The sequence below is a fragment of the Streptomyces sp. NPDC098101 genome (assembly GCF_044760185.1).
In the GTDB taxonomy this organism is placed as follows: domain Bacteria; phylum Actinomycetota; class Actinomycetes; order Streptomycetales; family Streptomycetaceae; genus Streptomyces.
In genome coordinates this window covers 275175-330420 of the sequence record NZ_JBIWAS010000001.1, presented here as the reverse complement: position 1 = coordinate 330420, position 55246 = coordinate 275175, and the positions used below count along the sequence as shown (strand labels likewise).

Here is a 55246-nt window from a genome sequence, read left to right as displayed (position 1 = left end):
CGACGACCGAGGTCGTGAAGGTGGCGGCGAGGGCCGCCGGGGCCACCCGGGCGACGGGGACGCCCCGGCCCGCCAGGATCGGGCCGAGCAGGGAGCCGCCGCCGATGCCGTAGATCCCGCCCACGACCCCGACCGCCAGGGCGAGTCCGGTGACGGTGCGGGGCGAGGGCTCGGCGGCGGGACGCTTCCGGGCGGGGCGCAGGGTGCGGACGCACAGCCACACGCCGAGGGGCAGCAGCAGCGCGGCGATGAGGACGCGGAAGACGGTGGGGCCGGGGAGGGCGAAGACGCGGACGACGGCGCCGATCACCACCCCGGGGAGGGTGCCCGCCACCAGGCGCCGGGTGAGCGGCCCGCGCAGGGCGCCGGTCCTGCTGTGGCGCCACAGGGCGCCGGGGCCCGCGACCACGTTGTACAGCAGGTTCGTCGGCGTGACGGAGGGGTTCGGCACGGCGAAGACGCTCAGCTGGACCGGGAGCAGGAACACCGCCCCCGACACCCCGGCCGGCGCGGTCACGACGGAGATCAGCAGCCCCGCGGCCACCCCGCCCAGCAGCATCGCCCAGTCCACCGTGCCCCCCACCGTCCGTGATCGTTCCGGGATCGTCCGGACAGTATCCGGCCCCGGCGCGGCGGGGTCCTCCCCTACCCCTCCACCGCGTACGGCACGAACGTGCTGGCGTGTTCGTCGACGGCGAGGACGCGGCCGAGCGGGGGCACCGCCCGCTGGGGGCAGTCGAGGCGTTCGCAGACGCGGCAGCCCATGCCGATCGGGGTGGCGGCGGCCCTGTTGTCGAGGTCGAGGCCGTCGGAGTAGACGAGCCGGGAGGCGTGGCGCAGTTCGCAGCCGAGGCCGATGGCGAAGGTCTTGCCCGGCTCGCCCCAGCCGCCCCGGTGGCGGGTCACCGTGCGGGCGGTCCACAGGTAGCGCTGTCCGTCGGGCATGGCCGCGACCTGGACGTGGATGCGGCCGGGGGCGGCGAAGGCCTCGTAGACGTTCCAGAGGGGGCAGGTGCCGCCGGCGCGGGAGAAGTGGAAGCCGGTGGCGGACTGCCGCTTGGACATGTTCCCGGCCCGGTCGACCCGGACGAAGGAGAACGGCACCCCGCGCAGCCGCGGGCGCTGGAGGGTGCTGAGGCGGTGGCAGACCGTCTCGTAGCCGAGGCCGAAGCGGTCGGTGAGGCGCTCGACGTCGTAGCGGGTCTCCTCCGCCGCCGTGTGGAAGGCGCGGTACGGCAGGACGAGGGCGGCGGCGAAGTAGTTGGCGACCCCGATGCGGGCCAGGGACCAGGTGCGGGAGCCCTCCTCGTAGTCCTCGGAGGCGTACGCGGAGAGCAGCGCGTCCTGTTCGAGCAGGGCGAGCTGGGTGGCCATGCGGAAGGCCTGCTGGCCGGGGCGCAGCCGGGGCGAGAGGTGCAGGATGCGGGCGGCGGGGTCGTAGCGGTGGAGTTGCCGGTCGGCGTCGGCGGCGATCCGGACGCCGTGGCGCTCGTCGAGCCGGGCGGCGAGGGTCCTGCGGACCTCGCCGGGGCGGAGGCCGATCTCCTCCGCGAGCCCCTCGGCCGCGAGGTCGGCGTCGTGGAGGTAGTTGCGGCGCCGGTAGAAGAACTCGCGGATCTCCTCGTGCGGGGTCCGGGCGCGTGCCGCGTCCGGGGCGAGGGCCTCGTCGCGGTCGCCGCTCAGGGCGGCGAGGCGCTCGGTGAGGGCCTGGCGGCCGCGGCCGAGGTCGAGGAGGACGGCGGCGACGTGCGGCAGCCGGGAGGCGAGGTCCGCGAGGTCGGCGGCGGAGAGCGCGGAGCGGTCGAGCTCGTCGGCGAGGGTCTCGCGCAGGTCGGCCAGGAGCCGGCCGGTGTCCCGCTCGGAGAAGAAGTCGGGGTCGACGCCGAAGGACTCGGTGACCCGGAGCAGGACGGGGACCGTGAGGGGCCGGGTGTCGTGCTCCATCTGGTTCAGATAGCTGGGCGAGATCCTGAGCACCCTGGCCAGGTCGGCCTGGCTGAGCCGGCGCTCCTCGCGCAGCCGCCGCAGCCGCGCCCCCGCGTAGATCTTGCTCACGGCTCTTCCCCTTCGGACGTGCCCGGACCCTTCGGACGTGCTCCGGTCCTTCGGAGGTGCTCCGGTCCTTCGGAGGCGTCCGGGGGCCAGCCTAGGTCACTCCACCCCCGTTCGGGTCTTCGCAAGCTTGGCAAACCGGGGCCGGAAGATTCGCAGAAGTTGGCATCCGGCCATGGTTGATGGCACGGAGTGCCACTGCGAAAGTCGAACCACGGCCCGCCGGTGACCCGGCAGGAGATGGAGTTCGGGGCACGGCTCATGCCCTGACGTCGTAGGACCCGGTCGTCTGCGTCCGGGGCCCGGCGGGCCGTTCGTCACCTCGTACGGAGCTTCGCGGGCCTTCGCAGAGCTTCGCAAAGTTCGACACTCCCCGGGAGAGACCATCATGGCGCAGGCAGGAAACCAGGCGGCCGAAGAGCTGGCGCGGCAGTGGGCCACGGACCCCCGCTGGAAGGGCATCGAGCGCACCTACACCGCCGAGGACGTGGTCCGGCTCTCCGGCAGCGTCCGTGAGGAGCACACCCTCGCCCGGCGCGGCGCGGAGCGCCTGTGGCGCCAGCTGCACGAGCTCGACTACGTCCACGCGCTCGGCGCCCTCACCGGCGGCCAGGCCGTGCAGCAGGTCCGGGCCGGGCTCCAGGCCATCTACCTGTCCGGCTGGCAGGTCGCCGCCGACGCCAACCAGGCCGGCCACACCTACCCCGACCAGAGCCTCTACCCGGTCAACTCGGTGCCGCAGGTGGTCCGCCGGATCAACAACGCGCTGCTGCGCGCCGACCAGATCGCCACCGCCGAGGGAGGCACGGACACGACGGACTGGCTCGCGCCGATCGTCGCCGACGCCGAGGCCGGTTTCGGCGGCCCGCTGAACGCCTTCGAGCTGACCAAGGCGATGATCGCGGCCGGTGCGGCGGGCATCCACTACGAGGACCAGCTCGCCTCCGAGAAGAAGTGCGGCCACCTCGGCGGCAAGGTGCTCGTGCCCACCTCGCAGCACGTCCGCACCCTCAACTCGGCCCGGCTCGCCGCCGACATCGCCGACACCCCGACGCTGATCATCGCCCGCACCGACGCCCTCGCCGCGAACCTGCTGACCAGCGACGTCGACGAGCGGGACGCCGAGTTCGTCACCGGCGAGCGCACCGCCGAGGGCTTCTACCGGGTGCGGAACGGCATGGCGCCGGTCATCGCCCGCGGCCTGGCCTACGCCCCGTACGCCGACCTCATCTGGGTCGAGACCGGCACCCCGGACCTGGCGCAGGCCCGCGAGTTCGCCGAGGCGATCCACGCCCGGTACCCGGACCAGATGCTGGCGTACAACTGCTCGCCGTCCTTCAACTGGAAGGCGGCCCTGGACGACGACCAGATCGCCAAGTTCCAGCGCGAACTGGGCGCCATGGGCTACAAGTTCCAGTTCATCACCCTGGCCGGCTTCCACTCGCTCAACCACGGCATGTTCGACCTGGCCCGCGGCTACGCCGAGCACGGCATGACCGCCTATGTGGACCTCCAGGAGCGCGAGTTCGCCGCGCAGGAGCACGGCTTCACCGCCGTCAAGCACCAGCGCGAGGTCGGCACCGGCTACTTCGACCTGGTCTCCACCGCCGTCAACCCCGCCTCCTCCACGACCGCGCTCGCCGGGTCCACGGAGGAGGAGCAGTTCCACTAGGCCTCCGGGCCCCTCGAACCGCGGGGGCGGGTGTCCACGTCACCCGTCCCCGCACCCTTCTCCGCATCCTCCTCCGCACCCACGCTCCCCCTCTCCTCCCCTCGCGCCACCCGCTCCCCCTCAGGAGACACCGATGACCACCAGCGCCGTCCCGACCCGCCAGGTCCGCGTGCTCGCGGCCCCCGGCGACCGCCACGACGAGATCCTCACCGCCGACGCCCTGGACTTCGTCGGCCGGCTCGCCGCCGCCTTCTCCGAGCGCCGGCGGTGGCTCCTGAAGGAGCGGCGCCGACAGGCCATCCGGCTCGCCACCGGCTCGCCGCTCGACTTCCCGCTCACCACCTCCGCCGTGCGCGCCGACCCCACCTGGCGGGTCGCCCCGCCCGCTCCCGGGCTCGCCGACCGCCGGGTGGAGATCACCGGCCCGCCGGAGCGGCGGGCCGCGGTCGAGGCGCTCAACTCCGGTGCCAGTGTGTGGATGGCCGACTTCGAGGATGCCACCGCGCCCACCTGGGAGAACGTGATCGGGGGCCAGCTCGTGCTGCTCGACGCGATCGAGCGGCGGCTCGACTTCACCACCCCCGAGGGCCGGGAGTACCGGCTGCGCGAGGGCCGGCTGCCCACGATCGTGGTCCGGCCGCGCGGCTGGCACCTCGACGAGGAGCACCTGGAGTTCGACGGCGGCCCGGTGCCGGCCGCGCTGGTCGACTTCGGCCTGTACTTCTTCCACTGCGCGCGGCGGCAGATCGACGCCGGGTACGGCCCGTACTTCTACCTCCCCAAGCTGGAGAACCGGTACGAGGCGCGCCTCTGGAACGACGTGTTCCTGCTCGCCCAGGAGCTCCTGGACATCCCCCGGGGCACCGTCCGCGCCACCGTCCTCATCGAGACGATCACGGCCGCGTTCGAGATGGAGGAGATCCTCCACGAGCTGCGGGAGCACGGCTCCGGGCTCAACGCGGGCCGCTGGGACTACCTGTTCAGCCTGATCAAGACCTTCGGCCACCGCTCCGACTTCCTGCTGCCCGACCGGGCGAAGGTGACGATGACGGCGCCGTTCATGCGGGCGTACACCGAACTGCTCGTGCGCACCTGCCACCGGCGCGGCGCCCACGCCATCGGCGGGATGGCCGCCCAGGTCCCGGCCGGGGACCCGGCCGCGCACGAGGCCGTGCTCGCCACGGTCCGCCTGGACAAGGAGCGCGAGGCCGAGGACGGCTTCGACGGGTCGTGGGTGGCCCACCCGGGTCTGGTGGAGGTCTGCCGCGAGGTCTTCGACGCCGTCCTCGGGGAGCGCCCGCACCAGCTCGACCGGAGCCGCGAGGACGTGCGGGTGACCGCAGGGGAGCTGCTCGCGGTGCGGCGGATCGTCGGCCCGCCGACCGAGGAGGGGGTCCGCACCAACATCGCCGTGGTGCTGCGCTACTTCGACGCCTGGATCCGCGGACAGGGATCGGTCACGGTCGACGGCCTGGTGGAGGACGCCGCCACCGCCGAGATCGCCCGCGTGCAGATCTGGCAGTGGCTCCGGCGCCGGGTCCTGGAGCGCGACACCGTCCTGGAGCTGCTCGACCGGGAACTGGACGCGCTCGGCGCCGAGTTCCCGTGGGCGGCGCTCGACGAGGTGCGGGAGCTCTTCGAGAGCACCGCGCTCGCCGCCGAACTCCCGCTCTTCTTCACCCCGGAGGCGTACTCCCGCCACCTCGTCCGGACCGTCACGGTCGCCGGGGTGCCGGCGTGAGCGGCGGCATCCGGCGCGTCGGCGTCGTGGGCGGCGGCCAGATGGGCGCGGGCATCGCCGAGGTGTGCGCGCGGGCCGGGCTCTCCACCGTGATCTGCGAGGCGGACGGCAGGGCGGCGCGGGCCGCCCGCGAGCGCGTCGCCGTCTCCCTCGAACGGGCCGTCCAGCGCGGCAAGCTGGACCGCCCCTCCGCCGAGGCGGCGCTCGCCCGGATCACGGCCACCGCCGAACTGTCCGACCTCGCGGACCGGCAGCTCGTCGTCGAGGCGGTCGTCGAGGACCCCGCCGTCAAGACCGAGGTGTTCGCCGCGCTCGACAAGATCGTGACCGATCCGGCGGCGGTCCTCGCCACCAACACCTCCTCCCTGCCGGTCATGCGGCTCGCCATGGCCACCGAGCACGCCGACCGGGTCGTGGGGCTGCACTTCTTCAACCCGGTGCCCGTGCTGCCGCTCGTGGAGATCGTCACGACCCTCCACACCTCGGCGGAGACGGCGGCCGCGGTGACGTCCTTCGCGACCGGGACCCTGGGCAAGACCGCCATCGGCTCCCGCGACCGGGCCGGGTTCGTCGTCAACGCCCTGCTCGTCCCCTACCTGTTGTCCGCCATCCGGATGACGGAGTCGGGCTTCGCCTCCGCCACGGACGTCGACCGGGGCATGGAGCTGGGCTGCGCCCACCCGATGGGGCCGCTGCGGCTCGCGGACCTGATCGGACTCGACACGGTGGCCTCCATCGCGAACTCGCTGTACGAGGAGTTCAAGGAGCCCCTGTACGCGCCGCCGCCGCTGCTCCTGCGGATGGTGGAGGCGGGGCTGCTCGGCCGGAAGACCGGCCGGGGGTTCCACACGTACGACCGGGCGGAGACGCCCGGACGGCCGGCCTGAGGGGGCCGGCACCCGCCGCCGGGGAGGGATCCGGTGGAGGGTCCCGAGAGAGGACCCGGCGGCGGTACGGCGAGGGGCCGGGGACGGGTGGTGCCGTCCCCGGCCCCGCTGCCGTGCGCCCGGCGCACCCGGACCCGCACGCCCTGGCCCGTACGCACGCCGGGCCCGTACGCCCGAGGCCCGTACGCACGGGACACGTACGCCCGCCGGACCCGTACGCACGGATGCCCGCACCGCCCGGCCCGTTCACCCCTCCGTCTCACTTTCTCGTCCGAATGGCGAGATACCCGTCCCCGGTCGCGGAACGGACCCCGTAGGCTGGCCCGGCAGCTGGTTCGCCCCGTCCGCCAGGCGGGATGCGTCGTAAGAGGGAACCCGGTGGGAATCCGGGACTGCCCCGCAGCGGTGAGCGGGAACGACCGCCGTCATACGCACTGGACCCGGGACGGGTCCGGGAAGCGACGGCCAGTAGGAACACCTCCTCGTGAGGACGTGCCCGCGAGTCCGAAGACCTGCCCGTTGCCCGCACGCGGAACGATTCCGCGCGCGGACATCCCGGTGACCTCGAGGGCGGGTCGGCGCACATACCAGACGGACGACCGCGCCCGCCGCGCGTGCTCGTACCGTCCGGTCCGTCGCCCCTTCGCGCCCCCGTCCCGTCTCCGGGACCTCAGGGATTCATCTCGCGAAGGAGATCTCCGTGACCACGAAGTCCGCAGCCGCGGCAGCACGGGCCACCGTCTACGGCTACCCCCGTCAGGGCCGTGACCGGGAGCTGAAGAAGGCGATCGAGGGCTACTGGAAGGGCCGCGTCACCGCCGACGCCCTCCGGTCCACCGCCGCCGAACTGCGCCGAACGAACTGGAAGCAGCTGGCCGAGGCCGGCGTCCACGAGGTGCCGACCGGCGACTTCTCGTACTACGACCACGTCCTGGACACCACCGTCATGGTGGGCGCGATCCCCGCGCGGCACCGCGAGGCCGTCGCGGCCGACGCCCTGGACGGCTACTTCGCCATGGCGCGCGGCACGCAGGACGTCGCCCCGCTGGAGATGACGAAGTGGTTCGACACCAACTACCACTACCTGGTGCCGGAGCTGGGCCCCGACACCGTCTTCACCGCCGACTCCGCCAAGCAGGTCGCGGAGCTGGAGGAGGCCCTCGCCCTGGGGCTGACGGCCCGCCCCGTCCTCGTCGGACCCGTCACCTACCTGCTGCTGGCCAAGCCCGCGCCGGGCGTGCCCGCCGACTTCGACCCGCTGACCCTGCTGGACCGGCTCCTGCCGGTGTACGCGGAGGTCCTCGCCGACCTGCGCGCGGCCGGCGCCGAGTGGGTGCAGCTCGACGAGCCCGCGCTCGTCCAGGACCGGACCCCGGCCGACCTGAACGCCGCCGCGCGCGCCTACCGCGACCTCGGGGCGCTCACCGACCGGCCCAAGCTGCTCGTCGCCTCGTACTTCGACCGGCTCGGCGACGCCCTGCCCGTCCTGGCCAAGGCCCCGGTCGAGGGCCTCGCGCTCGACTTCACCGGCCCCGCGGCCGCCAACCTGGACGGGCTCGCCGCCGTCGGCGGCCTGCCCGGCAAGCGGCTCGTCGCCGGTGTGGTCGACGGCCGCAACATCTGGGTCAACGACCTGGAGAAGTCCCTGGCCGTCCTCGGCACCCTGCTCGGCCTCGCCGACCGGGTCGACGTCTCCGCCTCCTCCTCGCTGCTCCACGTGCCGCTCGACGCGGCGGCCGAGAAGGACGTCGACCCGCAGATCCTGCGCTGGCTCTCCTTCGCGCGGCAGAAGACCGCCGAGATCACGACGCTGGCCAAGGGCCTGTCCCGGGGCACCGACGCGATCGCGGGCGAGCTGGCCGCCAACCGCGCCGCCCTCGCCTCCCGCGCGAACTCCCCCATCACCCGGAACCCGGCCGTGCGGGCCCGCACCGAGGCCGTCACCGGGGCCGACTCCCGGCGCTCGCGGCCGTACGCCGAGCGGGCCGCCGCCCAGCGCGCCCACCTGGGCCTGCCGCTGCTCCCGACCACCACCATCGGCTCCTTCCCGCAGACCGACGAGCTCCGCACGGCGCGCGCCGACCTGCGGGCGGGCCGGATCGACACGGCCGGGTACGAGGAGCGCATCCGGACCGAGATCCGGGAGGTGGTCTCGTACCAGGAGAAGACCGGGGTCGACGTCCTGGTGCACGGCGAGCCCGAGCGCAACGACATGGTGCAGTACTTCGCCGAGCGGCTCGACGGCTACCTCGCCACCCGGCACGGCTGGGTCCAGTCGTACGGCACCCGCTACGTCCGTCCGCCGGTCCTCGCCGGGGACATCTCGCGGCCCGAGCCGATGACGGTGCGCTGGACCTCGTACGCCCAGTCCCTCACCGCCAAGCCCGTCAAGGGCATGTTGACCGGCCCGGTCACCATGCTCGCCTGGTCGTTCGTCCGCGACGACCAGCCGCTGGGCGAGACCGCCCGGCAGGTCGCCCTCGCCCTGCGCGACGAGGTGGGCGACCTGGAGGCGGCCGGCACCTCCGTCATCCAGGTGGACGAGCCGGCGCTGCGCGAGACCCTGCCGCTGCGGGCCGCCGACCGCCCGGCGTACCTGGCGTGGGCGACCGAGGCGTTCCGGCTCGCCACCAGCGGCGTGCGGCCGGACACCCAGGTCCACACCCACATGTGCTACGCCGAGTTCGGCGACATCGTCCAGGCCATCGACGACCTCGACGCCGACGTCATCAGCCTGGAGGCGGCCCGCTCCCACATGCAGGTGGCCCGCGAGCTGGCCGCCCACGGCTACCCGCGCGAGGCCGGGCCCGGGGTGTGGGACATCCACTCGCCCCGGGTGCCGAGCGCCGAGGAGGCCTCCGACCTGCTGCGCACCGGCCTGGAGGCGATCCCGGCCGAGCGGCTGTGGGTCAACCCGGACTGCGGTCTGAAGACCCGCGCCTGGCCGGAGACCCGGGCTTCCCTGGAGAACCTGGTCGCCGCCGCCCGGACGGTCCGCGAGGAGCTGTCCGGCGCGTGACGGTGCGCGCCCCCGGGGCCGGGGCCGGGAACCCCGGCCGACGCCCCGGGGGTGTGCGCGCGTAGCGTGGGGTACACGTCGGCATCGCCCCTCACCTCCGGAGATCCGCCTGTGTCCAGCAGCGTCGCACCCACCCGCACGTCCGTCGTGGAGTCCCTCATGGAGCGCTTCCCCGGGATTCCCCGGGAGGCCGTGCTCAAGGAGGACCTGCTGCGCGGCGGGGTCGCCTTCGACCCCTCCGCCCTGTCCGGCAACGAGGGGGGTGAGGTGAAGCCGAAGTCGTACTTCATCTTCTCCTTCGACCACCGGACGCTGCCGGAGCTCGGGGAGGCGGCGCTGAACCGCCCGCCGGAGGAGATCGTGCTCACCGGCGGCCCGTACGGGCTGCGCCGCACGGTGGTGTCGGTGCGGGTCAACCCGTCCTCGCCGTACCGGGTCGCGCCGGACGGGGACGGGGCGCTCGCCCTGTTCCTGGACGGGGCGCGGATCGCGGACGTCGGCCTGCCGCCGATGCCGGAGTACTACCGGCACCCGCTGTCGAACGGCAAGTCCGTGATGGAGGTGGCGCCGACGATCCAGTGGGGCTACCTGATCTACCTGACGGTCTTCCGGGTGTGCCAGTACTTCGGCGCCAAGGAGGAGTGCCAGTACTGCGACATCAACCACAACTGGCGCCAGCACAAGGCGGCGGGCCGCCCGTACACCGGGGTGAAGCCGGTGGACGAGGTCCTGGAGGCGCTGGAGATCATCGACCGGCACGACACGGCCCGCGCCTCGACCGCCTACACCCTGACCGGCGGGGCCGTCACCTCGAAGGTCGGCGGGAAGGACGAGGCCGACTTCTACGGGCAGTACGCGCAGGCGATCGAGGAGCGCTTCCCGGGCCGCTGGATCGGCAAGGTCGTCGCGCAGGCCCTGCCCAAGGCGGACGTGCAGCGCTTCCACGACTACGGCATCCGGATCTACCACCCGAACTACGAGGTGTGGGACCGGCGCCTGTTCGAGCTGTACTGTCCCGGCAAGGAGCGCTACATCGGCCGGGACGAGTGGCACCGCCGGATCCTGGACTCGGCGGAGGTCTTCGGGCCGCGCAACGTCATCCCGAACTTCGTCGCCGGGGTCGAGATGGCGCGCCCCACGGGCTTCCTGACCGTGGACGAGGCCATCGCCTCGACCCGGGAGGGGCTGCGGTTCTTCATGTCGCGCGGGATCACGCCCCGGTTCACCACCTGGTGCCCGGAGCCGACGACGCCGCTGGGCCGCGAGAACCCGGACGGCGCCCCGCTGGAGTACCACCTGCGGCTCCTGGAGGCGTACACGGAGACGCTCCGGGAGAACGGCCTCACCGCCCCGCCCGGCTACGGGCCGGCCGGTCCCGGGCGCGCGGTGTTCTCGGTCAGCTCCTTCATGGACGCGCTGGCGCCGGAGCCCGGCGAAGGCGAGTAGGACGGTCCGGCCGTCCCCAGGAAGCGGACGTGGGGGCGGCCGCCGGGGTCCGGGTGCGTCACGGCGGCCCGGACCCGGTAGACGTCCGCGATCAGCTCCTCGGTGAGCACCTCGTCCGGCGTGCCCGAGGCGACCACGCGGCCGCCGGAGAGGACCACGAGCCGCTCGCAGTACGCGGCCGCGAGGTTCAGGTCGTGCAGGGCGACGACGGCGGTCAGGCGAAGCCCGGAGACCAGCTCCATGAGGTCCAGCTGGTGCTGGACGTCGAGGTGGTTGGTGGGCTCGTCGAGGAGGAGCTCGCGCGGCTCCTGGGCGAGGGCGCGGGCGATCTGGACGCGCTGGCGCTCGCCGCCGGAGAGGGTCCGCCAGGGCTGGCGGGCGCGGTCGGCGAGCCCGGTGCGGGCGAGGGCGGAGCGGACGGCGGCCTCGTCGGCCGCCGAGGGCGGGGTCCAGGCCCTGCGGTGCGGGACGCGGCCGAGGCGCACGACGTCGAGGACGGTCAGGTCGGTCTGGGTGTCGGACTGCTGCTCGACCGTGGCGAGGCGCCGGGCGACGGTCCTGCGGCCGAGTCCGGCGAGCGGATCGCCGTCGAGGGTGACGACCCCGGAGTCGGGGGCGAGGACTCCGGCGAGCAGCCGCAGGAGCGTGGACTTGCCGGAGCCGTTGGGGCCGAGGAGGCCGGTGACGGTGCCGGGGACCGGGGCGACGCTGACGCCGTCGAGGACGAGGACGCCGCCGGCGGTGCGCGAGACCCGGTCGGCGCGCAGGCCCGCGTCCTTTCGGGTGGGGGTCATCGCGTGCTCCTCGTGCTGCGCGTGCGGTAGAGGACGAGGACGAAGGCCGGGACGCCGATCAGCGAGGTGACCACGCCCACCGGGACCTCCTGGGGGTCGAGGACGGTGCGGGCGAGGGTGTCGGCCCAGACCAGGAAGACCGCTCCGGCCAGGGCGGTGACCGGCAGGAGCCGGGCGTGGCCGGGGCCGACGAGCGCGCGGGCGGCGTGCGGCAGGACGAGCCCGACGAAGCCGATGGCCCCGGCGGCGGAGACCAGGGCGGCCGTCAGGAGGGCCGTGACGCACAGCAGGACGAGCCGGGTCCGGGCGACGGCGACGCCGAGGGACGCGGCGGCCTCCTCGCCGAAGGCGAACGCGTCCAGCGTCCGCGCGTACCCGAGGCAGGTCGTCAGGGCCACCGCGAGGACCCCGAGGCACACCCACACGTCGGTCCAGCCGGCCCCGGCGAGCGAGCCGAGCAGCCAGAAGAGGACGCCCCGGGTGGTCTCCGCGTCGGCGGCCGTCATCACTACGAAGGAGGTGAGGGCGGAGAAGAGCTGCATGGCGGCGACGCCGGAGAGGACCACGCGGTCCGTGGAGCCGCCGAGGGTGTGGCTGAGCAGCAGCACCAGCGCGAAGGAGCAGACCGCGCCGAGGAACGCCCCGCCGGTGACGGAGAGGAGGCCCCCGCCGATCCCGAGGACGACGACCGCGACCGCGCCGGTCGAGGCGCCGGAGGAGACGCCCAGGACGAAGGGGTCGGCGAGCGGGTTGCGCAGCAGCGACTGCATCACCGCGCCGCACAGGGCGAGCCCGGCGCCGCAGACGGCGGCCAGGAGGGTGCGGGGCAGCCGCAGGTCCCACACGATGCCGTCCCGGATCGGGGAGAGCGCCGGGGTGCCGCCGCCGAGGTGGGCGGCGACCGTCGACCAGACGTCGGCGACGCCGATGCGGGCCGGGCCGATGGTGATCGCCACGGCGATCGACGCGGCCAGGAGCGCGAGCCCGCCCGCCGTCCCGAGCAGGACCGCCGCTCCCGCGCGCGCCGGGGACGGCTTCGCGGCCGTGGGCGTCACTTGGCGAGACCGTACGAGCGGAGCGCGGCCGCCACCTTCTCGACGGCCTCGACGGTGCGGACGGTGGGGTTGAGCGCCTGGCCGCTGAGGAGCACGTACCGCTTGTTCTTGACCGCCGTCATGCTGCGGGTGACCGGGTCGGACTCCAGGAACTCGATCTTCTTGGCGGCGCTCTCGGCCGACTGCGAGCGGCGGGTGAGGTCGCCGATGACGAGGACGTCGGGGTCGCGGTCGGCGACGGTCTCCCAGTTGATCTGGGGCCACTCCTCCTTGGTGTCGTCGAAGACGTTCTTCGCGCCGAGCTCGCGGGAGACGATGCCGGGGGCGCCGCAGCAGCCCGCCATGTAGGGCGCCTCGGCGTTGGCGAACCAGTAGAGGACCGTGGCGTCCTTGAAGTCCCCGCCCGAAGCGGCCTTCGTCACGCGGGCCTTCAGCTCCGCGACGAGCTTCTCGCCGCGCTCCGGGACGGCGAAGATCCGGGCCAGGTCGCGGATCTCGCCGTAGACCGTCTCCATGGTGAGCGGCCGGACGCGGACGCCGTCCCCGTCGCCGCTGTTGTCCTTGCCGACGCAGTCGGTGGGCGAGAGGTACGTGGGGACGCCGAGCTCCTCGAACCGCTCGCGGGTCGCCACGCCGCCCTTGCCGAGGGTGTACGTGAAGGAGGCGGCGGCGAAGTCGGGCTCGGTGTCGAGGACCTTCTCGAAGGAGGGGTAGCGGTCGGCGAGGCGCGGGACCTTCGCGTTCTCCTTCTCCAGGCCCTTGAGGACGGGGTCCGTCCAGGTGCCGGTGCCCACCATGCGGTCGGCGAGGCCCAGGGAGAGCATGATCTCCGCCGCGCCCTGGTCGAGGGCGACGGCCCGCTCCGGCGCGCGCTCGACGCGGACGGGCCGTCCGCAGTTGTCGTCGAGGACGACGGGGTGTCCGGCCTTCGCCTTCCCGGCACCGCCCGCGGGCCGGTCGGGTGCGGGGGTCGTCCCGCCACCGCAGCCGGTCGCGGTCAGGAGCAGGGCTCCGGTGAGGAACAGCACGGCGGAGCGGACGGGGTGTGCGAGCGGCACGGGACTTCCTTCTGCGGCCACGGCTCATGCGCGGAGCCTGTCGTACGGTGCTCCCCGGGCGCGCGTGTGCCGCCGGGGCCGCCAGCAGGTCTTCGGACTCGGGGTCGGCCGGACGGGGCGCCTTCCCGGGTCGCCGCCCAGTGGCCGATGCTCCGCCCGTCACCCTCACCGCTGCGCGTCAGTTCCGGTCTCGCACCGGATTCCCTGACCCGTGCACCCACCCGTTCGGGTGCGTACAAAGGTGCGACTGGCCTCGGCACAGTACCACCGGCCCGGGGGCGTGCCCCGGGGCGCGGGGGGCGTCAGACGCGCAGCTCCTTGGCCTCGAAGCGGCCGTCCCCGAGGACCAGGACGAAGGAGACCTGCTGCCCCTCCGAGACGGTGCGGCTCTCGTCCTCGATGTCCTCCGCGCTGAACCAGACCTGGTCCTCGGAGCCGACGGGGACGACGAACCCGTATCCCCCGAGACGGTTGAAGGAATGCACGAATCCCTTGCTCCTGCCTTCCACGGCGGCCTCCTCCTCGGCGTCGGGGACGCGGGCGAGGGGTGTCCCCGGCCGGGTCCGGCCGTGTCCGCGTCTCAGGGGAGGTGTACCCCGTCGGCCCGCGCTTCGCCCGTCGGAACCGGCCGCCGGGGCGGGTGCGAGCACCCCCGGCGGTCTCGTAGAATATTCAACAGAGGTCCGGTGCCGAAGATCCCCCGTGTTCGGCACCGGGCCTCGTCGTGCGTCCGGCGCGGGGCGGGGCGTCTCAGGGGCCGCCGGGGTAGGCGATCCTCGTGGTGATCCTGGCGATGCGCGCCGCCGTCTCCGAGGGCGGGGCCACCGGCTGGACGATGTGGCTGACGGTGAGCCGCACGACCGTCTCGACGGCGAGGCCGCGCGACTCCTCGTCCACGTCGGGCCAGGCCTCGGTCGCGTACGCGTCGAGCATCGCCATCGCCGTGCCGAAGACCGGCTCCGCGCGGGTGGTGAGATAGGCGAGGAGGTCGTCCTCGCCGCCCCGCGCCGCGACCAGGACGCTCTTGATGAGCGGGTTGTCCACGGTCTGCTGGAGCGTGTAGCCGACGCCGGCCGCCGCGGCCGCCTCCAACTCCCCTCGATGTGCGTCGAGTTCGCGCTCGATGCCGATCAGGAAGCCCTCCAGCTCGCGCTGGACCAGCGCGTTGCCGATGGCCTCCTTCGCGCCGAACTCGTTGTAGAGGGTCTGGCGGCTGATGCCGGCGGCCCGTGCGATGGAGGTCATGCGCAGCCCGCTCCACCCCTCGGCGGCGACGAGGCGGTAGGCGGCGTCGAGCACCTGCTCGCGCAGCAGGGACCGGACGCTCTCGCGGAAACGTGTCATCGTGCCCCCACTTTATCCACCGGGAACCGCCCCGAGGAGGGGTGCGGAAGGGGTCTCCGAAGGGGACGGGCGACCTCCTCCGCACGGGTTCAGAGCGCGGTGCCGCCCGTCACGTCCACGTACTGGCCGGTGATCCAGCGGGCGTCGTCGGAGGCGAGGAAGGCGACCACGTCCGCCACGTCGGCGGGGGTCCCGATCCGGTTGAAGACCGAGAGCGCGGCGAGGGCGGCGCTCGCCTCGGGCGTCGTCCGGCGCCGCGCGTTCATCTCCGTCGCGATGTAGCCGGGGGCCACGGCGTTGACCGTGATCCCCCGGGGTCCCAGCTCCTTGGCGAGGGCGAGGGTCATCGTGTCGACGGCCCCCTTGGTCATGGCGTACGTGACGGAGTCCGGGAAGGCGTGCCGCGTCACCGCCGAGGAGATGTTGACGATCCGGCCGCCGTCGCGCAGCCGGTCGAGGCCCCGCTGGATGAGGAAGAGCGGGGCCTTGACGTTGATCGCGAACAGCCGGTCGAAGACCTCGGGGCTGAGCTGGTGGATGCGGCCGGAGCCGCTCGCGCCCGCGTTGTTGACGAGGACGTCGAACCCGGGCCCCTCCCCCAGCTCCGCGAGGCCCGCGTCCAGGGCGGCGTAGAAGACGTCGACGGCGTCCGGCTCCGCCAGGTCCGCGCGGAACGGGAAGGCCCGGCCGCCCTCGCGCTCGACGGCCGCCACCGTCTCGCGGGCGGCCTCCTCGTCCCTGCCGTAGTGCACGGCGACCAGGGCTCCGTCCCGGGCGAGCCGCTGGGCGATGCCCCTTCCGATGCCCCGGCTCGCCCCGGTGACGATCGCGGTTCTGCCGGCCAGCGCGGACATGTCGGTGGTGCCTTCTCTCGGTGCGTTCGGTGCGTTCGGTGCGTTTGATGCGTTTGATGCGTTCGGTTCGTTCGGTGCGTTCGCTTCGGCCGGCTCGGGGCCGGGGCCGGTCAGGAGGGCCGGCGTCCGGCCGCCGGGGCCGGGTCGAGCGTATGCCGGTACCACTCCAGGTGGTCCACGACCCCCTCGGCGAAGCCCGGCCCCGGGTCGACGGCCAGCTCCCGCCAGGGCCGGTCGTCGGAGAACCAGTGGTCGGCGGCGAGCATGTCGAGGTGGTGGACGGCGAAGGGGTGGGCCGCCAGGAGGGCGCGCGCCTCCGCGAGGCCGAGGGCCGGGCCCCTGCGCGGTCCGGCCCGGTGGGCGAGCAACTCCTCGCCCACCGCGAGGATTTCACCGGCGGTCACCGGATCGGGATGGTTCACGTGGTACGGGCCGGGCCGGGTGTGCGGCGAGAGGGCGGCGGCGAGCAGGACCCGGGCCAGGCTTCCCACCTCGACCAGGGAGTGCAGCGAGGTGGCGCCGCGCAGCGGGCCGGGCAGCGCGCCGAGGAGCTTGACGAGGCCGGGCAGCAGCTGCCGGTCCCCGGTCCCGTACACGAGGTGGGGGCGCAGGACGGTCCCGCCGGCCTCCGTGACGTGCCGGTCACCCGCCGCGCGGGTGCCGCTGGTGGCCGAGACCGGGGCGATCGGCAGGGTGCCGGGGGCGGCGGCGCGGAAGGGGCCGCGGCCGTGGACGGAGGCCGTGCTCAGGGCGACGATCCTGGTCACCCCGGCGCGTACGGCCGCGTCGACCAGGGCCCGGGTGCCCTCGTCGTTGACGGCGCGGGCCGTCTCCTCGTCGCCGCCGATCACGGAGGCGCAGTGGATCAGGACGTCCGCCCCCTCGCAGGCCCGGCGCAGGGAGTCGGGGTCGCGGAGGTCGCCGGGGACGGTCTCGACCACCGGGGCGGTGTTTTCGGGTGCGGTGTTTTCCGGGGCGGCGCTTTCCGGTGCGGTGCCTTCCCGTACGGCGAGCGGGCCGCGCGCGAGCAGGCGTACGTGTCCGGCCCCGGGCGTCGTCGCGGCGGCGGCCGCCACCCGGCCGCCGACGAACCCGGACGCGCCGGTGATGAGGATGCGAGGAGCCATCGTTCCCGTCCGGCCGCTCAGCCCGCGAGCCGGGCGCCGGGGCCCGCCGCCACGGGTTCCCGGCACGGGGAGGTGAGTGTGCAGCGGAAGACGGGGCCGCCGTCCTGGTGGCCGGTGACGCGGACGGTGGTCGCCCCCCGGCCGGGGGCGGGCACGACCTCGGCCTCGATCCAGCAGGGGACGTCGAGTTCCACGTAGCGCGAGAAGGACAGCTCCGTGCCGACGGGGAGGTAGGCGGTGCTGCCGGTCTCCAGCATGGCCGCCTGCCGGGCGGCTTCGAGCAGGAGCATCCCGGGGACGTGGTCGTTCGGGCGGCGGAAGAGCGTGGGGTGGGCGGTGTTGATCCGCAGCTGCCACCGGCCGGGGCGGTCGCCGGGGCCCAGGACGACGTCCTTGGCGTCCTCGCGGCCGACCAGGTGCGGGGCCACCGCCGGTATGAGGGGGACCGGGCGGCCGAGGGCGGCCATGCGCTCGCCCCGCATCCTGCGGTAGGCCGGTGCCGAGGTGCAGCGGATCGTGCCGCCGCCGGTCGAGATCCGGCGGCCCTCCCGGCTCAGGACGACGTCGACGCACAGGTTCCGCACCCGGCCCGCGCGCCCGTCGTAGCCGGGGAAGGAGAGGTCGGCGGTGAGGGCGAGGGGGGTGCCGTCGAGGGCGAGCGCCTCGGGGTCGGCGGTGTAATACAGGTCCCACATGACGAACTGATCGTCCACGGGTACCCCGAGCCCGGCGTGAACCACGAGCATGGTGGCCTGACGCATCGTCTCGGCCACCAGGACCGGGTCGTGCCGGTCCCCTGCCGCCGGGGAGAAGAAGGGATGGGAGGCAGGCCAGCGGGCGGAGACGGAGAACCGGTTCTCCCGTGACCGCGTCCAGCCCGTGGGGATGATGTCGGCCGGGTCGTGCCGGTGGACGAACTCCCCGGGGACGGGTGCCGTCACTCCTCGGTGGTGCTGTTCCATCGCTCCCCCTCGCACTTCCTGCACACCCCGGACGGCAAATCCGTCCGGCGTAGGGTACGTAGAGCGCGGTTTTCTTTTCAATGCTTCATGTCACACGTTGAGCACAGACAGCGAGACAGCGGGAGGCGCCTTGGCGCAGCAAGCGCGTGCAATCCGGACCCGGCGGACGATTCTGGAGTCGGCCGCGGCCGTTTTCGCCGAGCGCGGCTACGAGCGGACGACCATCGGGGAGATCCTGGTGCGCGCCGGGGTGACCAAGGGGGCGCTGTATTTCCACTTCGCCTCCAAGGAGGAGCTGGCCCTCGGCGTGCTCGACGCCCAGATGCTCGACGAGCCGCTGACCCCGCAGGACGTCAAGGTGCAGGAGCTGGTCGACCAGGGCTTCCTGCTGGCCCACCGGCTGCAGCGCGACCCCCTGGTGCGGGCGAGCGTCGCGCTGGCGCTGGACAGCGGCGCCACGGGGATCGACCGGGCCGCTCCCTTCCGGGCCTGGATCGACCAGGTGTCGGAGGCCCTGATGGTGGCGAAGGCGCAGGGGGAGATCCTCGTCCACGTGGACGTGACGGATACGGCCGAGCTCTTCTCCGGCGCTTTCGCCGGAATCCAGACGATGTCCCAGATCCTGTGCGACCGGAATGACCTCACCCATCGCGTTCTGGTCCTGCTCCGGCACGTCATGCCGACGATATGCACTCCGGCCGTGCTGATCCGCCTGGAAATGACCGAGAGCCGCGCGCGGCGGCTGGCCGCCGAATACGACGCGAGCCGGCTCCGGCACAACGAGGAGAACCTCGCGGAAAGCGCCCGCCCGTAGGCCGGTCGCACGGCCCGCGCAGCGCCCCGACGCGTGACGCGTCGGGGCGCTCTGGCGTTTGTGGCACTGAGTGTGCTTTGCTGAGGGTACTCAGTGCCACAAGCGTCTAGGGGAGCTCCACATCATGGGCAAGGACTTCGACCTTTACCGTCCTTCGGAGGAGCACGACATGCTCCGGGAGTCGGTGCGTGCGCTCGCGGAGGCGAAGATCGCCCCGTTCGCGGCTGCGGTGGACGAGGAGGGTCGCTTCCCGCAGGAGGCCCTGGACGCCCTGGTCGCCAACGACCTGCACGCGGTGCACGTGCCCGAGACGTACGGTGGCGCGGGCGCGGACGCGCTGGCGACCGTGATCGTGATCGAGGAGGTCGCCCGGGTCTGCGGCTCGTCCTCGCTGATCCCCGCGGTCAACAAGCTGGGCTCGCTGCCGGTGATCCTGTCCGGCTCGGAGGAGCTGAAGGCCAAGTTCCTCGGCCCGCTGGCCAAGGGCGACGCGATGTTCTCCTACGCCCTCTCGGAGCCGGACGCCGGTTCGGACGCGGCCGGGATGAAGACCCGCGCGGTCCGCGACGGCGACTTCTGGGTGCTCAACGGCGTGAAGCGCTGGATCACGAACGCCGGGGTGTCGCAGTTCTACACGGTGATGGCCGTCACCGACCCGGAGAAGCGCTCCAAGGGCATCAGCGCGTTCGTGGTGGACAAGGACGACGAGGGCGTCTCCTTCGGCGCACCGGAGAAGAAGCTCGGCATCAAGGGCTCGCCGACCCGCGAGGTCTACCTGGACAACGTGCGCATCCCCGCCGACCGGATGATCGGCGCCGAGGGCACCGGCTTCGCCACCGCGATGAAGACCCTGGACCACACCCGCATCACCATCGCCGCCCAGGCGATCGGCATCGCCCAGGGCGCCCTGGACTACGCCAAGGGCTACGTCAAGGAGCGCAAGCAGTTCGGCAAGCCGATCGCCGACTTCCAGGGCGTGCAGTTCATGCTCGCCGACATGGCCATGAAGCTGGAGGCGGCCCGCCAGCTCACCTACGCGGCCGCCGCCAAGAGCGAGCGCGTCGACGGCGACCTGACCTTCTTCGGCGCGGCGGCCAAGTGCTTCGCCTCCGACGTCGCCATGGAGGTCACCACCGACGCCGTCCAGCTCCTGGGCGGTTACGGCTACACCCGTGACTACCCGGTCGAGCGCATGATGCGCGACGCCAAGATCACCCAGATCTACGAGGGCACCAACCAGGTCCAGCGCATCGTCATGGCCCGCAACCTCCCGTAACCACCAGACCGTTGACCCGTTGAAAGGAGACAGGCCGTGACCCTCAAGATCGCTGTCTGTGTGAAGTACGTCCCCGACGCGACCGGCGACCGCGGTTTCGCCGACGACCTGACGACCGACCGCGAGGCCGTCGACGGTCTGCTCTCGGAGCTGGACGAGTACGCGGTCGAGCAGGCCCTGCAGATCGCGGAGGAGTCCGACGACGCCGAGGTCACCGTCGTGACCGTGGGCCCGGACGACGCCAAGGACGCGCTGCGCAAGGCGCTGTCGATGGGCGCCGACAAGGCCGTCCACGTCAACGACGAGTCCATCCACGGCTCGGACGTCTTCGCCACCTCCGCGATCCTCGCCAAGGCCCTGGAGAAGACCGGCTTCGACCTGGTCGTCTGCGGCATGGCCTCGACGGACGGCGCGATGGGCGTGCTGCCCGCACTGCTCGCCGAGCGGCTGAACCTGCCGCAGGTCACCCTGCTCTCCGAGGTCTCCGTCGAGGACGGCACCGTGAAGGGACGCCGGGACGGCGACGCCGCCACCGAGCTCCTGGAGGCCCCGCTGCCGGCCGTCGTGTCGGTCACCGACCAGTCCGGCGAGGCGCGTTACCCCTCCTTCAAGGGGATCATGGCCGCCAAGAAGAAGCCGGTCGAGGAGCTGGACCTGGACGACCTGGACGTCGACGCCGACGAGGTCGGCCTCGCCGGGTCCTGGACCCTGGTCGACTCCGCGACCCCGCGTCCGGCCCGTACCCAGGGCACGATCGTCACGGACGAGGGCGACGGCGGCAAGCAGCTCGCCGCCTTCCTCGCCGCCCAGAAGTTCATCTGACCCGCCCCGGCCAGACACCCACACAGGAGCAACGAATCATGGCTGAGATCCTGGTTCTCGTGGACCACGCCGACGGTGCGGTCCGCAAGCCGGCCCTCGAACTGCTGACCCTGGCCCGCCGCATCGGCGAGCCCTCGGCGGTCGTCCTCGGCGCCGGCGAGGCCGCGGCCTCGATCGCCGCCACCGCCGGCGAGTACGGCGCGGCCACCGTGTACGTGGCAGACGCCGCCGAGTTCGCCGACCAGCTGGTCGTGCCGAAGGTCGACGCGCTCACCCAGCTCGCCCGGGAGAAGGGGGCGGCCGCCGTCCTGGTGACCTCCTCCGGCGAGGGCAAGGAGATCGCGGCCCGTGTCGCGCTCCGCCTCGGCTCCGGCCTGATCACCGACGCCGTGGAGCTGGAGGCCGGCGAGAACGGCCCGGTCGCCACCCAGTCCGTCTTCGCCGCCTCGTACCAGGTGAGGTCGACGGTCTCCAAGGGCGTGCCGGTCGTCACCGTCAAGCCGAACTCGGCCGCCCCGGAGGCCGCCCCGGCCGCCGGCACGGTCGAGAACGTCTCGGTCGCCTTCACGGGCAACGCGGCGAAGGTCGTCTCGCGCACCCCGCGCGTCTCCACCGGCCGTCCCGAGCTGACCGAGTCCGCGATCGTGGTCTCCGGCGGCCGCGGCGTCGGCGCGGCCGAGGGCTTCGGGGTCGTCGAGAAGCTGGCCGACTCGCTCGGCGCGGCCGTCGGCGCCTCCCGCGCGGCCGTGGACGCCGGCTGGTACCCGCACGCCAACCAGGTGGGCCAGACCGGCAAGCAGGTCTCGCCGCAGCTGTACGTCGCGGCGGGCATCTCCGGCGCGATCCAGCACCGGGCCGGGATGCAGACGTCGAAGACGATCGTCGCGGTCAACAAGGACCCCGAGGCCCCGATCTTCGACCTCGTGGACTACGGCGTGGTCGGCGACCTCTTCGAGGTGCTGCCGCAGCTGACGGACGAGATCGGTCCCCGCTGACCTTCCGGCAGCGGAAAGGGGCGGGTGGGTGGCACAGAGTGCCACCCACCCGCCCCTTTCGCGTGACGCGGGACCGGGGCCCGGCTCACATCCAGCCGTCGAGCGGGACCTCTTCGCAGAGCCGGACGACCGGCCGGCGACCGGAGACGCCGACGCCCGAGGAGAGCTTGACCCGGACCCCGGGGCGCACCGCGTGCGGCGGTCCGTCGACCCGGCAGCGGACCACGAAGCCCTCCGTCATGTGGACCGGCCAGAGGTCGGCGTCGGCCGCGGCGACCCCGCGCCGTACGGAGATCACGCCCTCGCCCCCGCTGAGTTCGGGCGCGAGGTCGGTCGACCCGCAGGTCGGACAGAGCAGTCGCTGGAACGTGGTGGTGTGGCACCAGCGGCAGCGCTGGAAGTAGAGCTCGGAGTCGGGGTCCGACTCGTCGGCCTGGACGGCGGTCCCGCTCCTCAGTCCCGTGTGGAACACGATGCCTTCTCCTTGCACTCGGCGGCTCGACCGTGCATGGAGCAAAGATATGGCACTGAGTGCCATCAAATAAAGACCTGAGTTCCCTCAATTGGAGATACTGAGATCCCTGGGCGCCTTCGGACGCCGTCCGGGCGGCGCCAGAACGGCGTCCGGGCGTCTTCCGGGCGCCTTCCGGGCCTCCCTCAGCCCTCGCCGAGGCTCGACTCCACCTCGCGCACCACGCGCCACATCGGGGTGGAGCGCTTGGTGATGACCACGACGACGTCCTCCGTCTCCTCGGCCGGGAGGTCGACGGCCGGGGCCGGGCTCCAGGTGGCGCGCACGAACTCCAGGGCCTCGTCCACCGCCGCCAGCGGGTCGCCCTCGCCGCCCGAGCGCAGCCAGTGGCGCAGGGCGTGGTTGTGGGCGGCGACCACGGCCGCCGCGACCACGTTGGCGCGCAGGGTGCCGTCCCTGCGGTCGGCCCAGCGGGTGCGCAGGTAGTCGCCGAGGGTCTTCTCGTACCGCCAGACCACCGACAGCTCGTACGTGCGGAGCCCGGCCACCTCGCGGGTGAGCCGGTAGCGCTGCACGGAGAACGTGGGGTTCTCGGCGTACATCCGCAGGACGAGCCGGGCGGCGCCGCAGACCCGGGCGATCGGGTCGTCGGAGTCGGCGCTCGCGGCGAGGAAGCGGGTCATGTCGTCGAGGCACTGCTCGTGGTCGGGGAAGACCACGTCCTCCTTCGACGGGAAGTACCGGAAGAAGGAGCGCCGGCCGACGCCCGCGAGCGTCACGATGTCGTCGACGGTGGTCTGCTCGTAGCCCCGCTCCAGGAAGAGCTGGAAGGCCGCGGCGATGAGGGAGTCCCGCATCACGGGCTTCGTTGAGTTCGTCGACGCTGTTCCCATGGGTCGAAACTAGCATTGGGAACGCATTCGCGCGGCACTGGGTGCCGGACGAATCCGGCACCCAGTGCTTTTCCGAGGGTACGGAGGCTCAGCGCGCGGACATCCGGAGCGCACCGTCCATGCGGATCGTCTCGCCGTTGAGGTAGTCGTGCTCGGCGATCATCGTGACCAGCCGGGCGTACTCCTCCGGGCGGGCGAGGCGCTGCGGGAAGGTGACGCTCGCGGCGAGACCGGCCCGGACGTCCTCGGTGAACCCGGCCATCATCGGGGTGTCGACGATGCCGGGGGCGACGGTGACGACCCGGATGCCGAACTGCGCCAGGTCGCGGGCGGCGGTGACGGTCATGCCGGCGACGCCCGCCTTGGAGGCGGCGTACGCGATCTGGCCGACCTGGCCCTCGAAGGCGGCGATCGAGGCGGTGTTGACGACGAGGCCGCGCTGTCCGTGCTCGTCGGGCTCGTGCCGGGCGATGGCCTCGGCGGCGAGCCGCGTCACGTTGAAGGTGCCGATCAGGTTGACGTTCACGACGGCCCGGAACAGGTCGAGGTCGTGCGGCCCCTTGCGGCCCAGGATCCGGGCGGAGGGGGCGATGCCGGCGCAGTTCACGGCGAGCCGCAGCTCGGCGCCGTCGGCGTCGATCTCCGCGAGGGCGGCGCGGACCTGCTCCTCGTCGGTGACGTCGGCGGCGAGCAGCCGGACGCCCTCGGGCAGGACCCCGGCGGCGGCCACGGCCTTGTCCAGGTCCAGGCCGTAGACGGTGGCGCCCCGGGCGGCGAGCGCGGCGGCGGTGGCGGCACCGAGGCCGGAGGCGGCGCCGGTGACGAGAGCGGCGGAGCCTGCGATGTCCATGGAACTCCTCGTTCGTGTCGTGCGGGGGCGACCCTGCCGCCGGGATGGCCGCCGGATCGGGCGCGTGCCCGCGGAGGACCGCGCGGTCCGCGCGATCTGCGCCGCCCACCATAGAACCGCGTGCGAGGCCCCCGGAAGCGGAGGCGGGGGCCGCGCCGCCGGGCCCCGGCCCCGGAGCGGCGATCAGGCCGGGGGCACGGCGTACGGGCGGAGGGTCATGAGCGAGTCCTCCACGGAGGCCACCACGGCGAAGGGGAAGCGGTCGAGTTCGAGGCAGAGCGCGACGTCGTCGGGGTGGGCCCCCTCGCGCACGCCCTCCCTCAACTCGGCGGCGGCGCGCGACTCCTCGGCGCGGCGCAGGAACCCGGCCGGGTCCGTCCCGGCCCCGGCGGCCCTCCCCGCGATGTACTGGGCGCACGCCAGGTCCTCCTCGGCGCGCCCGTCCTCGCCGGTCACCACGAACGTGACGTCGTCGCACCCGCGCGCCCGCAGCAGCCGGGCCGTCGCCTCCGCCACCACGAAGCCGGCGCACAGCACCAGCGACGCGTCCCTGACCGCGAGGGCGCCGACCGTCCCCGCCGTGGTCTTCTGCACGACGGTCCGCCCGCCGAGGTCGGCGGACCGCAGCAGGCCCGGCGAGTTGACGGCATCGAAGCCGGGCGCGGGCGGACCGTCCTTGAGCGCCACCCAGTCCGGGTGCCGGGCCTTCAGCGCCAGGGCCTCCTCCAGGGAACCGGCGAGGACGATCTGCTCCGCTCCCCGGCCGAAGGCCCAGGCGGCCACGGTGAAGGCGCGCATGACGTCGACCACGACGGCCGTGGAGGGGACTTCGGCCAGCTCGGGGATCCCGAGGAAACGAGCATCCATCCGGTCATGATCACGCACCCCCGGCCTCCGGCGCCCGGACAGTGGCACGCGTCACACCAGCGGTAACGGCCCCGGCGGGGGCGTTAGCGCGACGGCAGCGGGACGTGAGCAGCGCCCGGCAGGCTGGGGACGACCATCGTGGCCGGCGCGCGCCTGCCACGGCCAGCAGACCGCGGGGGACCGCCGTACGTGCCGGACACCGGCCCGGGGCACCGGCGCGGCCGCCTCGCCTTCCGTACCGGGCGCCCGACCACGCCCGGACGGCCGGGGCGTGCGAGAAGGAGCAGGTAGCGGAAGTGCTCACCAAGCGGGTGACGGTGACCGTCCACGCGTCCGATCCGCTCAGCCGGGCCGGACTGATCAGCCACTTGCGGCACCAGCCGTCCCTCGACGTCCTGCCCGAGCGGGGAGAGGACGGGCGGGAACGGGTCCCCGGTACGGAGGGCGAGGCGGCCGTCGCCGTGATGCTCGCGGACCGGATCGACGAGTCCGCCACGGCCGAACTGCGGCGCCTGCTGCGCGGCCGGGACCAGCGGGTCGTCCTCGTCGCGGGCGAGCTGCGCGAACCGGACCTGCTGTCGGTGGTCGAGTACGGGGTGCGCGCCATCATCTGGCGCCACCAGGCCACCGAACAGCGCCTGTTGAGCGCCGTGCACAGCGCGGCACGCGGCGAGGGGGAACTGCCGCCGGACCTGGTCAGCCGGCTCCTCAACCAGGTGGGCCGGCTCCAGCGGGCGACGGCGGCGGGCGCGACGGCCGGCGGGTCGGTGCCGCTCTTCGGGATGGCGCCGCGCGAGGTGGACGTCCTGCGGCTGCTCGCCGAGGGCCTGGACACCCGGCAGATCAGCGAGAAGCTCGCCTACTCCGAACGCACCGTCAAGAACATCCTGCACGCGCTGATGACGCGTCTCCGGCTCACCAACCGGGCACACGCCGTCGCGTACGCGCTCCGCGAGGGCTACATCTGATGATCCACGAGATCGACGAGGCGCTGCGCCGCCTCCTCGCACCCGCCGTGACGGGTGACGTCGCCTTCGACGCGCCGACCCGCGACTGGGCGGCCCGGCGCAACGCGCCGACCCTGAACGCCTATCTGTACGACATCCGGGAGGAGGTGGAGCGGCGCGAGCGGGGCGTCCTCGCCGAGCGGGACGCCCGGGGGATCGTGACGCGCCGGCTCCGGCCGACGCGCTGGTTCCGCCTGTCGTACCTGGTGACGGCCTGGACCTCCCGGCCGGAGGACGAACACCGGCTGCTCTCCGGCGCGTTGGCCCTGCTGCTGCCCCACGAGGTGCTGCCGGCCGACGCGGTGCCGGAGTCGGTGCGGCCGATCTCCGCGTCCCTGCCGCTCTCCGTCGCGGTGCCGCCGTCCGAGTCGCGGTCGCTCGCGGACATCTGGTCGGCGCTGGGCGGCGAGCTGAAGCCGTCCCTGGACGTCGTGGTCGTCACGCCGTTCCCGGTCACCCCGGTGTACGAGCCGGCGCCGCCGGTCACCGTGGGCGCGGAGCTCGTCGTGCGCGGGCTCGACGGCGTACCGGACGACTCGGCGCCCCGGATGCTCCGGCGCCCGGCCCCTCCCGGGGAGAAGGCAGGGGACGGGGGCGGACGTGGACGCTGACGGTACGGGCGGCGTGCTCGGGCAGATCGCCGCCCTCCGCGCCCGGGTCGCCGCCCTCGTGGAGGCCCGCAGCGCCGGGGACCCCACGGCCGGGGATCCACTGCGGGGGCTGTACGTCACCGGGGAGACGGCCCGCCGGATCGCGGCGGGCCCGCCCCCGGGCGCGGTACGGGACGGGGGCGCGGTACGGGGCGGGGGAGCCGTCCCTCCGGACCCCGGCGGTACGGGCAGGACGGCCGGGCTCGCGCGGGCCTTCGGGCTCTCCGGGCTCGACGCGCACGTCCTCCTCGTGGCGCTCGCCCCCGAGGTGGACCGGGACTTCGAGGCGCTCTACGGCTACCTCAACGACGACGTCGGCCGGCGCCGGGCCACCGTGGGACTCGCCCTCGACCTCGCGGGCACGGGCCCCTTCGACCCGGCCGGCCGCGACCGCTTCCACCCGGCCGCCCCGCTGCGCGCCGGGGGCCTCCTGGAGGTCGAGGACGAGGACCGGCCGCTGCCGGGCCGGACGCTGCGCGTGCCGGAGCGGGTGGTGGCGCACCTCCTCGGTGACGACGACCGCCTCGACGCCGAACTCTTGGGGAAGGGAGTGGAGTTGCTGCCTCCGGAGGCGGCCGGCACGCCTCCGGACCCCGCCTCGCCCGGGGCGCGGATCGCCGCCTCGGGGCCCGTCGCCGTCCATCTGCGGGAGCGCGTCCCCGGGGCCGGGGCCGGGGCGGTGGTCGCGGCGCTGCGGCACGCGGGGCGGCCCGTCCTGCGGTACCGGCCGGAGTCCGTCGACGTGCCGGCGGCGCGGGCGCTGCTGCGCGAGGCCCGGCTGCGGGGTGCCGCCGTGGTCGTCGAGCCGCTGCCGCCGGAGCCGGGGCCGCTGGTGCGCGCGCTGGTCCCGTCCGCCGTGCCGGTGGTCCTCGCGGGCACCGGGGCGCCCGATCCCCGGTGGGCGCCGGACGCCGGGCTGCTGGCCCTGGACGCGCCGGACGGGGCGGTGGGCGGCCCCGACCTGTGGCGGCGCGAACTCGGCCCGCTGGAGGGCGACTTCGACCTGGACGCGGCCGTCGCCGCGTACCGCGTCGGTGAGGACCAGATCCGCCGGGCGGCCCGCTCGGCGCGGGCCCTCGCCGCGTTCGAGGGGACCGCGCCGACCCTCGCGCACGTGCGGCACAGCGCCCGGCTGGTCTCCGCTCCGCTGCTCGACAGCCGTGCGCGGCGGATCCGGCCCGCCGTCGGCTTCACCGATCTGGTGCTCCCCGAGGAGCCGTTGGGGATGCTGCGCGAGCTGACCGGGCGGGCCCGCGACCGGGACCGGGTGCTCGGCGAGTGGCGGCTGCGGACCGGCGGCGGGCGCGGGCGCGGCGTCGTCGCGCTGTTCGCCGGAGAGTCGGGCACCGGCAAGACGCTCGGCGCCGAGGTGGTGGCGGGCGAACTGGGCCTGGACCTCTACGTGGTGGACCTCTCATCGGTGGTCGACAAGTACGTCGGGGAGACCGAGAAGAACCTGGAGCGGATCTTCGTCGAGGTGGACCGCACGGACTGCGTGCTGCTCTTCGACGAGGCCGACGCGGTCTTCGGGAAGCGGTCGGAGGTGCGGAGCTCGCACGACCGGTACGCCAACCTGGAGAGCGCGTACCTGCTCCAGCGCCTGGAGGCGTTCGACGGGATCGCGGTGCTCACCACCAACCTCCGGTCGAACGTCGACGAGGCGTTCACGCGGCGGCTCGACCTGGTCGTGGAGTTCCCGTTCCCCGACGCCGCCCAGCGGGTGTCGCTCTGGCACTCCTCCCTGGCGGGCACGCCGAGGGCGGCGGACGTGGACGGGGAGATCGCGCGCTGCGCCGGGGAGTTCGAGCTGGCGGGCGGTGCGATCCGGTCGGCCGCGGTGACGGCCGGCTATCTGGCGGCGGCCCGCGGCTCGGCGGTGACCGGCGCCGACGTACGGGCGGGGGCGGTGCGCGAGTACCGGAAGGCGGGCCGGCTGGTGCCGGGCGGAGGGCTGCCCTGGGCGCCGTGACGACCGGGAAGATCCCGCGCGTCGCGCCGGGCCCCGCAGCGTCCGGCGGCCGTACTGTCGAACCCGTCACCGAGGAGGGCTTCCTATGCGCAGCGTGACCTATTCGATGAACGTCTCGCTCGACGGCTACATCGTCGGACCGGACGGCGGCTTCGACTGGACGGAACCCGACGCGGAGGTCTTCCGCTTCTGGATCGAGCAGACGCGGGGAGTCGACGTCCACCTGCTGGGCCGGCGGCTGTACGAGACGATGCTGTACTGGGAGACCGCCGAGCAGGACCCGGCGCTCGACGACGCGTCGCGCGAGTGGGTCTCGCTCTGGAACCCGCTCCCGAAGGTGGTGTTCTCCACCACCCTGCCGACGGTGCGGGGCAACGCCCGCCTGGCCTCCGGCAGCCCGGCGGAGGAGATCCGACGGCTGCGGTCCGAACCGGGGGACGGCGAGATCGCGATCGGCGGCGCGACCCTCGCCGCCCAGGCGGCCGAGGCGGACCTGATCGACGAGTACCGGGCGGTGATCTCTCCGGTCCTGGTCGGCGGCGGGATCCCGTTCTTCCCCCGCCACGAACGCCGGGTGGACCTCGAACTCGTCGAGACCCGCACCTTCGGCGCGAGGTTCGTCTATCTCCGGCACCGCGTGGTGCGCTAGCCGGGTCGCCCGCCCCGGGCCCCGTCCCGGTCACATGACGCTGCCGCCGCGCATCATGTGGAGCGTGGCCTTGTCGACGACGCCGGTGGCGGGGAGGCCGACGGCCTCCTGGTAGAGGCGGACGTACCGCTCGACGTTGTCGTTGTAGCGGCTGGGCGTCGTCTTCTTCGTGGTGAAGTAGTCGGTGCCCTGCCGGGCGTAGGCGCGGTCCCGGTCGAGGTCCTTGGTGCTGTGCTCGCGGTTGTACGCCCACCAGAAGGCCGCCACGACCTGGGTGGTCTGCCAGGTGGTGCCGCCGGGCTTCACCTGGTCGGGCGTGACCCCCTGGACCCAGAGCGAGGTGAGGGTGGCGCGGCCGAGTTCGCCCTCCTTGTCGGTGGCGAAGATCGCGGCGGAGTTCTGCTGTTCCTGGACGCCCTTCTCGACGACGAGGTTCTGGTAGCAGGCGAGGGAGGTGCGGGTCGGGCCGTCGATCACGCCCGGCTGCCAGCCGGGCTTGAGCGTGCACGGGTTCTTGCCCAGGGCGGCGAGGCGGGCCTGTGCGAACTCGACCACGTCGTCCTTCTCGTAGCCGTACTTCCACGGCGGCGGCGGGGTCGCTCCCGGGGCGGGCGGGGCCGGGGGCCGCGCGTTCCCGCCGCCACCGCCCGTGCCTCCGCCTCCCGAACCACCGCTTCCCGTCGACCCGTTCGAGGAGCCGCCGTCGGCCGCTCCTCCCCCGGCCGGGCCGCCCTCGGTCGGGCCTCCGCCGCCCGGGCCGCCGCCCGTGCCGTCGTCCTGCCCGACGGGCGGCGGCGTGCCGCCGTCCGTGCGGGGCGGGGCCTCGCCGCCGGGCTCGTTCCCGCCCGGCGTGGGCGCGCCGGCGTCGGAGGGCGGGGGCGCCACGGGGAGCGCGGCCCCGCTGCCCTGCGGCGCGGGCCGGGGCTCGCCCGTCGACCGGAGGTCCCCGGCCGCGCTGACGACCTTCGGCGAGAAGCCGAACCAGAGCACCCCGAAGGCGATGGCGGCGGTCATCAGGAGGCCGCCCGCCACCACCAGCCAGGTCCCGAAGACGGGCCGCTGGTCGAAGGTGGCCTCGACGTCGAGGGCCGTGTCGTCGCCGGCCCGCCGGACGGCCACGGTGAACCGGTGCGACTCCTCGGCCCCGGTCCACCGCACGGCCTGCGGCCGCACCACGAGCTCGCCGAAGGCGGCCCGGCCCGGAGCGATCCGCACCGCGTTCGGCCGTACGTCGAAGGCGAGCCGGTTCGCCTCGTCGCGCACCACGAGGGACGCGGTCAGCGGAGTGTTCCCGAGGTTGTCCACGGCGATGCGGGCCCGGCCGCGCAGGCGCCCGGAGAGCGCGGGCGGCAGCACCTCGGCGCGCGTCTCGGTGAAGGGGGCGACGGTCAGCCGGCCCTCCACCACGTCGCGGGCCCCGCTGTTCTCCCGGGGGTCGACGCGGACGCCGTACGCGACCGGCCCGGCCTCCACGTCCGACGAGCGGGGCGGGGCGAACGAGATCTCGGCGGTCCCCTCGCTGCCCGGGTAGAGGCGGAGGACGTCGGGTTCCACCCGGGACCAGCCCGCGGGCCTGCCCACCAGCGAGAGCCGGTACTCCTCCACGGTGTCGCCGGTGTTCCGCACGCGCAGGCGCGCGGAGGTCCTGGCCCCCGGCTCGACGGTCGCCTCGGCCGGGTCCAGAGAGGTCCACATGGTCATGGGGCGAAGGCTAGGGGCGCGGGGGCGGCGCCCGGTTGCCCGAACGTCCCCGGTCCGGGGCAGGGCGGCGTGCCCCGGCGCACCCGCGGGCGCCCCGGGCCGGTCGTCGCCGGGGTCCTCCTACCCCGGACCGCGCCTCCGCACGCACGGCCGCCCGGAGGGAGGCGCGGGTGTCCGTGAGGGCAGGGGCGGCTGCCCTCGTGACCGCCCCTTCCTCCCTGGTCCGGGCGGGTGGCGGGACGGCAGGGTCGGAAGCGTACGACCGCTGTCCGGGACGGCCGTTCACGACCAGCGGCCACGACAGCCGTCACGGCCGCCGCTCACGGCCCCGGTGAGGGTGAGCGGACCCGTTCCGTCCGCACCCGGCCCGTCCGAACCGCCCGCCCGCCCGCCCATCCGTCCCTCCAGGAGTCCGCGCCATGCCCACCTATCTGTCCCCCGGCGTCTACATCGAGGAAGTCGCCGGCGGCTCCCGGCCCATCGAGGGCATCGGGACCTCGGTCGCCGCGTTCGTCGGGCTCGCGCCCACCGGGCCGCTCGACGAGCCGGTGCTCGTGACCAACTGGTCCCAGTACGTCGCGGCGTTCGGCGACTTCACGGACGGGTACTACCTCGCCCACTCCGTGTACGGCTTCTTCAACAACGGCGGCAGCGCCGCGTACGTCGTGCGCGTCGGCGGCGGGGACGCCCCGGGCGCCGAGCGGGCCGCCGTGGACACCGGGGCCGCCGGGGCCGCCGCGCCGCACGAGCTGGTGGCGGGCGAGGCCGTGGCGCTCGGCTCCTTCCGGGTCGCCGCGCTCACCGCGGGGACCGAGGCGGGCGGGGCGCTCACCGTCGAGGTGCAGGACGTCGAGGGCGAGGCCGAGCGCTTCAAGCTGGTCGTCAAGGACGGCGAGAAGGTCGTCGAGAGCTTCGACGCCTCCGCGAAGAAGAGCGCCCGCAACTACGTGGTGGCGCAGGTCAAGCAGCGGTCCAAGACGATCGTCCTGGAGGAGGCCGCGGCGGGCGGGCAGCTCGCCAGGCCCGACGCGCAGACCGTGACCCTCGCCCCGCCCGTACCCGCGCGGACGCCCGTGCCGGTCGCGGCGGGGGCCGCGGCCGGCCCCGCCGCGCTGGAGTCCGGGCGGTTCATCGGCGACTCGGCCGACCGCACCGGCTTCGGCGGCCTGGAGGCGCTCGACGAGGTCAACATGGTCGCGGTGCCGGACCTGATGGCCGCCTACCAGCAGGGGCTCATCGACCTGGAGCAGGTCAAGGCCGTGCAGCTCGGCCTGATCGCGCACTGCGAGCTGATGGGCGACCGGATGGCGATCCTGGACCCGCCGCCCGCCCTGAACGCCCGTGACGTCCGCAAGTGGCGGCAGGAGACGGCCGGTTACGACTCCCGGTACGCGGCGCTCTACTACCCGTGGATCAAGTCGTTCGACCCGGCGTCCGGCCAGACCCGTACGGTGCCGCCGTCCGGCCACATGGCCGGCGTCTGGGCCCGCAACGACACCGAGCGCGGCGTCCACAAGGCCCCCGCCAACGAGATCGTGCGCGGCGCGGTCGACCTGGAGCTCCAGATCACGCGCGGCGAGCAGGACCTGCTCAACCCGATCGGCGTGAACTGCATCCGCTCCTTCCCCGGGCGCGGCATCCGCGTGTGGGGCGCGCGCACCCTCGCGTCGGACCCGGCGTGGCGGTACCTGAACGTGCGCCGCTACTTCAACTACCTGGAGGAGTCCATCCTCGTCGGTACGCAGTGGGTCGTCTTCGAGCCCAACGACCACGCGCTGTGGGCCCGCATCCGCCGCAACATCTCGGCGTTCCTCGTCAACGAGTGGCGCCAGGGCGCGCTGTTCGGCCAGCGCGCCGAGGACGCGTTCTACGTGAAGTGCGACGAGGAGACCAACCCGCCGGAGTCGATCGACCTCGGCCGCGTGGTCTGCGAGATCGGCATCGCCCCGGTGAAGCCGGCCGAGTTCGTGGTCTTCCGCCTCGCGCAGTTCCAGGGCGGGGGCGGCGAGCTGGAGGAGTGACCCTCCCCGCCCCTCCCCGTACACCAACCCCCTTCGTCTCCCCGCGCGTCCGGTACGGACCGGACCGCGGATCCGCCCCACGAACAGGAGTGACCCCTCATGGCCCTCGCCGCCGGTGACGCCCTCGCCGCCCACAATTTCGGCCTGCAGATCGACGGAGTGATGGTCGAGACCCTGCAGGAGGTCAGCAGCCTCACGATGGAGCAGGACGTCATCGAGTTCCAGCAGGTCTCGGCCGACGGCAAGCCGATCGTCAAGAAGCTCCCCGGCGTGAAGAAGGCCGGCGAGTGCACGGTGACCCGCGGCGCCACGCAGTCCGCCGTCTTCAGCGAGTGGATCGCGTCCTCCATCGCGGGCGACATGGGCGCGGCCCGCAAGAACGCGTCCATCATCTTCATGGACTACCAGCTGAACCCGGTGAAGCGGTACAACCTGCGCAACGCCTGGTGCACCAAGGTGGAGGTGAGCGGGGCCAAGGCCGGTGACGCCGCGGCCCTGACCGAGCAGGTCACCATCACCTTCGAAGAGCTGACGATCGGCTGATGCGGCGCGAGGGATCGACGGGGGCGCGGCAGGACCACCGCCCGCACGAACCGCTCCGCACGGAGTTCGCGTTCGAGCTGCCGCGCGGGTTCGTCGACGAGACGGGCACCGTGCACCGCGACGGGGCGATGCGGCTGGCCACGGCCCGGGACGAGCTGGTCCCGCTGCGGGACGTCCGGGTCCGTGAGAACCCGGCCTACCTGTCCGTGGTGCTGCTCGGCCGGGTCATCACCCGGCTCGGCACGCTCCCGTCGGTCCACGACGGGACGGTGGAGGGCATGTTCGCCTCCGACCTGGCGTTCCTCCAGGACTTCTACCGGCAGATCAACGCGGAGGGGCACACCAGGGCCGCCGTCGCGTGCCCGCACTGCGAGGAGTCCTTCGAGGTCGAGCTGGCCGGGAGCCGCCTGGGGGAATCGTGACGTACGCGGCCGACCGGATCGAGGAGGAGGCCGCGTACCTCGCCTTTCACTTCCACTGGGGCATGGACGACATCCTCGATCTGGAGCACGCGGACCGGCGGGGGTACGTGGCGCGGGCGGCGGCGCTGGTGGAGCGGTCCCAGGAGTAGGCGCAGAAACGGGAAGGGAGGGCGGAGACGGTGGGGATGTTCGAGAGGTGGCGGTCGCGGAGGCCGCGCGCGGTCGCGGAGGCCGTGGAGGCCGTGCGGGCGCCCGGCGACGCGTGGCGGTCGCTGCCGCCCGTACAGCGGGTCCTGGACGCGCCGCGCCCGGTCGCGGAGCCCGGCTTCGCCGCGTCCCTCGCGACCCACTGGAACCCGTCCTTCCAGACCGGCCTGGGCCACGGCGCCCTCCCCGACGCCCCCACCGGCCTCCTCCTGGACGCACTCCGCCCGGTCCCGGCCCCGAACACGGAACTCCCGGGGCGGCGGTTGCCGGTTGCGGGGGTTGGTGCGGGTGCGGGTGCCGTTCCGGGGGTGGCGCGGCGTACGGCGACGGGCGCGGCCGGGCGAGCCGAGGGGCCGCAGGCCGCGCCGCGTGCGGCAACGGGGCCGGCCGGCCAGGCCGAGGGACCAAGGGCAGTACAGCGTGCGGCGACGGGGCCGGTCGGCCAGGCCAGGGAGCCGGAAGCGGTGCGGCGTACGGCGGCAGGGCCGGTCGGCCAGGCCAAGGGGCCGCAGGTGGTGCAGCGTGCGGCGACGGGGTCGGTCGACCGGGCCGAGAAGCCACAGGCCGCGCCGCGTGCGGCAACGGAGCCGGCCGGCCAGGCCAAGGGACCGGAAGCGGTGCGGCGTGTGGCGGCAATGCCGGTCGACCGGGCCGCGCAGCGTGCGGCGACGGTGTCGGCCGGTCCGCACGGGGCCACGGCCGCTCCCGTACGGGACGAGGCCGCCGCTCCGGTGCGGCGCGCGACCGGGGCTCCGGCCCCGTCCGTGGGGCGTGCCGTCACGAGCGGGGGCACCCCGGGGCCCGTGCGGCGCTCGCCGCTGATCTCCGCCCGGCCCGTGCGGCCGTCGCGCCGCCTGTCACCCGTGGGGACCGCCGGGCCGGTGGCCCCGGTTCCGGCGCGTACCCCGGCGATCGAGGAACCCGCTGCCGCCGCACCGGAGCCTTCGGCCTCCGAGCCGCCCCAGAACGTCCCGGGCCCCGTTTCCCCCACGGGGCCCGGGGCTCCCGGCGGCACGCCGAGCGCCCCGGTCCAGCGCCGTCCCGTCGTACGCCGCACCCGGCGCGCCCCGGGAGCCGACTGGACCACGACGGCTCCCGCGCCGCCGGCTCCCGGGAAGACCGAGGCGCCTCGATCGGCTCCGGCCGCCCGGACGGCCCCGCCCGTACAGCCGACGCGTCCGGTGGGTGCCACCTCACCCGCCCCCGAGCCGACGCCCCCGGCGATCCAGCGGAGCCAGGTCGCACCCGTACGCCCGGCACCGCCCGCCATCCAGACGCCCCCGAACACCCAGACCTCCGAGGCGGCTCCGGCTGCCCACGAGAACCCGGCCGCCGAAGCCCCCGCGCACTCCACGGCCCCGAGCATCCAGACATCCCGCGCGACTCCGGCGGTCCGTAAGAGCACGGCTGGCGAACCTCCCGCGCTCCCGGCGCCACCCGCCACCCAGACCTCCGGGGCGGCTCCGGCTGCCCGCAAGAGCCCGGCCGACGAGGCCCCCGCGCGCTCCACGCCCCCGAACGCCCAGACCTCCGGGGCGGCTCCGGCTGCCCGCAAGAGCCCGACCGACGAGGCCCCCGCGCGCTCCACGGCCCCGAGCATCCAGCGGCGCGCGGCCGCCCCCGCGCCCCGGGCGGTCCCGACCGCCCACAAGAGCCCGGCTGCCGCAGCTCCGTCCGCCTCGGTCACCCCCGTACCCCTGGCGTCCCCTTCTGCTCCCGCCCCCTCGACGCCTCCGGCCACCCCGACCGTCCAGAAGCGCCCGACCGCCGCCGCCACTCCCCCGGCGTTCCCGAACGTCCACAAGGACCCAGCCGCCCCCGTACGCCCGGCTGCCCACCCGGATCCGGTGGGCACCGACGCTCCCCGGCGTGCGGCCGGGCCGGTTCGGGCCGGCCTGGGGGCGCCCGTGCAGCGGGCCGGTGCCGAAGTGCCGGTGGTCCGGACGCACAGCGCACCGCGCCGCTCCCCCATCGGGGCTCCCCTCAGCCGCCCGTCCACACCCCCGGTCACCTCCGCTCCGGCCGGGGACGAGACCGCGCCCGCCCAGCGGACAACCACTCCGACACCACCCACGGCCTCGCCCGTCCAGGGGACGGCCACCCCAGCCCCCCTCCCGGCCTCGTCCATCCGGCGGACGACCACCCCAGCACCACCCCCGACCGCACCCACACCCACCCCTCAAGAACCTCCGGCCGCCGCCCCCGTCGTCCAACGTTCCGCAACCCCGCCCGGTCCGTCCGTTCCCCTGGTCACCATCGCCGGACTCCCCCGGGCCTCCGCGTCCCCCGCCCCGCCGCGGGCCGTGCTTCCGCTGGCCACCGGGCGGGCGCTGGCCCCGGGCCGGCCGGACGGCGGTGCGCGTACCCCCGCCGTACAGGCCGCGCCCCTCGTCACCCCCGCTCCGGCCGCCCCCCGGCCGGTCGTCCCCCTCACCCCTCCCGCCGCCGCGCGGCCGGTCGCGCGTCCGGCCGTCGTGCAGCGGCGCACCGTACCCGAGGCGGCTCCCGCCCCGCTCCAACGGACGGCCGCCGTCGTTCCCCCGGCCCCGCCGGCCCGCACCCGCCCAGCAGAACCCGTCCCCGCCCCCGTACAGCGCGCCACCACCCCCGCGACCAGCACCACCGTGCCCCCCGCTCCCGCCGAATCCCCCACCCAGCTCGACGAGTTGGCCCGTCGTCTCGTCACGCCCCTCTCGCGGCTCCTGCGCGCCGAGTTGCGGGCCGATCGTGAGCGGGTGGGGCGGCTGCGCGACCACGGACGCTGACCGGGCGGGCCCGCCCGAAGAACCCGAACCCCTACCCGAGAGACCGCCTCATGCCCACCCAGCCGGACCCCGCGTCCACCGTCTTCTTCAAGCTCACGATCGACGGCCAGGACCTCGGCCTGTTCAACGGCTGCGACGGCCTCGCCTCCGAGGTGGAGGTGGAGCGGCGCCAGGAGGGCGGCAACAACGGCTTCGTGTGGCAGCTCCCGACCCGCGTCACCTTCTCCACGATCCGCCTCACCCGCCCCCTCACCGCCGACACCGCCAAGGTCGCCGCCTGGATCTCGTCCCTCGCCACCGGGATCACCCGCCCGACGGCACAGATCGCGGCGCTGCGCGCGAACGGTTCGGTCGTCGCCCAGTGGGGGCTCGTGGAGGTGCTGCCGGTCCGCTGGACGGGGCCGACCCTCGACCCGGTCAACCCGGCCGTGGCCACCGAGACCCTGGAGATCGCGCACCACGGCTTCACCGACGCGGGAGGCGCCTGAGATGGCCGGGACCGCGGCCCGAGGCCTCTCCCGCGCCTCGCTCGCCATCCACCAGCCGCCCACCGACCTCGGCGGTGCCATGGGCGGCCGGATCGGCGAGGTGAGGTTCCAGTTCAACCCGGACCGGCTGCGGCTGAGCCGGTCGGCGAACTGGCACACCGAGCCGGCCGTCGCGTACACCCGCGGCGCGCCGCCGAAGTTCACCGGCAGCGAGCCGGCCCGGCTCCAGCTGGAGGTGTTCCTCGACCGGTCCGCCTCCCCGTCCTCGAAGGACGTGCAGCAGCAGGTCGAACTCCTGCTCTCCTGCTGCGAGGTGACCCCGCAGAGCATCGACGCGAAGGCGCCCTCGCCGCCGTGGGTGGAGTTCTCCTGGGGGTCGTTCTCGACCGTGCGGTTCGTCGCGTACGTGACCTCGGCGGAGGCGACGTACACCCTGTTCAGCCCCAGCGGCGTGCCGATCCGGGCCACCTGCTCGCTCTCCCTGACCGAGGTCGCCACCGCGACCAAGAAGCAGAACCCGACCTCCGGCGCGCTCTCGGCCCGCCGGGCGCACCGCACGGTCGCCGGGGACTCGCTCGCCTCCCTCGCCTGGCGGGAGTACGGCGACGCGACCCGCTGGCGGGTCATCGCCGAGGCGAACGGCATCGACGACCCGATGCGGCTGCGCCCCGGCACGGAACTGCTGCTCCCGTCCACCACCGACCTGCCGGAGACCCAGGGCGCCCCATGAGCGAGAAGACCTTCACCACCGTCCTCCACGTGCAGCTCGACGGCACGCCGCTGCCCGACCCGCTGGCGGTCCGGCTCACCGAGGGCTGGGTGGACGCCAGCGTCAACGTGCCGTCCGCGTTCCAGCTCACGTTCTCGGACAAGGACGGCACCCTCACCGAGAAGTTCCCGTTCCTCGAGGTCGGGGCGATGGCGGTGCTCTCGCCGTTCACCGACGGGCGGCTCGGCGAGCCCATGCTGACCGGGGAGGTCACGGCCGTCGAGGTGGACGCGGCGCCGGGCCACGGCCGGTACCTGATCCTGCGCGGCTACGACCCCGGCCACCGGCTGCTGCGCAACCGGCGCGTCGAGGGCTATCCGAACATGACGGCCTCCGACATCGTGCGGAAGCTCGCCGGGCTCAACCGCGTCCCGATCGGCCGGGTCGACCCCACGCCGACGGTGTACGAGCTGGCGACCCAGCCGAACATCACGGACTGGGACTTCCTGTCCCGGCTCGCGCGGGAGAACGACGTGCGGCTGTCCCTGGACCCGGCGGGCCGGCTGGTGTTCGCCGCGCTGCCGCCGGCGTCCGCCGCGCCCTCGGACACCACGCCGGCCGCCACCAGCCCGTACGTCCTGGACTTCGGGTCGAACACGCTGCACAGCCGGGTGTCGGTGACGGCCGCCGGGCAGGTCGGGAGGGTCGACGTGCGGGGCTGGGACCCGCGCACCAAGCAGGCCCTGACCTCGCCGACCCCGGCGACGGCGAGCCGGGACATCGTCTCCGACATCACCCCGGCGCAGCTCGCCGCCCCCTTCGGTGCGGCCGAACTCGCCGCGACGGGAACGCCGTTCACGACCCAGGCGGAGGTGACGCAGGCGGCTTCGGCGCTCGCCGAGGACGTCACCGGCTCGTTCGCGGAGGTGGAGGTGGCCGTCACGGGCAATCCGGCGCTGAAGCCGGGGCAGCCGGTGGCGGTGAAGGGCGCGGGCTTCCCCTTCGAGGGGCGGTACACGGCGACCGGGGTCCGCCACGTCTTCGCGTCGGGGCGGCAGTTCACCACCTGGCTGACGGTGTCGGGCCGCCAGTTCCGCTCGCTGTACGGGACGGCCTCGGGCGGCGGGGAGCCGGCGCCGCCGATGCCGGGCGTGGCGGTGGCGCTCGTCACCAACACCAAGGACCCGCTCTCGCTGGGCCGGGTCCGGCTGCGGTTCCCGTGGCTGTCGGCGACGTACGAGAGCGGCTGGTGCCGGGTGGCGCAGCTCGGCGGGCGCGGGGGCGGCGGGCTCGTCCTGCCGGAGGTGGACGACGAGGTGCTGTGCGCCTTCGACCGGGGCTCCCTGGAGCATCCGTACGTCCTGGCGGGGCTGTACAACGGGATCGACCGGAACACCCCGGCCACCGACCGGGTCCCGCCCGTCGACCCGACGAGCGGGCGGGTGCAGTGGCGCGCCCTGACGTCCCGTACGGGTCACACGGTGGAGCTGCGGGAGGAGGGCGGCCGGACGCGCGCCTCGCACGGCATCCGGCTGCGCACCTCGAAGGGGGGCCTGAGCGTCGAGCTGAACGAGGCCCGCACGACCCTGACGATCGACAGCGACGGCACGGTCACCATCACGGGGGCCCGGGGCGTGACGGTCGAGTCGGGGACGGACCTGAAGCTGTCGGCGGTGGGCCGGATCGAGCTGAGCGCGGGGCGGGGCGTGGACATCAAGGCGGGGGCGAAGTTCAAGGTGGCGGCGCTGACCCAGGCCGTCGTGAACGCGCCGTCCTTCATCACCTCCACCGTCCCGATGCCCAACCCGGTCGTGGCGAACCTGCCGTTCTGATGCCACACGTTCCGCACGGTCCGAGGAGGACGTCCCCATGAGCGAGCACTTCGTCGGCGCCGGCTGGGCCTTTCCCCTGCGCACCGGCCCGAGCGGTTCCATCGCGCTCGTCCGGCGCGACCGCGAGATCGAGGAGTCGATGCGGCTCGTGCTGGCGACGGCACCGGGCGAGCGGCCGATGCGCCCCGAATTCGGCTGCGCGGTCCACGAGTTGGTGTTCGCACCGGTCAACGACGAGACGATGGGGCGGATCCGGTACGCGGTGACGGCCTCGCTCGACCGCTGGGAGCCGCGCATCGAGGTGGAGGACGTCACGGTCTCCCCCGCCCCCGGGGAGCCGACCACCCTGCACATCGACGTCCGCTACCGGGTGCGCGGCGCCAACAACCCGCGCAACCTCGTCTTCCCCTTCTACGTCATCCCCTCCGAGGACTGAAAGAGCCGCCATGGCCCTGCCCGCACCCCATCTCGACGACCGGCGCTTCCAGCAGTTCGTCGACGACGCCAAGCGCTACATCCAGCAGGCGTGCCCCGAGTGGACCGACCACAACGTCTCGGACCCGGGGGTCACGCTCGTCGAGGCCGTCGCGCACATGGCGGACCAGCTCGTCTACCGCCTCAACCGGGTCCCGGAGAAGAACCACCTGGCCTTCCTCGACCTGCTCGGGGTGACGCTGTTCCCGCCGGCCGCCGCCCGCGCCGACGTCACCTTCCGGCTGTCCGCGCCGCAGCCGGAGCCGGTGCTGCTGCCGGCCGGCACGGAGGTGTCGACGGGGCGCACGGAGACGGAGGAGGCGGTGGTCTTCGCGACCACCGACGACCTGACCGTGGTGCCCTGCGCGCTGACGCACCTGCTGCGGCAGGAGGCCGGGGGCACGCCCGAGGACCGTTTCCAGGCGATGACGGGCGGCGAGGACGTGCCGGCGTTCTCGCCGCTGCCGCGCGTCGGCGACCTGCTGCTCCTGGGGCTTTCGGCGGCCGTGCCGGACTGCGTCCTCGTGCTCGACCTGGACAGCCGGGTGGACGGCGTCGGCGTGGACCCGCGCCGGCCGCCGCTGGTGTGGGAGGCGTGGTCGGCGGCCGACGGCTGGACGGCGTGCGAGGTGGACGAGGACACCACGGGCGGGCTCAACCGGCCGGGCGAGGTGGTGCTGCACGTGCCGTCGGGGCACGCGCTCTCGCGGCTCGGCGGCCATGAGGCGGGCTGGGTGCGCTGCCGGGTGGTGGAGCCGGCCGAGGGGCTGCCGTCGTACAGCGAGTCGCCGACGGTACGGGCGGCGGGGGCGTTCACCATCGGCGGCACGGTCCGCGCGGCGCACGCCGAGACGGTGCGGAACGAACTCCTCGGCGAGTCCGAGGGCGTTCCCGGGCAGCGGATACGGCTCGCGCACGCGCCGGTCGTGGACCGGCCGCCGCTGCTGCTCCAGACGGCGGAGCACGCGGACGAGGAGGATCCCGCGTCCGGTTCCGGCTGGCTGGAGTGGACCGCCGTCCGCGACTTCGCGTCCTCGCGCCCGGGCGACCGGCACTTCGTCCTGGACGCGACGACCGGCGAGATCGCCTTCGGCCCGAGCGTGCGCCAACCGGACGGCACGCTGCGGCAGTTCGGTGCCGTGCCGCCGAAGGGGGCGGCGATCCGCGCGGTCCGTTACGGCACCGGGGGCGGCCGGGCGGGGAACGTGGCCCGGTCCACGATCAGCGTGCTGCGCAGCTCCATCCCGTACATCGCGCGGGTCGAGAACCGGGAGGCGGCGCGGGGCGGGGTCGACGGGGAGACCGTCGAGGAGGCGAAGGCCCGGGCGCCCATCACGCTGCGGGCGCAGGAGCGGGCCGTGACCGCCCGCGACTACGAGGAGCTGGCCCGGCGGGCGGCGCCGGAGGCCGCGCGGATCGCGTGTCTGGCGGCGGACGCGGCCGAGGCGGGCGAGAACGCGGTCCGGGTCCTGGTGGTGCCGCAGGCGGTGCCGGACCGGGGCGGGCGGCTGCGGTTCGAACAGCTGGTGCCGGGCGAGGAGTTGCTGTCCCGGGTGACCGGCTTCCTGGACGAGCGGCGCCCGCTGGGGACCCGGCTCGCGGTGGGGCCGCCGTTCTACCAGGGGGTGACGGTGGTGGCGACGCTGCACGCGTTCCGGGCGGCGGACGCGGAGCGGGTGCGGGCCGGGGCGCTGGACGTGCTGTACGCGTACCTGGACCCGCTGACGGGCGGGGCGCACGGCGAGGGGTGGGCGTTCGGGCGCCCGCTGCGGGCCGGGGAGGTGTTCGCGGCGCTCCAGCGGGTGCCGGGGGTGGAGCTGGTGGACGAGGTGCTGCTGCATCCGGCGGACCCGCTGACGGGCCGGCGGGGCGACACGACGGACCGGATCGAGCTGGGTCCTTCGGCGCTGCTCTTCCCGTTCGACCACCGCGTCCGCGTGATCGAGGCGCGGTGAGCAGCGCGGTGAGCGGCACGGCGCGCGGTACGGTTCCCGGGCTCGCGACCCCGCACCCGCTGGGGGCGGCGCTGCCGGCCGTCTACGCGGAGGACGACTTCGGGCAGCGGTTCACGGCCGGTCTGGACGTGGTCCTCGCCCCGCTCTTCAACGTCCTGGACTCGCTGGAGGCGTACTTCTCGCCCGCCCTGGCCCCCGCCGACTTCGTGGACTACCTGGCGACGTGGGTCGGCGCGGAGCTGGAGGGCACCGAGTCCCTGGCGCTGCGCCGGCGCGCGGTCGCCTCGGCGGTGGCCCTGCACCGGGTGCGGGGCACCCGGCAGGGGCTCGCGGCGGCGGTCCGGCTGGCGTTCGGCGTGCCGCCGGAGATCACCGAGAGCGGCGGGGCGGCCTGGTCCGCCCGCCCGCTCGGCCCGTTCCCGGGGACGCCGACGGCCGGGCTGCACGTCGTCCTGCGGGTCCCCGACCCGGCCTCCGTGGACCCGCACCGGCTGCGCGCGGTCGTGGCGGCGGCCCGCCCCGCGCACCTGCCGTTCACGACCGCGGTGACCCTGCCCCGTACCCCCGACTCCCTTACTTCCGAAGGAGCTTGACCCCCATGAGTGACGCCCCCGAGACCCGCCCCTGCCCGGACTGCGCGAGTCCGGTGCGTGCGGCGAGCCAGTCGTTCTGCGACAGCTGCGGAGCGTTCCTGCGCTGGGACGCCCCGGCGGAACCGCCCCACGAGAAGCCGGAGGAGACGACGACGCCCCTGCCGGCGGTGACTCCGGAGCCGGAGCCGCCGACACGGGGGACGGAGCCGGAGCGGGTACGGGAGGCGGAGGCGGGTCCGGGTCCGATGCGGGACGCGGAGCAGGTACGCGCGGCGGAAGGGGGACGGACGCCGGAGCGGGTACGGACGCCGGAGCGGGTACGTGCGGCGGAACCGGCTCCGGAAGAACCGGCCCCCGGCTCCTCTGCCCCCTCCCCCTCCCCCTCCCCCTCCCTCTCCCACTCCCCTTCCCCCTCCCCGGATACGGTGGCGCGCTCGCTCCTGGTCCCGGTCCCGGAGGAGCGGGCGGCGGAGCGGGCGGTCGCTGCCCCGGTGCTCCCGGCGCGGCCGGAGGCGGCGCGGCCTGCGGTCCGGGCGGCGGGGGCGGCGGCACCGGTCCAGGGCGGCGCCCCGTGCCCGGCCTGCTCGCTCGCGAACGCGCCCGGCCGCCACTTCTGCCGCTTCTGCGCGACGCCGATGGTCCCGGAGCGGCTGTCCACGGCCGAGGGCCCGTACGCGGGCCGGCGCCCCGGCCTGGCCCGGGACCGGAGCCGCTGGATCGTCCGGGCCCTGATCGCGGCCGGGGTCGTGGCGGTGGTGGTCGGCGGGGTGTTCGGCGGCCCGCCGGCGGCCCGCGCGGTGCAGGACCACTTCGCGACCCGGGTCCCGGTCCACCCCGCCTCCTGGACGGCGTCCCACTCGGCGCCGAAGCAGGACCCGAAGCTGGCGGGCGACGGCTACGCCAACACCTGGTGGGGCACGGGGTACGCGGGGGACTCGGCGGGGCAGTACCTGGAGGCGGCGTTCGCGGAGCCGACCGACCTGCTGAGCCTCCTGATCACCCCGGGCAGCTCGAAGAACACCACTCAGGCGGACGGCCAGGCGACCCCGCGCACCTTCGACCTGGTGGTCAAGGACGCGTCGGGCGAGATCCGCGTCTCGCACCACCGCATCAACGACGGCGGCACCCAGCGCGTCGACCTCCGCGTCCGCGACGCCCTCTCGGTCCGCCTGGTCCTGCGCACGGCCTGGCGGGCCGACCCGCAGAAGCAGGTGGCCGTGGCGGAGCTGGAGTTCTTCGGCAGGTCGGTCTCCTGAGACGGGGGCTCCGGACGGGGCGGGGCGGGTGGGACGGGCAGGCCGCGGGAAAACAGGGACCCGCTCCCCCTCCCCGTACACTTGCTGAACCAGGTATCTTGCATCGCATGGAACCCGGCGAGGGCGCCCCTGTCACCACCACCGCTTCCCGACCGCCACACCACTCGCACCGCCCGCACCGCCCGCACCACTCGCACCACCCGACCGGAGCCCTCGCATGAAGACCTCTGCCGACCGCGTACTCGACTACCTCTCCACCGTCGAGCGCGAGGCCTCCGCCCTCCCCGCCGACCGGCGCGGGGAACTCCTCGCGGACCTCGCCGAACACATCGAGGTGACGCGCACCGAACGCCCGGACACCTCGATCGGGGAGATCCTCGCGGAGCTGGGGGACCCCCGTACGATCGCGGCGACGGCGCTGGCCGAGACGGAGAACGGGGCCGCCCCGGCCGGGAGCGGGGCGGGCGCGCCCGCCCGGCGCGGCAAGGTGCACCCGCTGGTGCCGCTCCTGATGCTGACCCTCTCGCTGCCCTTCATCATGGTCTTCCCCGACCGTCCCGGGCCGCTGTTCGGCGTCCTGTTCCGGATCGCCGGCGCGGTGCTCCTCTGCACCTCGGTGCACTGGACCGCAGCCCGGAAGACCACCGGCGTCCTGCTCGCCGCCGTCCTGCCGAGCGTCGTCATCGCCACGGCGAACCTGTCCGACGGCGGCCCGTCGGCCGGCACCCCGACCCTCCTGGCCAACCTGGCCGCCCTCGCCCTGATGGCCGGCACGGCGGCATGGCTCTGGCGGAACCGCCGCGCCTGAGCGGGAGGCGTACGAAGGGGCCCGGCCCGGCCGCTCAGGCCTTGGCCCTGACCTCGGCCTTGGCGGCCGGGGCGCCGGGGTCGCAGGAGAGGCGGGCCGCCGCCAGGGCAGGCTTCCCCTCCTTTGCGTCCTCGATCGGCGTGGAGCATTCCAGGAGGCCGGAGCCGTCGACGGCCCAGCCGGTCGCCCGGCCCGTCACCGGCTTCCCGTCCCCGCAGGCGTACCGGAAGTCCGCGGTGACCTGTTCCACCCAGGCGTAGCGCACGACGGTCCCGACGCCGTCGATGGTGGTGCCGGCGTCGTCGAGGTTCTGCGCGGGCCGGTGGACGTCGGCGAACGCGGTGCTCACGCCGTCGTCATCGGCCTCGGCCACTCCGACGTGGACGGCCAGCGCCCGGAGGGCGGCCTTCGCGTCGACCGCCCGCGACCCCTTCTCGAAGGTGACGGCGGTACGCGGCGTGTGCAGGCGCGTCAGCGCGTGCGTGAGCCCGGCGCCCTTCCTGTCGACCTTCTCCTTCTCGGAGACGCCCGTCAGCACCTCCCGCTTGTCCACGTTGAACCACGAGTAGACACCGCCCTCACAGACGGCGTCGGCCACCTTCACAGCCGTGGGCCCGGCCTCGGCGGTCGCCCCACCACCGCCCGAGCTACAGGCACCCGCACCCGCCAGCACCACGACAACCGCGCACGCCGACAGCAATGTCTCTTTGATCTTCATGTTTCCCCCGGAACCACTGGTCAGATGGTGCGCCCGATCCTCCCCGGCCGAACGCCCACCGGACAAGCGACTTGAGCCATATCTGAGCCAGGGCCCACACCCGGGTCATACGGCCCCCGGCACCGAAGCCCCGAGGCAGTGCCCCGCCCACCGAGGCAATGGATCTTGGCGTACGGGAGATCACCGCCGCCAGCGGAAGGGTGCCGGCCCCCACGGGACCGGCACCCTGGTGTCTCAGCAGCGTTCAGGCTCGCCGAAGGGCCGTCAGACCCAGCTCTGCTCGATCGGGGGTCCCCCGATGAAGTCGCAGGTCCAGAGCGTCATCCACACGCCGTTGCTCAGGCTGCCGCCCTTGGAGGTGACGCATTTGTCGCTGAACTGCGCCTTGGTGGCCAGGTAGCTTTGGAATTTCTGCGAGATAGCACTGCTACAGGTCCAGAGCGTGAGCACTGCCCCGTTGGTGTCGTATGCGTCTCCCCGCGGGGTGACGCACTTGCCGCTCGCCTGGTGGCGGATCTCGTTATTGCCCGTCACGATGAAGTTCTGCATGGTGGATCCGGTGCAGCTCCAGACCGTGAGCACCGTCCCGTTGGCCGTGCCGTTGCCCTCGGGCGTAATGCACTTGGACTGCGCCTCCGAGTTGTACCACGGCTCGTAGTTGTTGTAATTGATCGCCTGCGCGGTTCCCGCATTCAGGGTGAACGCGGCGAAAAGGGACAGAAGAGTTATGCAGATTGACGCAAATTTGCGCATTTCAAACCTCCGGTCGAATTGCGCAGGAGAATATCAAAGATGATCCACTGACCCACCGGAATTCTCGGTCAACAGCTGGAGCAGACAACGAAAATGACGGAGCGTCACCTCTTCCGGTCCAGGCCCGCGGCGGCTGTGAACGCACCCCACCCCGTCGCCCCGGTCCGTGCCGGAGCCCGCTTCACACGCGGCCACCTCGCCGAACGCCCCGAGCCCCTCCCGGCGTGAGCAGCCTCGGCCGATCCGTGGAAGCCGAGAGGATCCCAGGCGCCTGCGCGCCGTATGTACAGGTGGCCGTCGCGAGGGAAGGAGGGCCCTCCAGAGCGCGGGAGACCCCCGCCCGCGAGCGTGCGCCACGGTCCAGTAGCCCACCTCGGCCGCCGGTCGGCCGAAGACGACTCCCTCGAGGACCACGTTGCCCACCAACTGCTCTCGCACTGGACCGGGTTGCGCCTCAAGGACGGCGAATCCGAACCGGTCCCCCGCCGCCCAGCCCCGCCGCTGGGCCCGCACCCACCGTGCCCCACCGGCATCGTCGCCCACGGCAGAACTCGCCCAACGGCGCAGTGCGGGCTCCCGGCTCACCTCGGCCGGCGCGGCAACGTCCTCCGTATACCGGGGACAGAGAACAAGGGCGGGAAAGGCCTGTGTAGCGGCCACCTGAAGGACGACGGGGGCACTCAACCGATGATGGGGAGGGTGGCGCTTTCACCCGGCACCGGTCGCATCCGGTCCATGTCACCCTGCGACCACTCCGTCATCGTCGTGTCCGGACGCGCAGAGCCCGGACGGACCAGTCGAACACCGGGGCCAGACTCTCCGGGGCCGGCCAGCCGTTGACCACCGCGAGGAGTCGGAGGTACCGCTCCCTGCGGGGGTCGTTCACGCTCTCCAGCCGAGTCACCAGCCGGCGGCGAAGCTCGGCGTCGTCGGGGTGGCCGAGGAGGTGCGCACAGTGCGCCGTGAACGCCGCGACGATCGGATCGGCTTGCGGCGAGGCCGGATCGATGCCGGCGGCCAGGGCCGGGCCGGCCTGGTCACGGACGGCCGCGGTGATGTCGCGGCGCGGGCCCGTCATGCCGCTTCGGGCCTGCTCGGCCGCCTGGTCCTCGACCATCCGCCGCATCACGGCGCGGAAGGACGGGTCCAGGGACATCTCGGCCAACTCCACCCACGCCTGGACCTGTTCCCTCTCCGGGTTGTCGGGCAGTTCGGGGGTCATCGAGCGCATGACCCCCGCGAACGCGGAGGCGGTGTCGAGGCCGCCGAAGACGGCGTCGAGGAAATCACCGATGAGACGTCGGCGTTCGTCCTCGGAGAGCTGGGCCAGTCGGTGCATGAGTTCCATCTCCTCGGGTGTGGACCCGCGCTCGGCCACCGCCGTCAGCACCGCGCGCCGCAGGCGCAGGACGCGGATCTGCACCGCCAGCGCTTCGGCGTGCGCCGCGGCAACCTCGGGAAGCGCGAGCTCCCGGTCCACGACCTTGCGGATCGTCGGGAGGTCCAGCCCCAGCTCGCGCAGGGTCCGCACGAGGTCCAGGCGCGCGACGGCGTCGATGCCGTACCGGCGGTAGCCGGCCGGGCTGCGGTCCGTCGGCGCCACGATTCCGCGATCGGAGTAGAACCGAATGGTCTTGACCGTGAGCCCCGTCCGCCGGGCAAGCTCGCCGATCGAGTAGAGCGTGTCGCCGTCCATGCCCCCACCTTCGCGTCTCCCCTTACGGGAGACTCAAGCCCCTTCGACCACCGACGGGCAACCACTCCTCGCCGTCGAGGAGCGAATGGGTCACGAGCTCGCGAGGTGAAGGGCACCTGCTCGATACAGGCCATGGGGTCTGCTTCTGGGATGCACCGCCCGATATCCCTTCACCCGAAAGTGCGATCGATGCCTGAGCTCTTCCGTAGGCCAGAGGCGTCCGCTGCAACCCGTCACTCACATCGCACACGTGGACCAGCTCGGCCGGCATCCGGACGGCGGAGAAGAGAGTGCCGCAGCGAAGGAACGCGACGCCGTAGGTCGCCCCTTCGTGTCGAGCCGCCTTGGCGTCCCGGGCGGCGAGGAGGAGCCACGTCGAGGCGGCGAGCTCGCGCTCCCGGCGCAGGCGCACGATCGGTGCGGGCTCATCGGCGGTACGGTTCGGGCGGATACTTCGCTCAACTACCTCAGGCTCCTGGGGCAGTTGGGTACGCTCGGGCACGGCGACTCCCAGTCAGTCGTCTACGCCCCGGATGTGCACACCACGGCCTCCGGGGCTTTCGTGTCCCAGAGTGGAATCCCCGGGAAGTGGGCGCATCCCCACGGCGGGTATCCCCACCACGGGGATACCCGCCGTGCCGCAGGGGGCAGGCTTGGACGGGCAGGAAGAGACCGCATGAGCCACCAGCCGCCGACGGCGCTCCCCCGGGAGCTCCTCGGGGACGAGGACATGCAGCGCGCCCTGTGCGCACACGACTTCGGGACCGTGTTCCGCATGGCGCGCGAGCACGCCGGCATGAGCTACTCGAAGCTGGGCGCCGCGCTGGACATCAAGCCGGAGAGGATCAGCGCGCTCGCACGGGGCACCGGCCGGATCACGACCTTCGACAAAATCCGGCAGATCTCCGAGGCGTTACGCGTACCGGGGCACATGCTCGGTCTCGCTCCCCAAACGTGGGAGGCGGAGGGCGCTCCTGCCGGAACGTCTCCCTGGAGAGGAGCCCCCACGCGCCGCCGCACAGTTCTGCGGGTGGCCACGACGGCCGGTCCGGCCGCCGCCCTGCCGGCACTCCACCACGCACCCGAACCCGCCCGGATCACCGCCTCGTACGTCGAGCGGCTCCGCGAACGCACGGCCCGCGCGCTCGAGCTCGCTACCGGCGTCGCTTCGGCCCGGCCCATGCAGCGCGTCGCGCCACTCGTCAACGCGCTCCGCCCGCACACGGAACTGCCCGTCGTCGGCGAGCTCCTGGAGCAGGCCGGCGCCTAGGGGCGTATCGGAAGTGGGTCTTGGAGCAGCTTGGTATCTGGACATACAAGCTTGTCTCGCAAGATCGGCAGCGGTCGATGGGCAGGTACTGGTAGTAGTCGGCTGTGGCAGGAGACCTGTGGACCCCAGTGATTTCGATGGCCGGTGTGGCTGTGGGTGGTGCGTTGACGTATCTGACCCAGCGCACGACGCAGCGGGCAGCTGACCGGGCTGACGGACAAAGGCGGGCTGCGGCGCGGGCGGAGGAGCGACGTGCTGAGCAGATCAGGACCGTGCTGGAGTTCATCCGGTGCGCGCTGGAGGCTGAGGGCGTGGCGTATGCGAGGCCGCCCCGATGGGAGGTCGGTGATGACTGGTATGTGACGGCCAGGCCGGCGATGGATGGTCTTCGAATAGCCGAGAAGAGCATCGAGTTGCTGTGTGCCCCTGGCCTTCACTCACCGACGACCGCCTACGCCCGCGCCCTGAATCAAGCGGTCTGGCAGGAGCGTGACGAGGGGAACCTGGCCGAGCGCCTGGAGCCGTTCAAGGCGGAGTTTCTCGCCCTGGCACGCCGCAGTCTGACCTGACGGCCGTCAGGTCACAGCCGCTCGTTGATCGCAGCCACCAGTACGGTCGCCTCGTAGCGCACACCAAGCTTGTCGTACCCCGTGGCCACGGCCCGGTGCCCCTCGAGGCGGTTGATGCCGCATTCGACAGCGTGGCGCTCACGGTAGTCGACCGGGTCGAACTCGGTGGCCGGCCGCCGCGGGAGCCGCGCTTCTTGCGATTACGGGACTGGTCGGCCTTGTCCGGGATGGTGCGGCGGATCCCGCGCCGTCGCAGATAGGCGCGGTTCTTCCGGGAGGCGTACGCCTTGTCGGCGCGCACTCGATTGGGTCGGGTGCGCGCCGGCCGGGTCCGAGGCGTGGCACGCGGACCTTGTCCAGGACGGGCTCGAACTGCGGCGAGTCCCCTCGCTGCCCAGCCGTCACCACGATCGGCATAGGCTTCTGGCCCTGCTCGACGGTCAGGTGCAGCTTGGTGGTGAACCCGCCGCGCGAGCGTCCCAGTCCGTGATCACGGGGTTCGGTGAAGTTACCGCCCGGCGGTTCCTTCTGCGGGTCGCCCTGTTTCCTGGCCCCGGCCGCATGTTGATGGGCGCGGCACACCGTGGAGTCGACGCTCAGGTCCCACACGATCTCACCCTTCGCGTCGGCCAGGGACTGGAGTTGGGTGAGAACCTGGTGCCAGGTGCCGTTCCGCTGCCATCGGCGGAACAGGTCGCAGATCCGGCCCCACGGCCCGTACTCGGCGGGTATGTCCCGCCACGGAACACCAGTACGGACCCGGAACCGTATGCCGTTGATCAGTTGCCGCCGGGGCCAGAGCCGCGGCCGTCCCGCCTTCGTCCCCTTTGGCGACAACGGCCCCAACATCGTCCACCGCTCGTTCGTGCGATCTCCCCGCGCCACGAACCGCGATCCTTCATCGATCAAGATCTACTTTCGATACACGGCCCAGGACGCGCCCTCGGCGACGGAGCCTCGAACCCACTCCGCGCACCGGGGCGCGGCGAACTTCACCGGCACCGCGCACAGTTCCGGGTTGTCCCAGGGGTGCCGCTCGAGGAGGTCGGCCTCGAGCGCCGGATACCGCGCCTCAGTCGTCTTGAAGAGCGCCTGCCACTCCTCGCCGGTCCCGTACTCCCCCAGATGCCAGAACACGGAGGTGACGGGACCGATGATCTGCGCCCCGGCGGCGAGCCGCTTCTCGACCGCCGGGCCCGCGAGCGCGACCGCTTCCTCACGGGTCGCCGTGGCCGTCGATACCCGCACGATGCCAGTCATGATCGGACCCCTGGCCAGCGGTCCCGACCGCCAACAGGCCCCGCCGGTCACCCCTCGGGGGGGGCGGGCCCCGGCCCCTGCGCTGGTACCCGTGCCCTCCTCTTCCCGGCCTCACGACCGGCCCCGCCCTGCCGCCGCCCTGCCGCCGCCCGGATCAACGAGCCCGTCCGAGAGCTGATGGAAAGGCACGTCGACGGGAACCGTTCCCAGGAGTACCAGCGGCTCCTCGCCCTCTGGACGAACCCGCCCTCATAGGCTCTGATCTGCTACTTCTCCGCGAGCGCGAGCCCCCGGCTGATCACCAGCCGCTGGATCTGGTTCGTGCCCTCGAAGATCTGCATGATCTTGGCCTCGCGCATGTAGCGCTCCACCGGGAAGTCCCGGGTGTAGCCGTAGCCGCCGAGGACCTGGACCGCGTCCGTGGTGACCTTCATGGCCGTGTCGGTGGCGATGAGCTTGGCCGCGCTGGCCTGGCGGCTGAAGGGGCGGCCGAGGTCGCGGCGGCGGGCCGCGTCCAGGTAGGTGGCGCGGGCCGCGTCGACGGCGGCGGCCATGTCGGCGAGGAGGAAGCCGAGCCCCTGGTGGTCGACGATCCGGCGGCCGAAGGTGGTGCGCTCGTTGGCGTAGGCGACGGCGGTGTCCAGGGCGGCCTGGGCGAGGCCCGTGGCGCAGGCGGCGATGCCGAGGCGGCCGTTGTCGAGGGCGCTGAAGGCGATCTGGAGGCCCTGGCCCTCCTTGCCGATGAGCCGGTCCTCCTCCAGGAGGGCCCCGTCCCAGTAGGCGGCGGTGGTGGGGACCGCCTGGAGGCCCATCTTGCGCTCGGGCGCGCCGAAGGTGAGGCCCTCGGTGGCGCCGGGGGCCAGGAAGCAGGAGACGCCGTGGCTGCCGGGGGCCGTACGGGCGAAGAGCGCGTAGAAGCCGGCCCGGCCGCCGTGGGTGATCCAGGCCTTGGTGCCGGTGACCCGGTACCCGCTGCCGTCCTGCTGCCGTTCCGCCTTGCAGCTGAGAGCGGCCGCGTCGGAGCCGGCCTGCGGCTCGGAGAGGCTGTAGCCGCCGATGGTCCGGCCCTCCAGCATCGCGGGCAGCCGGCGCTCCTTCTGCTCCTGCGTGCCGAAGGCGTGCAGGGGGTGGCAGGCCAGGGTGTGGACGCTGGTGGCGACGGCCACGGCCGCCCAGCGCGCGGCCAGTTCCTCCAGGACCTGGAGGTAGACCTCGTACGGCTGGCCCCCGCCGCCGTACTCCTCGGGGTACGCGAGGCCCAGCAGCCCCGCCTCGCCGAGGGTCTCGAAGAGCCCTTCGGGATAGGTCTCGGCGGCCTCGTGCTCGTCCACCCGCGGGGAGAGCTCCTTGTCGGCGATCTCCCGGGTGAGGGCGATGAGGTCCGCGGCTTCGGGGGTGGGAAGCAGGCGGTCGACATCCATGGCGACTCCAGCGGCGCGCAAAGTGGTACTGAGGAGGGTACTCCAGTACCGGTTAGAGTAGCGCAGACGAGGGCGGCCGCAACCCCTGGAGCGACGGGGCGGGGGGCGGGGGCGGCCCGGCATCCTCCGGGCCCATGGCACGAGCCGCGCGGGCACGCGGCAAGGGCCTCCAAGAGCGCGCGGACGCGGGGCCACAGCCCTCCCCCGCCCCGGCCTGGAATACTGGCCGGGTGATCGAGACCTCCGCCGCCGACGCCCCGCAGCTGACGGGCCGGGGAGCGGCGCGCCGTGCCGCCCTCTTCGAGGACCTGGTCGCCCTCCTCGTCGGCGAGGGCTTCGCCCGTCTGACGCTCGACGACCTCGCCGCCCGGCTGCACTGCTCGAAGCGGACCCTGTACGGCCTGGCCGGCAGCAAGGAGCAGCTGGTCCGGGCGGCGGTCGTGCACTTCTTCCGGCGGGCCACCGCCCGGGTCGAGGCCGGTCTCGCCGCCGCCACCGGGCCCGCCGAGCGGCTCGCCGCCTACCTGCGGGCGGTCTCGGCCGAACTGGCCCCGGTCTCACCGCAGTTCTTCGACGACGTGGCGGCCTTCGAACCGGCGGCCGAGGTGTACGAGCGCAACACCCGCGCCGCCGCCGGGCGGGTCCAGCAGCTCATCGAGGAGGGCGTGCGGGCCGGCGTCTTCCGCGAGGTGCACGTGACCTTCGCGGCCGACGTCATCTCCTCGGTCATGGTCCGCATCCAGCGGCGCCAGGTGGCCGCCGCGACCGGCCTGGCCGACGCGGAGGCGTACGACCAGCTCGCCGAGCTGCTCCTCAGCGGCCTCAGGAAGGCCTGACCCTTCCGAACCGGCCACGAACGGCCACGAACGGCCACCAGGAGCGCCACCCCCACGCGAATGGCCGGTTTCCGCCCCCGCCCCTCCCTCACCCTCCGCGCCCGCTCCACTACTCTGTGCCGCGCCACTGATCACCCCCTCTCAGGGAGACCTCCGCGTGGAGCACAGCCGTACCGTCCTCAGGATCCGTGCCGTACTCGCCGCCATGGGCGTCACCGCCGCCCTCACCGCGGCCCCCGCGGCGCAGGCCGCGCCCGTCGAGAGCGCCGGGAAGCACCGGCCCGCGCCCTGCACCGGGGAGTTCCTCGGTGACGCGCGGCTCGGGCCGAAGCACCTGCCGAACAAGCGGCAGAAGCCGGTCGGGCCGCTGCTCGACGGCTACCACCGGACCGGGAAGCTCTCCCCCACCGCCTTCCTCAGGAAGTACTGGGAGGGCCCGGCCGACACCGGCGGCTGGAAGTACCCGCCGAACGACGGCTTCGGCGAGGTGAACGGCGAGGTCGACAAGGCGCCCGAACTCCTGGTGAGGGGCGAGCGCCTGGACCGCTTCGGCTCGGAGTTCGGCGGCTACCTGGCCCCGGCGGGCGACGCCTACGCGAAGCGGGCGCTGCCCCCGCAGAACCTCAACACCCGTGACGCCGCCTTCCCCTGCGACTACCACCTGTACGAGGTGACGCGGGCGTTCGTGGTCTGGGAGGGTTCCATCGCGCCCTGGTTCGAGCAGCCGGGCGGCGGCCGCCAGATCAAGCTGGACCCGGTCTTCCTCGACCCGGGCGAGGGGCAGCGGCTCAACGTGAAGTGGCTGCTCGACAACGGCTACCTCGTGCGCGTCCCCGCATGACCGACCACCGCCGCACGCTCGAACGGGCACTCCGGGAAGCCGGAGTGCCCGCCGGGTACTACTGGATCGAGGGCGTCCACGAGCCCTCCCCCGTCCCGACCGACTTCGCCTATCTGCGGGCGGCGCCGGGCGGGGGCGGCTGGGAGACCGGGGTGTACGAGCGGGGCGCGTACGAGCCGGTCGCCACGCACCCGGCCGAGGCGGACGCCTGCGCCCACCTCCGGACCCTCCTGGGGGCCTAGGGCGCGTCCGGCGGCCCCTCCCCCGGGCGCGGTGGGGTCAGCGGGGCCAGGCGGGGTCCGGGGTGATGTTCCACGACTCCGCCAGTTTCCACAGTTCCCCACGAGTGCGGGGCAGGGCGAGGGTCATGGCCCTGCCGAGCGTCTCGCGGGTCTTGAGGCAGGGTTCGACGAACGTGTAGTAGGCGGTGTCCTCCAGGTATCCGCCCGGACTCTCCAGGAGCCCTTCGACGAAGGCGAAGGTGCGGACGAGGAGGTCGTGGTCGCGGTCCTCGGACAGGGCGGGGAGGAAGAGGGGGTGGGCGAGCACCTCGGAGAGAAGGGTGCCGGGGTGGGTGTTGAGTTGTTCCCAGTGCGTGACGTCGGCGGGTCGCAGGTCGTGCCGTGCGGCCGCGGTCTCCACGTAGGGCATGACCTCGGGAAGGAGTTCCAGGAGGGTCGTGTAGAGGTTGTCACTGGTGATGGGGTGCACGAGGGGATCGTCTCCGACGGGGGTGGGTGGTGGCGGGGGGGGGGGGGGGGGGGGGCGGCCCCCCCCCCGCCCCCCCCCCCCCCCCCCCCCCCCACCACCCCCCCAAACCCCCCCCCACCACC

At 73.8% G+C, this 55246-nt stretch carries 52 protein-coding genes, 1 pseudogene and 2 riboswitches (1 of these 55 running past the window's edge); of the genes and pseudogenes, 31 read left to right on the top strand and 22 right to left on the bottom strand.

Annotated features, from left to right (window positions below; translation table 11 throughout):
• Together ACIQVI_RS01380 and ACIQVI_RS01375 are read right to left on the bottom strand one after the other, a co-directional pair.
• Positions 1 to 559: the 5' portion of a TSUP family transporter gene (locus ACIQVI_RS01380; protein ID WP_403592184.1), read on the bottom strand. It extends 212 nt beyond the left edge of the window; the window shows 559 of its 771 coding nt (coding positions 1-559); it begins with the start codon at positions 557 to 559; its stop codon lies off the left edge, out of view.
• Between the two features lie 86 nt (positions 560 to 645).
• On the bottom strand, positions 646 to 2055 hold the full coding sequence (locus tag ACIQVI_RS01375; protein WP_403589783.1) for a short-chain fatty acyl-CoA regulator family protein: 1410 nt from the start codon (positions 2053 to 2055) through the stop codon (positions 646 to 648).
• Positions 2056 to 2440: 385 nt separating this feature from the next.
• On the opposite strand from ACIQVI_RS01375, the gene aceA reads away from it, so the two are divergent.
• From aceA to ACIQVI_RS01350, 5 genes are all read left to right on the top strand, one after another.
• On the top strand, positions 2441 to 3724 hold the full coding sequence (gene aceA, locus ACIQVI_RS01370; RefSeq protein WP_351970406.1) for an isocitrate lyase: 1284 nt from the start codon (positions 2441 to 2443) through the stop codon (positions 3722 to 3724).
• A 133-nt stretch (positions 3725 to 3857) separates the two neighbouring features.
• Entirely contained in the window at positions 3858 to 5465 is a 1608-nt protein-coding gene (gene aceB / locus ACIQVI_RS01365) for a malate synthase A (RefSeq protein ID WP_403589781.1), read from the top strand.
• Positions 5462 to 6352: a 3-hydroxybutyryl-CoA dehydrogenase gene (locus tag ACIQVI_RS01360; RefSeq protein WP_403589779.1), complete on the top strand. Its 891-nt coding sequence runs from the start codon at positions 5462 to 5464 to the stop codon at positions 6350 to 6352. Before aceB ends, ACIQVI_RS01360 begins: the two co-directional genes overlap by 4 nt.
• Before the next feature lie 314 nt (positions 6353 to 6666).
• Positions 6667 to 6887: riboswitch (cobalamin riboswitch) on the top strand.
• 165 nt (positions 6888 to 7052) lie between these two features.
• Positions 7053 to 9371 carry a 5-methyltetrahydropteroyltriglutamate--homocysteine S-methyltransferase gene (gene metE / locus ACIQVI_RS01355; RefSeq protein WP_403589777.1) on the top strand — a complete coding sequence of 773 codons (2319 nt, stop codon included), beginning with the start codon at positions 7053 to 7055 and terminating at the stop codon, positions 9369 to 9371.
• A 159-nt stretch (positions 9372 to 9530) separates the two neighbouring features.
• Positions 9531 to 10817 (top strand): radical SAM protein, encoded by a 1287-nt coding sequence (locus ACIQVI_RS01350; protein ID WP_403592181.1) that lies wholly within the window; start codon positions 9531 to 9533, stop codon positions 10815 to 10817.
• Here the strand turns inward: ACIQVI_RS01350 and ACIQVI_RS01345 are convergent.
• From ACIQVI_RS01345 to ACIQVI_RS01310, 8 genes are all read right to left on the bottom strand, one after another.
• On the bottom strand, positions 10730 to 11611 hold the full coding sequence (locus tag ACIQVI_RS01345) for an ABC transporter ATP-binding protein (RefSeq protein WP_403589775.1): 882 nt from the start codon (positions 11609 to 11611) through the stop codon (positions 10730 to 10732). The genes ACIQVI_RS01350 and ACIQVI_RS01345 overlap by 88 nt on opposite strands.
• Positions 11608 to 12666, bottom strand: coding sequence for a FecCD family ABC transporter permease (locus ACIQVI_RS01340; protein WP_403589773.1), 1059 nt, complete (start codon positions 12664 to 12666; stop codon positions 11608 to 11610). The genes ACIQVI_RS01345 and ACIQVI_RS01340 overlap by 4 nt, the downstream gene beginning before the upstream one ends.
• Positions 12663 to 13724, bottom strand: coding sequence for an ABC transporter substrate-binding protein (locus ACIQVI_RS01335; protein ID WP_403589772.1), 1062 nt, complete (start codon positions 13722 to 13724; stop codon positions 12663 to 12665). Before ACIQVI_RS01335 ends, ACIQVI_RS01340 begins: the two co-directional genes overlap by 4 nt.
• A gap of 86 nt (positions 13725 to 13810) precedes the next feature.
• Positions 13811 to 13930: riboswitch (cobalamin riboswitch) on the bottom strand.
• Between the two features lie 96 nt (positions 13931 to 14026).
• Positions 14027 to 14209 (bottom strand): cold-shock protein, encoded by a 183-nt coding sequence (locus ACIQVI_RS01330; RefSeq protein ID WP_234323290.1) that lies wholly within the window; start codon positions 14207 to 14209, stop codon positions 14027 to 14029.
• Positions 14210 to 14474: 265 nt separating this feature from the next.
• Positions 14475 to 15068 (bottom strand): TetR family transcriptional regulator, encoded by a 594-nt coding sequence (locus tag ACIQVI_RS01325; RefSeq protein ID WP_403589770.1) that lies wholly within the window; start codon positions 15066 to 15068, stop codon positions 14475 to 14477.
• 89 nt (positions 15069 to 15157) lie between these two features.
• Positions 15158 to 15922 (bottom strand): SDR family NAD(P)-dependent oxidoreductase, encoded by a 765-nt coding sequence (locus ACIQVI_RS01320; RefSeq protein ID WP_403589768.1) that lies wholly within the window; start codon positions 15920 to 15922, stop codon positions 15158 to 15160.
• Positions 15923 to 16032: 110 nt separating this feature from the next.
• Positions 16033 to 17049, bottom strand: coding sequence for an NAD-dependent epimerase/dehydratase family protein (locus ACIQVI_RS01315; RefSeq protein ID WP_403589766.1), 1017 nt, complete (start codon positions 17047 to 17049; stop codon positions 16033 to 16035).
• 17 nt (positions 17050 to 17066) lie between these two features.
• Positions 17067 to 18011: a ScbA/BarX family gamma-butyrolactone biosynthesis protein gene (locus ACIQVI_RS01310; protein ID WP_351972795.1), complete on the bottom strand. Its 945-nt coding sequence runs from the start codon at positions 18009 to 18011 to the stop codon at positions 17067 to 17069.
• A 130-nt stretch (positions 18012 to 18141) separates the two neighbouring features.
• Here ACIQVI_RS01310 and ACIQVI_RS01305 point away from each other — a divergent pair, with 130 nt between their 5' ends.
• The 4 genes from ACIQVI_RS01305 (at position 18142) to ACIQVI_RS01290 (ending at position 21918) form a co-directional block, all read left to right on the top strand.
• Entirely contained in the window at positions 18142 to 18825 is a 684-nt protein-coding gene (locus tag ACIQVI_RS01305; RefSeq protein WP_351972794.1) for a ScbR family autoregulator-binding transcription factor, read from the top strand.
• 124 nt (positions 18826 to 18949) lie between these two features.
• A complete protein-coding gene (locus ACIQVI_RS01300) occupies positions 18950 to 20101 on the top strand; it encodes an acyl-CoA dehydrogenase family protein (protein WP_403589763.1) in 1152 nt (383 codons plus the stop codon).
• A 36-nt stretch (positions 20102 to 20137) separates the two neighbouring features.
• Positions 20138 to 20923 (top strand): electron transfer flavoprotein subunit beta/FixA family protein, encoded by a 786-nt coding sequence (locus ACIQVI_RS01295; protein WP_121829400.1) that lies wholly within the window; start codon positions 20138 to 20140, stop codon positions 20921 to 20923.
• A 38-nt stretch (positions 20924 to 20961) separates the two neighbouring features.
• Positions 20962 to 21918 carry an electron transfer flavoprotein subunit alpha/FixB family protein gene (locus tag ACIQVI_RS01290; protein ID WP_351974241.1) on the top strand — a complete coding sequence of 319 codons (957 nt, stop codon included), beginning with the start codon at positions 20962 to 20964 and terminating at the stop codon, positions 21916 to 21918.
• Positions 21919 to 22003: 85 nt separating this feature from the next.
• Here ACIQVI_RS01290 and ACIQVI_RS01285 read toward each other — a convergent pair whose 3' ends face one another.
• The 4 genes from ACIQVI_RS01285 to ACIQVI_RS01270 form a co-directional block, all read right to left on the bottom strand.
• Positions 22004 to 22390: a zinc ribbon domain-containing protein gene (locus ACIQVI_RS01285; RefSeq protein ID WP_351974041.1), complete on the bottom strand. Its 387-nt coding sequence runs from the start codon at positions 22388 to 22390 to the stop codon at positions 22004 to 22006.
• 185 nt (positions 22391 to 22575) lie between these two features.
• Positions 22576 to 23247: a TetR family transcriptional regulator gene (locus ACIQVI_RS01280; RefSeq protein ID WP_351974042.1), complete on the bottom strand. Its 672-nt coding sequence runs from the start codon at positions 23245 to 23247 to the stop codon at positions 22576 to 22578.
• A 124-nt stretch (positions 23248 to 23371) separates the two neighbouring features.
• Positions 23372 to 24133, bottom strand: a complete 762-nt coding sequence (locus tag ACIQVI_RS01275; protein ID WP_403589760.1) for an SDR family NAD(P)-dependent oxidoreductase — start codon at positions 24131 to 24133, stop codon at positions 23372 to 23374.
• Positions 24134 to 24316: 183 nt separating this feature from the next.
• Positions 24317 to 25000 carry a 2-phosphosulfolactate phosphatase gene (locus ACIQVI_RS01270; protein ID WP_403589758.1) on the bottom strand — a complete coding sequence of 228 codons (684 nt, stop codon included), beginning with the start codon at positions 24998 to 25000 and terminating at the stop codon, positions 24317 to 24319.
• Positions 25001 to 25296: 296 nt separating this feature from the next.
• On the opposite strand from ACIQVI_RS01270, the gene ACIQVI_RS01265 reads away from it, so the two are divergent.
• From ACIQVI_RS01265 to ACIQVI_RS01250, 4 genes are all read left to right on the top strand, one after another.
• Complete coding sequence (locus ACIQVI_RS01265) at positions 25297 to 25968, top strand: response regulator transcription factor (protein WP_403589756.1); 672 nt, start codon at positions 25297 to 25299, stop codon at positions 25966 to 25968.
• The gene (locus ACIQVI_RS01260; protein ID WP_351974045.1) at positions 25968 to 26618 is read left to right on the top strand and encodes a DUF4255 domain-containing protein; all 651 of its coding nucleotides are present in this window, start codon (positions 25968 to 25970) and stop codon (positions 26616 to 26618) included. The genes ACIQVI_RS01265 and ACIQVI_RS01260 overlap by 1 nt, the downstream gene beginning before the upstream one ends.
• The gene (locus tag ACIQVI_RS01255) at positions 26608 to 28626 is read left to right on the top strand and encodes an ATP-binding protein (protein WP_403589754.1); all 2019 of its coding nucleotides are present in this window, start codon (positions 26608 to 26610) and stop codon (positions 28624 to 28626) included. The genes ACIQVI_RS01260 and ACIQVI_RS01255 overlap by 11 nt, the downstream gene beginning before the upstream one ends.
• A gap of 85 nt (positions 28627 to 28711) precedes the next feature.
• Entirely contained in the window at positions 28712 to 29275 is a 564-nt protein-coding gene (locus ACIQVI_RS01250; RefSeq protein WP_403589752.1) for a dihydrofolate reductase family protein, read from the top strand.
• Positions 29276 to 29305: 30 nt separating this feature from the next.
• Here the strand turns inward: ACIQVI_RS01250 and ACIQVI_RS01245 are convergent, their stop codons facing one another.
• On the bottom strand, positions 29306 to 30976 hold the full coding sequence (locus ACIQVI_RS01245; protein ID WP_403589750.1) for a peptidoglycan-binding protein: 1671 nt from the start codon (positions 30974 to 30976) through the stop codon (positions 29306 to 29308).
• Positions 30977 to 31395: 419 nt separating this feature from the next.
• On the opposite strand from ACIQVI_RS01245, the gene ACIQVI_RS01240 reads away from it, so the two are divergent.
• From ACIQVI_RS01240 to ACIQVI_RS01180, 13 genes are all read left to right on the top strand, one after another.
• Positions 31396 to 32997, top strand: coding sequence for a phage tail sheath family protein (locus ACIQVI_RS01240; RefSeq protein WP_403589748.1), 1602 nt, complete (start codon positions 31396 to 31398; stop codon positions 32995 to 32997).
• Between the two features lie 99 nt (positions 32998 to 33096).
• Entirely contained in the window at positions 33097 to 33540 is a 444-nt protein-coding gene (locus tag ACIQVI_RS01235) for a phage tail protein (protein WP_351974070.1), read from the top strand.
• Positions 33540 to 33962 carry a hypothetical protein gene (locus ACIQVI_RS01230; RefSeq protein WP_351974069.1) on the top strand — a complete coding sequence of 141 codons (423 nt, stop codon included), beginning with the start codon at positions 33540 to 33542 and terminating at the stop codon, positions 33960 to 33962. The genes ACIQVI_RS01235 and ACIQVI_RS01230 overlap by 1 nt, the downstream gene beginning before the upstream one ends.
• A complete protein-coding gene (locus ACIQVI_RS01225) occupies positions 33959 to 34111 on the top strand; it encodes a DUF6760 family protein (protein ID WP_351974068.1) in 153 nt (50 codons plus the stop codon). The genes ACIQVI_RS01230 and ACIQVI_RS01225 overlap by 4 nt, the downstream gene beginning before the upstream one ends.
• Before the next feature lie 2361 nt (positions 34112 to 36472).
• Positions 36473 to 36934 (top strand): extensin, encoded by a 462-nt coding sequence (locus ACIQVI_RS01220; RefSeq protein ID WP_403589746.1) that lies wholly within the window; start codon positions 36473 to 36475, stop codon positions 36932 to 36934.
• Positions 36935 to 36984: 50 nt separating this feature from the next.
• The gene (locus tag ACIQVI_RS01215) at positions 36985 to 37422 is read left to right on the top strand and encodes a phage tail protein (protein ID WP_062751605.1); all 438 of its coding nucleotides are present in this window, start codon (positions 36985 to 36987) and stop codon (positions 37420 to 37422) included.
• 1 nt (position 37423) lies between these two features.
• Positions 37424 to 38152 carry a LysM peptidoglycan-binding domain-containing protein gene (locus ACIQVI_RS01210; RefSeq protein WP_351973703.1) on the top strand — a complete coding sequence of 243 codons (729 nt, stop codon included), beginning with the start codon at positions 37424 to 37426 and terminating at the stop codon, positions 38150 to 38152.
• Positions 38149 to 39963: a VgrG-related protein gene (locus tag ACIQVI_RS01205; protein WP_403589743.1), complete on the top strand. Its 1815-nt coding sequence runs from the start codon at positions 38149 to 38151 to the stop codon at positions 39961 to 39963. Before ACIQVI_RS01210 ends, ACIQVI_RS01205 begins: the two co-directional genes overlap by 4 nt.
• A 37-nt stretch (positions 39964 to 40000) precedes the next feature.
• Entirely contained in the window at positions 40001 to 40399 is a 399-nt protein-coding gene (locus tag ACIQVI_RS01200; protein ID WP_351973705.1) for a GPW/gp25 family protein, read from the top strand.
• A 10-nt stretch (positions 40400 to 40409) separates the two neighbouring features.
• Positions 40410 to 42392: a putative baseplate assembly protein gene (locus ACIQVI_RS01195; protein WP_403589740.1), complete on the top strand. Its 1983-nt coding sequence runs from the start codon at positions 40410 to 40412 to the stop codon at positions 42390 to 42392.
• Positions 42389 to 42985, top strand: coding sequence for a phage tail protein (locus ACIQVI_RS01190; protein WP_403589739.1), 597 nt, complete (start codon positions 42389 to 42391; stop codon positions 42983 to 42985). The genes ACIQVI_RS01195 and ACIQVI_RS01190 overlap by 4 nt, the downstream gene beginning before the upstream one ends.
• Positions 42986 to 42990: 5 nt before the next feature.
• Positions 42991 to 44241, top strand: a complete 1251-nt coding sequence (locus ACIQVI_RS01185; RefSeq protein WP_403589737.1) for an NADase-type glycan-binding domain-containing protein — start codon at positions 42991 to 42993, stop codon at positions 44239 to 44241.
• 217 nt (positions 44242 to 44458) lie between these two features.
• Complete coding sequence (locus ACIQVI_RS01180; RefSeq protein WP_403589735.1) at positions 44459 to 45049, top strand: HAAS signaling domain-containing protein; 591 nt, start codon at positions 44459 to 44461, stop codon at positions 45047 to 45049.
• Between the two features lie 34 nt (positions 45050 to 45083).
• Here the strand turns inward: ACIQVI_RS01180 and ACIQVI_RS01175 are convergent, their stop codons facing one another.
• The 3 genes from ACIQVI_RS01175 to ACIQVI_RS01165 all read right to left on the bottom strand — a co-directional run bounded on the left by ACIQVI_RS01175 (position 45084) and on the right by ACIQVI_RS01165 (position 48216).
• Positions 45084 to 45767, bottom strand: a complete 684-nt coding sequence (locus ACIQVI_RS01175) for a hypothetical protein (RefSeq protein WP_403589733.1) — start codon at positions 45765 to 45767, stop codon at positions 45084 to 45086.
• A 264-nt stretch (positions 45768 to 46031) separates the two neighbouring features.
• Positions 46032 to 46520: an RICIN domain-containing protein gene (locus tag ACIQVI_RS01170; protein WP_403589731.1), complete on the bottom strand. Its 489-nt coding sequence runs from the start codon at positions 46518 to 46520 to the stop codon at positions 46032 to 46034.
• 757 nt (positions 46521 to 47277) lie between these two features.
• Positions 47278 to 48216: a MerR family transcriptional regulator gene (locus ACIQVI_RS01165; RefSeq protein WP_403589729.1), complete on the bottom strand. Its 939-nt coding sequence runs from the start codon at positions 48214 to 48216 to the stop codon at positions 47278 to 47280.
• Positions 48217 to 48892: 676 nt separating this feature from the next.
• Here ACIQVI_RS01165 and ACIQVI_RS01160 point away from each other — a divergent pair.
• Together ACIQVI_RS01160 and ACIQVI_RS01155 are read left to right on the top strand one after the other, a co-directional pair.
• Positions 48893 to 49486, top strand: a complete 594-nt coding sequence (locus ACIQVI_RS01160) for a helix-turn-helix domain-containing protein (protein ID WP_403589727.1) — start codon at positions 48893 to 48895, stop codon at positions 49484 to 49486.
• A 272-nt stretch (positions 49487 to 49758) separates the two neighbouring features.
• Positions 49759 to 50055, top strand: coding sequence for a hypothetical protein (locus tag ACIQVI_RS01155; protein ID WP_351973093.1), 297 nt, complete (start codon positions 49759 to 49761; stop codon positions 50053 to 50055).
• 11 nt (positions 50056 to 50066) lie between these two features.
• Here ACIQVI_RS01155 and ACIQVI_RS01150 read toward each other — a convergent pair.
• The 3 genes and pseudogenes from ACIQVI_RS01150 to ACIQVI_RS01140 form a co-directional block, all read right to left on the bottom strand.
• Positions 50067 to 50940: pseudogene (locus ACIQVI_RS01150) on the bottom strand (IS5 family transposase).
• A gap of 27 nt (positions 50941 to 50967) precedes the next feature.
• Positions 50968 to 51315, bottom strand: coding sequence for a divalent-cation tolerance protein CutA (gene cutA / locus ACIQVI_RS01145; RefSeq protein WP_403589725.1), 348 nt, complete (start codon positions 51313 to 51315; stop codon positions 50968 to 50970).
• Positions 51316 to 51581: 266 nt separating this feature from the next.
• Entirely contained in the window at positions 51582 to 52736 is a 1155-nt protein-coding gene (locus tag ACIQVI_RS01140; RefSeq protein ID WP_351973092.1) for an acyl-CoA dehydrogenase family protein, read from the bottom strand.
• A gap of 230 nt (positions 52737 to 52966) precedes the next feature.
• Between ACIQVI_RS01140 and ACIQVI_RS01135 the strand changes: the two genes are divergently transcribed.
• The 3 genes from ACIQVI_RS01135 to ACIQVI_RS01125 all read left to right on the top strand — a co-directional run bounded on the left by ACIQVI_RS01135 (position 52967) and on the right by ACIQVI_RS01125 (position 54655).
• Positions 52967 to 53572, top strand: a complete 606-nt coding sequence (locus ACIQVI_RS01135) for a TetR/AcrR family transcriptional regulator (protein WP_351973091.1) — start codon at positions 52967 to 52969, stop codon at positions 53570 to 53572.
• A gap of 205 nt (positions 53573 to 53777) precedes the next feature.
• Complete coding sequence (locus ACIQVI_RS01130) at positions 53778 to 54413, top strand: TNT domain-containing protein (protein ID WP_403592178.1); 636 nt, start codon at positions 53778 to 53780, stop codon at positions 54411 to 54413.
• Positions 54410 to 54655 (top strand): hypothetical protein, encoded by a 246-nt coding sequence (locus tag ACIQVI_RS01125; protein ID WP_403589723.1) that lies wholly within the window; start codon positions 54410 to 54412, stop codon positions 54653 to 54655. The genes ACIQVI_RS01130 and ACIQVI_RS01125 overlap by 4 nt, the downstream gene beginning before the upstream one ends.
• A gap of 37 nt (positions 54656 to 54692) precedes the next feature.
• Here the strand turns inward: ACIQVI_RS01125 and ACIQVI_RS01120 are convergent, their stop codons facing one another.
• The gene (locus ACIQVI_RS01120) at positions 54693 to 55124 is read right to left on the bottom strand and encodes a hypothetical protein (protein WP_351973089.1); all 432 of its coding nucleotides are present in this window, start codon (positions 55122 to 55124) and stop codon (positions 54693 to 54695) included.
• Positions 55125 to 55246 lie beyond the last annotated feature (122 nt).

What these genes read in the sequence shown, in the direction of transcription:
- aceA (WP_351970406.1), top strand. Translation starts at nt 2,441, where the DNA reads ATGGCGCAGGCAGGAAACCAGGCGGCCGAAGAGCTGGCGCGGCAGTGG.
- aceB (WP_403589781.1), top strand. Translation starts at nt 3,858, where the DNA reads ATGACCACCAGCGCCGTCCCGACCCGCCAGGTCCGCGTGCTCGCGGCC.
- ACIQVI_RS01350 (WP_403592181.1), top strand. Translation starts at nt 9,531, where the DNA reads ATGGAGCGCTTCCCCGGGATTCCCCGGGAGGCCGTGCTCAAGGAGGAC.
- ACIQVI_RS01345 (WP_403589775.1), bottom strand. Translation starts at nt 11,611, where the DNA reads ATGACCCCCACCCGAAAGGACGCGGGCCTGCGCGCCGACCGGGTCTCG.
- ACIQVI_RS01325 (WP_403589770.1), bottom strand. Translation starts at nt 15,068, where the DNA reads ATGACACGTTTCCGCGAGAGCGTCCGGTCCCTGCTGCGCGAGCAGGTG.
- ACIQVI_RS01320 (WP_403589768.1), bottom strand. Translation starts at nt 15,922, where the DNA reads ATGTCCGCGCTGGCCGGCAGAACCGCGATCGTCACCGGGGCGAGCCGG.
- ACIQVI_RS01315 (WP_403589766.1), bottom strand. Translation starts at nt 17,049, where the DNA reads ATGGCTCCTCGCATCCTCATCACCGGCGCGTCCGGGTTCGTCGGCGGC.
- ACIQVI_RS01310 (WP_351972795.1), bottom strand. Translation starts at nt 18,011, where the DNA reads ATGGAACAGCACCACCGAGGAGTGACGGCACCCGTCCCCGGGGAGTTC.
- ACIQVI_RS01300 (WP_403589763.1), top strand. Translation starts at nt 18,950, where the DNA reads ATGGGCAAGGACTTCGACCTTTACCGTCCTTCGGAGGAGCACGACATG.
- ACIQVI_RS01290 (WP_351974241.1), top strand. Translation starts at nt 20,962, where the DNA reads ATGGCTGAGATCCTGGTTCTCGTGGACCACGCCGACGGTGCGGTCCGC.
- ACIQVI_RS01280 (WP_351974042.1), bottom strand. Translation starts at nt 23,247, where the DNA reads ATGCGGGACTCCCTCATCGCCGCGGCCTTCCAGCTCTTCCTGGAGCGG.
- ACIQVI_RS01275 (WP_403589760.1), bottom strand. Translation starts at nt 24,133, where the DNA reads ATGGACATCGCAGGCTCCGCCGCTCTCGTCACCGGCGCCGCCTCCGGC.
- ACIQVI_RS01270 (WP_403589758.1), bottom strand. Translation starts at nt 25,000, where the DNA reads ATGGATGCTCGTTTCCTCGGGATCCCCGAGCTGGCCGAAGTCCCCTCC.
- ACIQVI_RS01260 (WP_351974045.1), top strand. Translation starts at nt 25,968, where the DNA reads ATGATCCACGAGATCGACGAGGCGCTGCGCCGCCTCCTCGCACCCGCC.
- ACIQVI_RS01250 (WP_403589752.1), top strand. Translation starts at nt 28,712, where the DNA reads ATGCGCAGCGTGACCTATTCGATGAACGTCTCGCTCGACGGCTACATC.
- ACIQVI_RS01245 (WP_403589750.1), bottom strand. Translation starts at nt 30,976, where the DNA reads ATGACCATGTGGACCTCTCTGGACCCGGCCGAGGCGACCGTCGAGCCG.
- ACIQVI_RS01240 (WP_403589748.1), top strand. Translation starts at nt 31,396, where the DNA reads ATGCCCACCTATCTGTCCCCCGGCGTCTACATCGAGGAAGTCGCCGGC.
- ACIQVI_RS01235 (WP_351974070.1), top strand. Translation starts at nt 33,097, where the DNA reads ATGGCCCTCGCCGCCGGTGACGCCCTCGCCGCCCACAATTTCGGCCTG.
- ACIQVI_RS01230 (WP_351974069.1), top strand. Translation starts at nt 33,540, where the DNA reads ATGCGGCGCGAGGGATCGACGGGGGCGCGGCAGGACCACCGCCCGCAC.
- ACIQVI_RS01215 (WP_062751605.1), top strand. Translation starts at nt 36,985, where the DNA reads ATGCCCACCCAGCCGGACCCCGCGTCCACCGTCTTCTTCAAGCTCACG.
- ACIQVI_RS01210 (WP_351973703.1), top strand. Translation starts at nt 37,424, where the DNA reads ATGGCCGGGACCGCGGCCCGAGGCCTCTCCCGCGCCTCGCTCGCCATC.
- ACIQVI_RS01205 (WP_403589743.1), top strand. Translation starts at nt 38,149, where the DNA reads ATGAGCGAGAAGACCTTCACCACCGTCCTCCACGTGCAGCTCGACGGC.
- ACIQVI_RS01200 (WP_351973705.1), top strand. Translation starts at nt 40,001, where the DNA reads ATGAGCGAGCACTTCGTCGGCGCCGGCTGGGCCTTTCCCCTGCGCACC.
- ACIQVI_RS01195 (WP_403589740.1), top strand. Translation starts at nt 40,410, where the DNA reads ATGGCCCTGCCCGCACCCCATCTCGACGACCGGCGCTTCCAGCAGTTC.
- ACIQVI_RS01185 (WP_403589737.1), top strand. Translation starts at nt 42,991, where the DNA reads ATGAGTGACGCCCCCGAGACCCGCCCCTGCCCGGACTGCGCGAGTCCG.
- ACIQVI_RS01180 (WP_403589735.1), top strand. Translation starts at nt 44,459, where the DNA reads ATGAAGACCTCTGCCGACCGCGTACTCGACTACCTCTCCACCGTCGAG.
- ACIQVI_RS01175 (WP_403589733.1), bottom strand. Translation starts at nt 45,767, where the DNA reads ATGAAGATCAAAGAGACATTGCTGTCGGCGTGCGCGGTTGTCGTGGTG.
- ACIQVI_RS01170 (WP_403589731.1), bottom strand. Translation starts at nt 46,520, where the DNA reads ATGCGCAAATTTGCGTCAATCTGCATAACTCTTCTGTCCCTTTTCGCC.
- ACIQVI_RS01165 (WP_403589729.1), bottom strand. Translation starts at nt 48,216, where the DNA reads ATGGACGGCGACACGCTCTACTCGATCGGCGAGCTTGCCCGGCGGACG.
- ACIQVI_RS01160 (WP_403589727.1), top strand. Translation starts at nt 48,893, where the DNA reads ATGAGCCACCAGCCGCCGACGGCGCTCCCCCGGGAGCTCCTCGGGGAC.
- cutA (WP_403589725.1), bottom strand. Translation starts at nt 51,315, where the DNA reads ATGACTGGCATCGTGCGGGTATCGACGGCCACGGCGACCCGTGAGGAA.
- ACIQVI_RS01140 (WP_351973092.1), bottom strand. Translation starts at nt 52,736, where the DNA reads ATGGATGTCGACCGCCTGCTTCCCACCCCCGAAGCCGCGGACCTCATC.
- ACIQVI_RS01130 (WP_403592178.1), top strand. Translation starts at nt 53,778, where the DNA reads ATGGGCGTCACCGCCGCCCTCACCGCGGCCCCCGCGGCGCAGGCCGCG.
- ACIQVI_RS01125 (WP_403589723.1), top strand. Translation starts at nt 54,410, where the DNA reads ATGACCGACCACCGCCGCACGCTCGAACGGGCACTCCGGGAAGCCGGA.